The 53683-nt window shown below is 66.0% G+C and carries 43 protein-coding genes and 1 pseudogene (1 of these 44 cut by a window edge); 13 read left to right on the top strand and 31 right to left on the bottom strand.

The window, feature by feature from the left end; all coding sequences use genetic code 11:
- Positions 1 to 94: 94 nt before the first annotated feature.
- From QX073_RS33360 to QX073_RS33335, 6 genes and pseudogenes are all read right to left on the bottom strand, one after another.
- Positions 95 to 933 (bottom strand): annotated as a pseudogene (locus tag QX073_RS33360) (IS3 family transposase); the annotation flags it as partial.
- A 347-nt stretch (positions 934 to 1280) separates the two neighbouring features.
- The gene (locus QX073_RS33355) at positions 1281 to 1766 is read right to left on the bottom strand and encodes a hypothetical protein (RefSeq protein ID WP_316227035.1); all 486 of its coding nucleotides are present in this window, start codon (positions 1764 to 1766) and stop codon (positions 1281 to 1283) included.
- Between the two features lie 555 nt (positions 1767 to 2321).
- Positions 2322 to 3563 (bottom strand): site-specific integrase, encoded by a 1242-nt coding sequence (locus QX073_RS33350; RefSeq protein ID WP_316227034.1) that lies wholly within the window; start codon positions 3561 to 3563, stop codon positions 2322 to 2324.
- A gap of 164 nt (positions 3564 to 3727) precedes the next feature.
- A complete protein-coding gene (locus QX073_RS33345) occupies positions 3728 to 4318 on the bottom strand; it encodes a RadC family protein (RefSeq protein ID WP_316227037.1) in 591 nt (196 codons plus the stop codon).
- 70 nt (positions 4319 to 4388) lie between these two features.
- Positions 4389 to 4556 carry a hypothetical protein gene (locus QX073_RS33340; RefSeq protein WP_316227033.1) on the bottom strand — a complete coding sequence of 56 codons (168 nt, stop codon included), beginning with the start codon at positions 4554 to 4556 and terminating at the stop codon, positions 4389 to 4391.
- Positions 4557 to 4592: 36 nt separating this feature from the next.
- Positions 4593 to 6143: an alpha/beta fold hydrolase gene (locus QX073_RS33335; RefSeq protein WP_316227032.1), complete on the bottom strand. Its 1551-nt coding sequence runs from the start codon at positions 6141 to 6143 to the stop codon at positions 4593 to 4595.
- Between the two features lie 148 nt (positions 6144 to 6291).
- Here QX073_RS33335 and mddA point away from each other — a divergent pair, with 148 nt between their 5' ends.
- Positions 6292 to 7077 carry a methanethiol S-methyltransferase gene (gene mddA / locus QX073_RS33330; RefSeq protein ID WP_315752241.1) on the top strand — a complete coding sequence of 262 codons (786 nt, stop codon included), beginning with the start codon at positions 6292 to 6294 and terminating at the stop codon, positions 7075 to 7077.
- A 209-nt stretch (positions 7078 to 7286) separates the two neighbouring features.
- Positions 7287 to 8477, top strand: coding sequence for an MFS transporter (locus QX073_RS33325; protein ID WP_315752240.1), 1191 nt, complete (start codon positions 7287 to 7289; stop codon positions 8475 to 8477).
- Here the strand turns inward: QX073_RS33325 and QX073_RS33320 are convergent, their stop codons facing one another.
- The 3 genes from QX073_RS33320 to QX073_RS33310 form a co-directional block, all read right to left on the bottom strand.
- Positions 8478 to 9281 (bottom strand): intradiol ring-cleavage dioxygenase, encoded by an 804-nt coding sequence (locus QX073_RS33320; RefSeq protein ID WP_315752320.1) that lies wholly within the window; start codon positions 9279 to 9281, stop codon positions 8478 to 8480.
- 96 nt (positions 9282 to 9377) lie between these two features.
- Positions 9378 to 10202: a type I methionyl aminopeptidase gene (gene map, locus QX073_RS33315; protein WP_315715310.1), complete on the bottom strand. Its 825-nt coding sequence runs from the start codon at positions 10200 to 10202 to the stop codon at positions 9378 to 9380.
- A gap of 97 nt (positions 10203 to 10299) precedes the next feature.
- Positions 10300 to 11619, bottom strand: a complete 1320-nt coding sequence (locus QX073_RS33310; RefSeq protein ID WP_315715311.1) for a mechanosensitive ion channel family protein — start codon at positions 11617 to 11619, stop codon at positions 10300 to 10302.
- A gap of 209 nt (positions 11620 to 11828) precedes the next feature.
- Between QX073_RS33310 and QX073_RS33305 the strand changes: the two genes are divergently transcribed.
- Positions 11829 to 13622: a potassium/proton antiporter gene (locus tag QX073_RS33305; RefSeq protein WP_315715312.1), complete on the top strand. Its 1794-nt coding sequence runs from the start codon at positions 11829 to 11831 to the stop codon at positions 13620 to 13622.
- A 3-nt stretch (positions 13623 to 13625) separates the two neighbouring features.
- On the opposite strand, the gene QX073_RS33300 is transcribed toward QX073_RS33305, so the two are convergent.
- Entirely contained in the window at positions 13626 to 14144 is a 519-nt protein-coding gene (locus QX073_RS33300) for a hypothetical protein (protein WP_315715313.1), read from the bottom strand.
- A gap of 173 nt (positions 14145 to 14317) precedes the next feature.
- Positions 14318 to 15259 carry a penicillin-insensitive murein endopeptidase gene (gene mepA / locus QX073_RS33295; protein ID WP_315715314.1) on the bottom strand — a complete coding sequence of 314 codons (942 nt, stop codon included), beginning with the start codon at positions 15257 to 15259 and terminating at the stop codon, positions 14318 to 14320.
- Positions 15260 to 15653: 394 nt separating this feature from the next.
- Between mepA and QX073_RS33290 the strand changes: the two genes are divergently transcribed.
- Complete coding sequence (locus QX073_RS33290) at positions 15654 to 17873, top strand: putative bifunctional diguanylate cyclase/phosphodiesterase (protein WP_315752237.1); 2220 nt, start codon at positions 15654 to 15656, stop codon at positions 17871 to 17873.
- On the opposite strand, the gene ftrA is transcribed toward QX073_RS33290, so the two are convergent.
- Entirely contained in the window at positions 17847 to 18878 is a 1032-nt protein-coding gene (gene ftrA, locus QX073_RS33285; RefSeq protein WP_316174516.1) for a transcriptional regulator FtrA, read from the bottom strand. The two genes, QX073_RS33290 and ftrA, sit on opposite strands and share 27 nt — an antisense overlap.
- 99 nt (positions 18879 to 18977) lie before the next feature.
- Here ftrA and QX073_RS33280 point away from each other — a divergent pair, with 99 nt between their 5' ends.
- A complete protein-coding gene (locus QX073_RS33280; RefSeq protein ID WP_316174517.1) occupies positions 18978 to 19376 on the top strand; it encodes a rhodanese-like domain-containing protein in 399 nt (132 codons plus the stop codon).
- Positions 19377 to 19501: 125 nt separating this feature from the next.
- Here the strand turns inward: QX073_RS33280 and QX073_RS33275 are convergent, their stop codons facing one another.
- Entirely contained in the window at positions 19502 to 21469 is a 1968-nt protein-coding gene (locus QX073_RS33275) for a methyl-accepting chemotaxis protein (protein WP_315752234.1), read from the bottom strand.
- Positions 21470 to 21620: 151 nt separating this feature from the next.
- On the bottom strand, positions 21621 to 23432 hold the full coding sequence (gene lepA, locus QX073_RS33270) for a translation elongation factor 4 (protein ID WP_315825850.1): 1812 nt from the start codon (positions 23430 to 23432) through the stop codon (positions 21621 to 21623).
- A gap of 116 nt (positions 23433 to 23548) precedes the next feature.
- Here lepA and QX073_RS33265 point away from each other — a divergent pair, with 116 nt between their 5' ends.
- Entirely contained in the window at positions 23549 to 25153 is a 1605-nt protein-coding gene (locus QX073_RS33265) for a glycosyltransferase family 39 protein (RefSeq protein WP_316227031.1), read from the top strand.
- 47 nt (positions 25154 to 25200) lie between these two features.
- Here the strand turns inward: QX073_RS33265 and QX073_RS34510 are convergent, their stop codons facing one another.
- From QX073_RS34510 to QX073_RS33240, 6 genes are all read right to left on the bottom strand, one after another.
- Positions 25201 to 25734 (bottom strand): putative immunity protein, encoded by a 534-nt coding sequence (locus tag QX073_RS34510; RefSeq protein ID WP_409998353.1) that lies wholly within the window; start codon positions 25732 to 25734, stop codon positions 25201 to 25203.
- 89 nt (positions 25735 to 25823) lie between these two features.
- On the bottom strand, positions 25824 to 26153 hold the full coding sequence (locus tag QX073_RS33260) for an HPr family phosphocarrier protein (RefSeq protein ID WP_315715321.1): 330 nt from the start codon (positions 26151 to 26153) through the stop codon (positions 25824 to 25826).
- A complete protein-coding gene (locus QX073_RS33255; RefSeq protein ID WP_006611446.1) occupies positions 26150 to 26551 on the bottom strand; it encodes a PTS sugar transporter subunit IIA in 402 nt (133 codons plus the stop codon). Before QX073_RS33255 ends, QX073_RS33260 begins: the two co-directional genes overlap by 4 nt.
- Positions 26552 to 26746: 195 nt before the next feature.
- The gene (locus QX073_RS33250; protein WP_316169611.1) at positions 26747 to 27208 is read right to left on the bottom strand and encodes an HPr kinase/phosphatase C-terminal domain-containing protein; all 462 of its coding nucleotides are present in this window, start codon (positions 27206 to 27208) and stop codon (positions 26747 to 26749) included.
- Positions 27205 to 29010 (bottom strand): sensor histidine kinase, encoded by a 1806-nt coding sequence (locus QX073_RS33245; protein WP_316174523.1) that lies wholly within the window; start codon positions 29008 to 29010, stop codon positions 27205 to 27207. Before QX073_RS33245 ends, QX073_RS33250 begins: the two co-directional genes overlap by 4 nt.
- A 222-nt stretch (positions 29011 to 29232) precedes the next feature.
- Positions 29233 to 29934 carry a response regulator transcription factor gene (locus QX073_RS33240; RefSeq protein WP_006611449.1) on the bottom strand — a complete coding sequence of 234 codons (702 nt, stop codon included), beginning with the start codon at positions 29932 to 29934 and terminating at the stop codon, positions 29233 to 29235.
- Positions 29935 to 30152: 218 nt separating this feature from the next.
- Between QX073_RS33240 and QX073_RS33235 the strand changes: the two genes are divergently transcribed.
- Both QX073_RS33235 and QX073_RS33230 read left to right on the top strand, forming a co-directional pair.
- Entirely contained in the window at positions 30153 to 30878 is a 726-nt protein-coding gene (locus tag QX073_RS33235; RefSeq protein WP_316227030.1) for a HugZ family protein, read from the top strand.
- Positions 30879 to 31560: 682 nt separating this feature from the next.
- A complete protein-coding gene (locus QX073_RS33230; protein WP_316201560.1) occupies positions 31561 to 33174 on the top strand; it encodes a phosphoenolpyruvate carboxykinase in 1614 nt (537 codons plus the stop codon).
- A gap of 164 nt (positions 33175 to 33338) precedes the next feature.
- On the opposite strand, the gene QX073_RS33225 is transcribed toward QX073_RS33230, so the two are convergent.
- The 4 genes from QX073_RS33225 to QX073_RS33210 form a co-directional block, all read right to left on the bottom strand.
- A complete protein-coding gene (locus QX073_RS33225; RefSeq protein WP_316227029.1) occupies positions 33339 to 34160 on the bottom strand; it encodes a thioesterase family protein in 822 nt (273 codons plus the stop codon).
- Positions 34150 to 34509, bottom strand: coding sequence for a hypothetical protein (locus tag QX073_RS33220; RefSeq protein WP_315752228.1), 360 nt, complete (start codon positions 34507 to 34509; stop codon positions 34150 to 34152). The genes QX073_RS33225 and QX073_RS33220 overlap by 11 nt, the downstream gene beginning before the upstream one ends.
- A 126-nt stretch (positions 34510 to 34635) precedes the next feature.
- Positions 34636 to 37143, bottom strand: a complete 2508-nt coding sequence (locus QX073_RS33215) for a glycogen/starch/alpha-glucan phosphorylase (protein WP_316227028.1) — start codon at positions 37141 to 37143, stop codon at positions 34636 to 34638.
- Positions 37144 to 37361: 218 nt separating this feature from the next.
- Positions 37362 to 37610 carry a hypothetical protein gene (locus tag QX073_RS33210; RefSeq protein ID WP_315752226.1) on the bottom strand — a complete coding sequence of 83 codons (249 nt, stop codon included), beginning with the start codon at positions 37608 to 37610 and terminating at the stop codon, positions 37362 to 37364.
- 138 nt (positions 37611 to 37748) lie between these two features.
- Between QX073_RS33210 and QX073_RS33205 the strand changes: the two genes are divergently transcribed.
- Positions 37749 to 38180 carry a hypothetical protein gene (locus QX073_RS33205; protein WP_316193312.1) on the top strand — a complete coding sequence of 144 codons (432 nt, stop codon included), beginning with the start codon at positions 37749 to 37751 and terminating at the stop codon, positions 38178 to 38180.
- A gap of 95 nt (positions 38181 to 38275) precedes the next feature.
- On the opposite strand, the gene QX073_RS33200 is transcribed toward QX073_RS33205, so the two are convergent.
- Entirely contained in the window at positions 38276 to 39097 is an 822-nt protein-coding gene (locus tag QX073_RS33200; RefSeq protein ID WP_315752225.1) for a DUF2865 domain-containing protein, read from the bottom strand.
- Positions 39098 to 39285: 188 nt separating this feature from the next.
- Positions 39286 to 39843: an orotate phosphoribosyltransferase gene (pyrE, locus tag QX073_RS33195; protein WP_316227027.1), complete on the bottom strand. Its 558-nt coding sequence runs from the start codon at positions 39841 to 39843 to the stop codon at positions 39286 to 39288.
- A 168-nt stretch (positions 39844 to 40011) separates the two neighbouring features.
- On the opposite strand from pyrE, the gene QX073_RS33190 reads away from it, so the two are divergent.
- Positions 40012 to 40638: a glutathione S-transferase family protein gene (locus tag QX073_RS33190; RefSeq protein WP_315715332.1), complete on the top strand. Its 627-nt coding sequence runs from the start codon at positions 40012 to 40014 to the stop codon at positions 40636 to 40638.
- Between the two features lie 129 nt (positions 40639 to 40767).
- On the opposite strand, the gene QX073_RS33185 is transcribed toward QX073_RS33190, so the two are convergent.
- From QX073_RS33185 to QX073_RS33170, 4 genes are all read right to left on the bottom strand, one after another.
- Complete coding sequence (locus tag QX073_RS33185) at positions 40768 to 41403, bottom strand: LysE family translocator (protein ID WP_316193313.1); 636 nt, start codon at positions 41401 to 41403, stop codon at positions 40768 to 40770.
- A gap of 84 nt (positions 41404 to 41487) precedes the next feature.
- The gene (locus QX073_RS33180; RefSeq protein WP_316192243.1) at positions 41488 to 42687 is read right to left on the bottom strand and encodes a glycosyltransferase family 87 protein; all 1200 of its coding nucleotides are present in this window, start codon (positions 42685 to 42687) and stop codon (positions 41488 to 41490) included.
- A gap of 1004 nt (positions 42688 to 43691) precedes the next feature.
- Entirely contained in the window at positions 43692 to 46760 is a 3069-nt protein-coding gene (gene polA, locus QX073_RS33175; protein ID WP_316200363.1) for a DNA polymerase I, read from the bottom strand.
- A gap of 72 nt (positions 46761 to 46832) precedes the next feature.
- A complete protein-coding gene (locus QX073_RS33170) occupies positions 46833 to 47684 on the bottom strand; it encodes a LysR family transcriptional regulator (protein ID WP_316192246.1) in 852 nt (283 codons plus the stop codon).
- Positions 47685 to 47783: 99 nt separating this feature from the next.
- Here QX073_RS33170 and QX073_RS33165 point away from each other — a divergent pair, with 99 nt between their 5' ends.
- Positions 47784 to 48752, top strand: coding sequence for a quinone oxidoreductase (locus tag QX073_RS33165; protein WP_316192248.1), 969 nt, complete (start codon positions 47784 to 47786; stop codon positions 48750 to 48752).
- Positions 48753 to 48760: 8 nt separating this feature from the next.
- On the opposite strand, the gene QX073_RS33160 is transcribed toward QX073_RS33165, so the two are convergent.
- Positions 48761 to 49813, bottom strand: a complete 1053-nt coding sequence (locus tag QX073_RS33160; protein ID WP_316192250.1) for an acyltransferase family protein — start codon at positions 49811 to 49813, stop codon at positions 48761 to 48763.
- Between the two features lie 151 nt (positions 49814 to 49964).
- On the opposite strand from QX073_RS33160, the gene QX073_RS33155 reads away from it, so the two are divergent.
- Together QX073_RS33155 and hrpB are read left to right on the top strand one after the other, a co-directional pair.
- Positions 49965 to 51284, top strand: coding sequence for a UDP-glucose/GDP-mannose dehydrogenase family protein (locus QX073_RS33155; RefSeq protein WP_315715339.1), 1320 nt, complete (start codon positions 49965 to 49967; stop codon positions 51282 to 51284).
- Positions 51285 to 51400: 116 nt separating this feature from the next.
- Positions 51401 to 53683 carry the 5' portion of an ATP-dependent helicase HrpB gene (gene hrpB, locus QX073_RS33150; protein ID WP_316227036.1) on the top strand. It continues 192 nt past the right edge of the window, so only the first 2283 of its 2475 coding nucleotides appear in the window; its start codon is at positions 51401 to 51403; its stop codon lies off the right edge, out of view.

Raw genomic sequence — 53683 nt, 5'->3', positions numbered from 1 at the left:
CCGAGAGCTCCGCGCCAGCTCCCGCCGCTACGACCGCCCAGATGGGCACATCAAACCGCCCGAACGAACTCAGATCTTGATAAAACTTGGGGGCAAGGTCACGCGACACGAACTCGGTGCCCTGATCGACGCGGATCGTCGCCGGGAATCCCACTTCATTGCAGACTCGTTCCAGTATCTCCACGGCATCGGTGCCGCGGAAAGTGAACCGCGGTGTCAGCGCTGGCGAGAATCGGGAGAAGATGTCGACGATCGTGAGCACCCGAAGCTTGCGTCCGGTTGCCAACTGATCGTGGACAAAGTCCATCGCCCAGGTCTCGTTCGATCGCGTCGCCGGCCTGCGATCGTCCCGCAGCTTGGCCTTGACCCGGCGCTTCGGCGTCTTGTTGCGTAATTGCAGGCCCAATTCGCGATAGACCCGCCGCGTCTTGTTCTGCCCGTGGCGCCATCCTTCGCGACGAAGCACGACGTGAATGCGGCGATAACCGTAGCGGACGCGAACCTGACAGATCTCCCTGATCCGTTGTTCGAGGGCGGCCTGGTCGGAGCGACGGGATCTGTAGTGGTAGGTCGACCTGTCGAATTCGAGGGCGTCGCAGGCCCTGCGGATCGATACCTGCCACTCGCCACAGACCTCGTCGACGAGCTTGCGCTTCCGACCAGGCTTCACAGCTTTCGGCGGATCACGTCCTGCAGCATCTCCTTGTCGAGCGACAGATCAGCGACCAGCTTCCTCGGCTTGCCGTTCTCGTCCTCGAGTTGATTCAGCCGCCGCACCTCGGTCGGCAGCAGCCCGTCATACTTCTTCTTCCAATTGAAATAGGTCGCTTGGCTGATCCCGGCCTTGCGGCAGATCTCGGCGACCGGCACGCCGTCATTGCCCTGCTTCAGAATGAACGCCTTCTGGGCGTCCGAAAACTTCGAGGCTTTCATCGTCTTCCGATCCTCCCAGCCGAGGGGATTCGGCAGCGCAAGACTCTAGCCAAAAATGGTCCAGTTTTCCGGCCTCAGATCAGTTTGCTTGCCAAGTCATCACAGTTAAGGTCCCTTGGGTTCTGTCTCGTCAGTCTTGTGACCGCTGCTGGTGTTTGGTATCTCCTCAAGTTCAGCTGTACGTTGAATCATGCTGTGGATCATTAGCTCGCTATCGAGGTGGGTTAGCTTAAGAACGCCGTGTTCTCGCAACTGCTCCTTGAGGATCGCGGCCATGATTGAAACAATGCCCAATTGGCCCTCTTCTGCTGCTGGCGCGTCGCACATGAATCTGACGTAGGGTGCGTTTATTCTTCGTCGCTCGAGGTTCGAAATGGCAGGGCCGTGCGGGCAACGCTGCAGACTGCTTCGATTAGTAGGCGGACCGCCCGTGCATCCCAATCAATTTGTTCAACGGGACCCTCCCAGTACTGGGACGTCGCATAAGCCGCATGCCGCGCCTTCACGCCCAATCCGGCAATGGTGCACGCCGGTGTCTGCATGATCGCCCGTTCGATTGGGTCTAGACGGGTAAGAATCATTTCAATCTGCCTTACCGCAATCTCGTCGCAGGCGGTCTCGCCGTTCAATGTTTGCCCTGAGTGCTGAGCTGCCTCCTGATTGCCGCGCAGCCGCTCAAGCGCCAGCAATTCTGTAGAGATTGCGTTGAATTGTTGCCCAAGGGCAATGAGTGCCGCGTCAGAGTCGTAAGGCGCTGTTGCTCTGAGAGAGTCGGACTTACCATCTTCAGTATTGTGCGTCGGTGGTTCGTCAGCGGCGCGGATTTCAGTCATCTGTTTCTTCCGCATGCTTGCGCGTTGCGCCACCCGTGAAGTATGGCTGCTCAAGCGACATTTGGGGCGACGACGATTCTCGCGGCCGCCCTCGTTTGTTCCGAGGCGGCGGAGCGATTGGTCGTACCCAAGCTATCCGCAGGCCGGTTTTCAACGGCTTGTGGACCTTGGTCCTAAGATGAGCGCTGAGGTACTACGGTCCGGGGGTGATGTCAATACCTGGGGCATCAAATGATGGGAAAGGTATCGAATTGGTCGAGCTGACCAGTGAACTCGTTCGGGCAGCTCGGGCCCTCGTACGATGGGAACAGCGACATCTGGCCGAAGCTTCAGGCGTCTCTCTTCCCACCATCAAACGTTTGGAGAGCCAACGTGGACCTTTACGTGCACATGGAGTGACCGCCACGGCGATCCGGCGTGCTCTGGAAGCCGCCGGGATCGAGTTCATGAACGGCGGTCAGCCCGGCGTTCGCTTGACCTCTACAGCGGCAAAACAAATCAATAGCTCCTAACCTGCCGAGTGACGTCGGAAGGTTAACTGAGCGCCCTGCGTGGTCATGCGGCCGCCTGGAGACGTTTTTTTGCAAGCATTGCACGTACGAACTTGTCCCACTTCGCCATCCCGGCGCGCTTCTCAGGCATGTAGTGCCAGCGGTCGTAGTTCTTGGAGCTGACATCCTGCAGCGCATGATTTTGCAGGCGATCTCTGATCTCTTTGGACACGCCAGCCTTGCCTGCTAGCGTCTTGAAGGTCCGCCGGAGATCCCGGTTCGTCGCATAGGGGATAACGCCGCGGTCCCTTTGGCGCCAAACGAAACTGTAGAGCGTGCCGTGGCTCACGGGCTTTGATGGGTCCTTCGCGGAGGGAAAGAACCAGCCGTAGCTATTCGGCTCAATCGTCTCGATCAGTTGGGCGGCGATCGATGGCACCGGGACGGCATGCGGTTGCAGATTCTTGGTTTTGGACCAATCGATGATTTTTTCAACTGCATCCCACTGATCGACATGCAGTCGGGCAATCTCCTCAACGCGCTGGCCTGTGAGCATTATGAGTTGAACGGCGCGTGGGTAGGAGGGGTGAACCGGCGAATCGGGGCATTCCAGCCAGCGATAGAGTTGCACGAACTCGACTTCATTGAGCCAGCGCGTGCCCTGGACCTTTGGTTCGGTCGGAATGCTCGACGCGGGGTTGTAGGGGATACGAAACCGGCGAGGGGATGTGTTGCGGTAATCGTTGTCGGATTTCATCCCCCAGCTATAGGCTGCATGAATGTAGCAGCGGACGTGATCCGCCATTGAGCGGGCTCCGCGCTCATAGATCGGGCGGATCAATTCGACGAGTTCTTCGGGTTCGATCTCGCGAGCGAGGCGGCCTGGCCCGATCGTATCGGCGAGCTTGTTGAGTCCCTTCTGCGTCTCTTTCCAGGAAGGCTTTCCTGCGGCCTTGAGCGAGGCGACGTAGCCTTCGAATAGGTCGGCCACAGTCCCAGGCCGAGCATCAGTCGCAAGCTTAATGCTCCTGCCCTTCTGGATCACGTCCGCAAAGTCGCGCTTGAAGATTTCCCGTGCCTGCGCAAGCGACATCGAGGGATAGGCGCCGAGTTTTTTCTTGGTTCGCTTCCCGTCGCGCCACTGCTGCGCCATCCAGTCTGCAGTAACCCGCTTTGGCATTGGTTTTAGAACAAGCACCAGCCGTCCGGTGCCCCGCCCTTCACCGTCAGCGAGGTTTTCCTGCTTCCGGCTCAGCTCTACTCGCTTCAGTGCCTGTCGAATCGCGGCGTCGGTAAGGCTCGGCATAGCGACCGCTCATATTCGCAACTGGGATCGGAACAGGAGAAACTGGGATCGGTGCCCGGGAGCTGAAAGCCCTTTGCTAGCACCTCAACCGCCCCCACTTTCCCAGAGCCGCCCCCTGTGCGCAAGCACAAAAACTGCCGTGATTCAATGAGCTTATGTGTGATTCAACGTGATTGAAAGTGAGTAGTGGGGTGGTTGTGCACCAGGATGATCGCAGTGGCCGACAATTCGAGCGCGCGCTTGATCACCTCGCGCGGATAGACCGGCGTGTGATCGACGGTGCCGGTCTGCTGCACCTCGTCGGCGATCAGCTGGTTGCGCTTGTCCAGAAATAACAGCCTGAACTGCTCCTTGTCGGCGAACGCCATGCTGGTGCGGCAATAGGTGATGACGTCCTGCCATGACGCCAGCGCGTGCTTCTGCCGCACCTCGCCCTTGGCGATGCGGTGCGCGGCGGCGGCGATCAGCTTGAGCTGGGTGATCGAGGCGTCGCCGACGCCGTCGATCTCGCGCAGCCGCGGCTCCGGCGCGTGGATCACCTCGGCGAACGATCCGAACGTCTTGAGCAGCGCCTTCGCCAGCGGCTTGACGTCGCGCCGCGGCAGCGCGGCGAACAGCACCATCTCCAGCAGCTCGTAGTCGTTGAGCGCGTCGGGACCGACGCTGTGAAAGCGCTCGCGCAGCCGCTGACGGTGGCCGTGATAGTGCGGCGTGTCCGGCGGCGTATCGTTGGGAGGAGGGGCTTTCTCGGGCATCGGCGTCAGCATGCCGTGACGCCGCATTTTTGCAACCTCGAAGTGCTCGCGCCCCGCAGGGCGCGCCTTGCTAGGCCGCGCGTCCGGTCAGCACGATGGCGAGGCCGACGATGAGAGAAAACGCGGTGGGGTAGAAGGTGAGCGCAAAGCCGAAGGCGCGGCCCGCGCCGCCGCTGGCATAGCCGAGCCAGAACAGCAGCCGCCCGAGACCGAACAGGATCACGAGCGTGAGCAGCACCGGACGACGTCCTTCTCGTCCGTCGGGCGATCCTGCTTATGGCTGCAGACTGCCGATGAAGGCGTCGATGCTGGCGAGGGCCGGCCTCTGGTCGCCGGCGAACATCCAATGGTCGGCGCCGTCGAGCTCGACGAAGCGCGCGTGGCGGATATGGCTGGCGAGATGCCGCCCGGCCCCGACGAGCACGGCGTGATCGCGGCGACGGTGCAGCACCAGGGTCGGTGCAGCGACCCGGGCGAGCAGGTGGCGGACGTCCGTATCCCTGAAGGTTTCGAGCAGGCCCTTGATGGCGCCGGGGCTGGACGCCGCGCGAAGCAGTCCGGCCCACCAGGCGCGCGCCTGGGGATCGCCAGCCAGACTCGGAGCGAATGTCTCGATGCCGGCGGGGCCGCCCCATTCGGCCACCAGCTGCCGCAGCCAGATGCCGTACTGGCTGGCCTGCAGCGCATGCGGATAGCCGGGCGCGGCGCTGCCCTTGGCGAGCGAGGCGAACAGGATCAGCCCGGCGACTCGTTCGGGATGGTCGGCCGCGAAGGTGATGCAGGCCGGTCCGCCCTCGGAGGCGCCGAGCAGCACCGTGCGCCGGCTGCCGGCGGCGTCGAGCACGGTCGCGATGTCGCGCGCCGTCGCCTCCACGCTGGGGCTGAAACCGACCCGGTCGGAGAGCCCGATGCCGCGGCGATCGAACAGGATCAGGCGGCCGATTCTGGCGAGCGCGGACAGCAAGGCCCGGCAGTGCGGCTCCTCCCAGATCCGCTCGACATGCGAGACGAAGCCGGGCAGCAGCAGAATGTCCTGCGGACCTGTGCCGTAGGTCTGATAGGCGAGATGAACGCCGTCGCCCAGGACATAGCGCGTCGGCGGTGCGCTGTCGCCTTGCGCCGCAACGCCCTGCGCCAGCAGCGCCAGCGTGTCGGTTTCGGGGGCGACGCCGAGCTCGTCGCGCAGGCGCTGCGTCAGGGCGTCGAGATGGCGCTGGGCGGCGGCGCGGTCGCCGGCCAGCATCAGGCTGCGGATCAGGGCGCGGCCATAGACCTCGCTGAGCGGGTCGAACGCGACGAGGCGTCCGGCGTGGACCGCCGCCGCGGCATGGTCGCCGGCCGCGCTGCGATCCCGCACCACGCGCTCCAGCGCCTGGACCGCCCGGCCGCGCAAGGCTTCACGCCGGAAGAACGCCCATTCCTCGAACTGCGGACAGTCGCCGGGCGCGAAGCCGTCCAGGAAGTCACTGGAATAGAGGCGGCAGGCCAGCTCGAATTCGCCGCGGTCGCACGCCGCCTCGAACAGCCGGGATTCGACCTCCAGCTCGACCGCTTCCGCCCACCGAATCGTCGCGCGATCGATGGTGAGGCAGCCGTCGCCGAGTGTGAGCTGGAGCCGGTGCAGCAGGCGGCGCAGCCGCGCCCGCGCGACCTCCTCGGAACACTCCGGCCAGAGCATCGTCGCCAGGACGTCCCGCGCGACAGGGCCTTTGGCCTCCGCCAGATAGACCAGCAGAGCGAGGCCCTTGCGCAGCGCCAGCGGGCACGGCTGGCCGTCGCGATGCAGCTCGGGAAAGCCTAATGTCCGGACGCGGAACTGAACCATCGGGGGTGCGACCTGGGTGGCTGCGTTCGGGGGACGCTCGGGGGACGGTCGATTGGTAAGGGCTCAGGCTCGCGCGAGACGCGACCGATCCCAGGATCTGGCGTCTCGATCACGGCCACGCCGTCCTCGCAGCAACAAGGAAACCTTCATGTCCGGGCGTCTCCTCATCATGCTCTACGCCGTCGCGAGCTATGCCGTCTTTCTTGGGTCGTTCGTGTGGGCGGTCGGTTTCGTCGGCAATTACAACTATCTCACGGCCAAGTCGATCGATGTGGGCGTGTCCAGCGCCGTGACCGAGGCCGTCGTCGTCGACGCGCTGCTGCTGGCGCTGTTCGCGATCCAGCACAGCGTGATGGCGCGGCCGGCGTTCAAGCGCGCGTTGACGCGCATCATTCCGGCGGCGGCCGAGCGCAGCACCTATGTGCTGCTGTCCAGCCTGATCCTGCTGCTGCTGTTCTGGCAATGGCGTCCGATCCCGAATCCGGTCTGGCACGTCGAGGGTGTCGCAGCGGGCGTGCTGACCGGCGTGCATTGGCTCGGCTGGCTGATCGCGCTCTCCTCGACCTACATGATCGATCATTTCGATCTGTTCGGCCTCCGCCAGGCCGTGCTCGCCCTCCGCGGCAGCGCCGGGACGGCGCAGCCTTTCAGAACGCCGCTGCTGTATCGGCTGGTGCGCCACCCGCTGATGCTGGGCTTCCTGCTCGCCTTCTGGGCCACGCCGGAGATGTCGGTCGGCCACCTGCTGTTCGCCGCCCTCAGCACGGCCTACATCCTGGTCGGGCTGCAGCTCGAGGAGCGCGATCTGATCGCCCAGTTCGGCGACACCTACCAGCGCTACCGCCGGCGGGTGCCGATGCTGCTGCCGCGACTGATCGGCGGCCGGCGGACCGCCGAGACGGAGACGGAGGCGGAGGCGCGCGGCGCGCAGTAGCCGGCGCCGGCTCGACGTCCGCAGGGCTCGTCGGGCACGCTCGCTTTTGATCACGGCTTGCCCGGTGCCGCGCCCACGCAGACGTGAATTGGTGCGGGGACCTCAGCACCTATGTCGGGCTTGAATGCTGCGATGCAAAATCACAGCTCGACAGCCTCCGTTCTCATAAGGCCCTATGGCCTGCCTGTTCAGTCCGAGAGAGATCCGCGTTGACCACCATCACGTCCGATTCCGGCGACTCGCTGTCGGCCTGGATCACGCTGTTATTGGCCTTTTCCTGCGGGCTGATCGTCGCCAACATCTATTACGCGCAGCCGCTGATTGGGCCGATCAGCGCCGAGCTTGGGCTGCGGCCGCAGCTCGCGGGACTGCTGGTGACGATGAGCCAGATCGGATACGGCGCAGGTCTCTTGTTCGTGGTGCCGCTCGGCGATCTCATCGAGAACCGCAAGCTCGTCATCATGACCATCATCGTCGGCGCGGCCGCGCTCGGTTGTGCGGCCCTGGCGACGAGCCCGTCGACATTCCTGCTCTCGGCGCTGCTGATCGGCTTCGGCTCGGTCGCGGTGCAGATCCTGATCCCCTATGCCGGGCACATGGCGCCGGAGGCGATCCGCGGCCGCGCCGTCGGCAACGTCACCACCGGCCTGATGCTCGGCATCATGCTGGCACGGCCGCTCGCGAGCTTCGTCGCGGCGCATGCCTCCTGGCACGTGATCTATGCGGCCTCGGCGCTCGCCATGGTGATCCTGGCCGGGGTGTTGCGCCTCGCCCTGCCGCCGCGTGAGCCGCAGGCGCGGCTGAGCTACGGCCAGCTGCTCGGCTCGATGGTCGAGCTCTATCGCGACACGCCGGCGCTGCGCCGCCGCGCGCTCTACCAGGCCGCGCTGTTCGGCGGCTTCAGCGTGTTCTGGACCACGTCCCCGCTGCTGCTGGCCGGGTCCGATTTCCGGATGTCGCAGACCGGCATCGCCCTCTTCGCGCTGGCCGGCGTCGCCGGGGCGATCATGGCGCCGGTCGCCGGCCGCATCGCCGATCGCGGCTGGACGCGACCGGCGACGGTCGCATCGATGCTGATGTGCGCGATCGGCTTCGCGTTGACGCTTTCGGTTCCACTCGGAACGAACGGGTCGCTGGCCACGCTGGTGATCGCCGCCATCGCCATCGATTGCGGCGCGCAGCTCAGCCTCATCCTCGGCTATCGCGTGCTGTTCGTGCTCGGCGCCGGCCAGCGCAGCCGGCTGAACGGGCTCTATATGACCACCTTCTTCGTCGCCGGGGCGGCGGGTTCCGGCCTCGGTGCCTGGGCATATGCGCATGGCGGCTGGACGGCCGCCGCCGCGCTCGGCACGGCGCTGCCGCTCGCGGCGCTGGCCTATCAGTTCACCGAGCCGAAATGATCAGAACGGGCTGCGCTTGAGCCCGGGCACCAGCGCCGCCAGCCGGTCCTTGATCCAGGGTGCGGGCGGCAACTTGCCAGTGGGCATCTCGACGGCGGCGGCCGGGTTACGGCTTACGGCCAACGTGAGGGTCGCCAGATAGTGATCGCGCTCCTCCTTCACCGCGCAATGCGCGCGGTGTTCGGGATCGGCCTCGGTCGCGACGCGGTCGTTGGCATTGATGACGAGCCGTTGCTTCGGCCGTCCCGTGTAGTCGGGCACGTTGGTGTAGATGAACTCGTTCAGCGCCTCGGGAAAGAAGGTTTGTCCGGTCAGCACCGTGGCCTCGTCGACAAACACCCTGAAGTGGATGTGGGTGGCGCGGCCGGCATACCAGCCGGGATAGATGGTCCTGAAGCCGGCCCAGCCGGCGGCGTCGGCCATCTGCGTGCCGCGCAGGAACGTCTTTCCGCTCTGGTCGAGCTTGTGAGTGTCGCTCTGGCCGGGATAGCCCGAATAGATGCCGCGGGCATCGCAGTGCCAGATGTCGACGCGCGCGCCGGGGAGTGGCGCGCAGGAGCCGGCCTCGATGACGCGAAGGCGCAGCCTGAGCGGCACGCCCGGCCGGTCCTCGGCGATCTCGGCGCGCACCAGCTTGGGATCGAGATAATAGGGACCGGATTCCGACTGCGGCGTCAGGATGCAGGCGTCGTCGGCATTCGCCGATGCGGGAGCTGTCTCCGACGCTGCGCGCGCCGGCGGCGTCAGCAGCGCTGCGCCCGCCGAGAGCAGGCCGAGAACGCCACGGCGTGTTGCGTTGGTCAGAGCAGCCTCCCGCAGTCGCATGCGACGGAAGCGGCAGTCGATCAGCCGGGCATGGCAACAATCGGACGCCCGGCGGCCATTCGGCCAGGAGCCCGCTCACACCTGCGTCAGCGGCTTCTCGCCATGGCGCTCCGAGAGCGTGAAGATCTCGACGCCGTCGGCGGTGACGCCGACCGAATGCTCGAACTGCGCCGACAGCGAGCGGTCCCGCGTCACCGCAGTCCAGCCGTCGGACAGGATCTTCACATGCGGCTTGCCGAGATTGATCATCGGCTCGATGGTGAAGAACATGCCGGGCTTGAGCAGCACGCCCTCGCCGGGACGGCCGACATGGATGATGTTCGGCTCGTCATGGAACAGCCGGCCGAGACCATGGCCGCAGAAGTCGCGCACCACGCTCATGCCCTGCGGCTCGACGAAGCTCTGGATCGCATGGCCGATGTCGCCGGTGGTGGCGCCGGGCTTCACCGCGGCGATGCCGCGCATCATCGATTCGTAGGTGACCTCGATCAGCCGCTCGGCCTTGCGCGCGATCGGGCCGATCGCATACATGCGGCTGGAATCGCCGTACCAGCCGTCGACGATGAAGGTGACGTCGACATTGATGATGTCGCCTTCCTTCAGCGGCCGGTCGTTCGGCATGCCGTGGCAGACCACGTGGTTGATCGACGTGCAGGTCGAGTAGCGATAGCCGCGATACATCAGCGTCGCCGGATAGGCGCCGTGGCTGAAGGCGAAGTCCCGGACGAAATCGTCGATCCGCGAGGTCGGCACGCCCGGCTTGACGATGTCGGTGAGCGCATCGAGGCACTTCGACACCAGCGCGCCGGCCTTGCGCATGCCGGCAAAGCCGCTCGGGCCGTGCAGCTTGATCTGGCCGTTCTTGCGCGCAGCGGTGTCGGTCGCTTCGATATAGTTCATGGGCCTGTTTCGTTCTCAGGGGTGTCGCGGGGTGATCGCCTAATTTAATGATCGTGCCGGCCGGTGCAAGCCGGGTGTGCACGGCCGGATCTGCCGCCTAGCCGGTCGGCACCTCCAGCGTGGTCTCCACCGGCAGCGCACCTCCGCGAACGCGAAGCTCTCGCACCGGATACGGCACCCTGATGCCCTCGCGCTTGAAGGCCTCCCACAGCGCCAGCATCACCTCGCTCTTGACGCTGTCCATGTAGCTGGGGTCGGCGATCCATGTGGTCAGCGAGAACTTCATGCCGGCCTCGGTGAACTCGGTCAGCAGGCAGTTCGGCGCCTTCGATTTCAAGGTGCGCGGCGTCTCGGCCGCGATCTCGGTGGCGAGCTTGCAGACGACCCGGGGATCGGCGTCGTAGTTGGTGCCGAAATTGACCTTCACCAGCGTGTTCTTGTCGGTGTAGGTCCAGTTGGTCACCTTCTGGGTGACGAGGTCCTCGTTCGGGATCAGGAACTCGCGGCCGTCGCCGGCGGCGACCGAGATATAGCGCGTGTTCATCGCGCTGATGCGTCCCGAGCTGTCGCCGATGGTGACGAGATCGCCCGGCTTCACCGATTTGTCGGCCAGCAGGATGATGCCCGCGACGAAATTGGCGACGATGCGCTGCAGGCCGAGGCCGATACCGACACCGGCGGCGCCGGAGAAGATCGCGAGCGCCGACAGGTTGATGCCGACGGCGCTGATCGCAATCGCGACGCCGAGGATCATCAGGCCCATGCGGACCATCTTGATCAGGAGCACCTGGATCGACGGCGTCAGGTCCGTCGAGCGCGTGATGCGGCTCTCGACGAAATTGCTGGCGATGTTGGTCAGCCACAGCACCGCGAGCAGCAGCACGCCGAGCTTGATCACCAGCAGCGGCGTCAGCCTGAGGCCGCCGAGCACGACAGAGATGGAATCGAGCGCGTCGACGACGTTGTCGAGCTGGCCGATGATGCTGAGCGCGGCCACCAGCCAGGCCGAGATCGACACGATCTGCACGATGAAGGTGCTGCGGATCACCGAGGTGATCAGCCGGATCACGAGCCAGGCGAGCGCCAGCTTGAGCGCGACGGCGAGCAGGTAGCTGCGGCTCGGCCAGGTCCACAGCAACATGCCGGTGCGGGCGATCCGCATCAGGATCACGAACACGACCGTGGTGACGCTCTCCAGCAGCACCCGTAGCAGCTGCCGCAGCGGGCCAGGCCAGCCCATCGCCAGCGAAGTCAGGTCGATGCGCGCACGCACGGCGGCGCTCGCCGCAAAGGCGATGCCGGCGCCGCTCAGCACCAGTCCGAGTTGAAGATAGAACCACGGCGAGGTGACCTCGGCGCCGATCGAGCGGCCAACGGTCTGCAGGAAGTCGAGAACGTCTTTCAGGTCGAGGTCCATCAGCGGGGTCTCGGAGGGGAACAGTGGCGCGGGTTGGCCGGATCAGCGGAATTTAGTTCGTTTTCGTCACAGGCGATTGCCGCGAAATATACCCCGAACGCGGGCAAGGATGGAAAAATGGGCATATCGCCGCGATAAGAGCAAATCCGGTTGGCGTGCAAGTGTGGCGACGATAAGGATGTAAAACTCGGATCCATCAACGTTTTTTCATGTCATCCCTCGACGCCGTCAGCATTGCGATCCTCCTCGGTGCGGTCCTCGTGATGGCCGGCATCCTGTCGAGCCTGCTGGCGTTGCGCTTCGGCGCACCGCTGCTGCTGGTGTTCCTGGTGATCGGCATGCTGGCGGGCGATTCCGGCCCTGGTCATATCGAATTTCAGGACGTCCGTACCACCTATCTGGTGGGCTCCGTCGCGCTGGCGCTGATCCTGTTCGACGGCGGTCTGCGTACGCGCTTCCAGAGCATCCGCACCGTGCTGGCGCCCTCGATGGTGCTTGCGACCGTCGGCGTGCTGATGACCGCCTTCATCACCGCGCCCGTGGCGAAATATGCCCTCGACCTCGGCTGGACCGAGGCGATGCTGGTCGGCGCCGTCATCGCCTCGACGGATGCGGCGGCCGTGTTCCTGCTGGTCCACGCCCAGGGCCTGCGGCTGCGCCCGCGTGTCGGTGCCACGCTGGAGGCGGAGTCCGGCAGCAATGATCCGTTCGCGGTGTTCCTCACCCTGATGCTGGTCGAGCTGATCTCGGTCGGTCACGGGTCGTTCGGACATTTCGTGTTCGAGCTGATCCGCGAGGCGGTGCTCGGCACGCTGTTCGGCATCGTCGGCGGCCGCCTCGTCGTCATCGGCCTCAACAAGGTCGCGCTGCCGCAGGGCCTCCACGCGCCGTTCGTGACCACGGCCGCGCTGGTGATCTTCGGCATGGCGCAGATCGCCCACGGCTCCGGCTTCCTCGCGGTCTATCTCGCCGGCCTCATCGTCGGCAACCGGCCGACCCGCGCGCACAACTCTGTCGTCACCTTCCTCGACGCCGCGACGTGGCTCGCCCAGATCGTGATGTTCGTGCTGCTCGGGCTGCTGGTGTCGCCGCAGCGGCTGCTCGACAGCCTCCTGCCGGCGATTGCTGTTGCGCTGATGCTGATGCTGGTGGCGCGACCCGTTGCGGTGTTTGTCTGCCTCTATCCGTTCCGCTTCAACTGGCGGGAGAAGGCGTTCATCGCCTGGACCGGCCTGCGCGGCGCGGTCGCGATCTTCCTCGCCTCGATCCCGCTGCTGGTCGGCCTGTCCAGCGCCTATCTCTATTTCGACGTCGCGTTCGTGGTCGTGATCATCTCGCTGCTGGCGCAGGGCTGGACGCTCGGCGTGGCCGCGCGCAAGCTGCACGTGGCGCTGCCGCGCACGGATCGGGGCCCGCGCCGCATCGAGCTCGATCTGCCCGGCCAGCTCGAGCAGCAGCTGGTCGGCTATTCGATCCGCTCCAAGAGCCTGTACTTCCGCCGCGGCCTGATCCCGTCCTGGTCGAAGCCGACCCTGGTGATCCGTAACGAGCAGATTCTGTCGCCGCCCGAGGCCGAGCCGATCGCGCCGGGGGACTATCTCTATCTGCTGGCGCCGCCGGAAAAGGCCGAGTCGCTCGACCGCTTCTTCGTCGACATGCCGCCGTCGGCCGCGCCCGACCCGCATCTGCTCGGCGACTTCATGGTCTCGGCCGAGCATACGCTCGACGAGGTCGCCGGCATCTACGGCGTCAAGCTCGGCGAGGGCGAGGACAAGCTGACGCTCGCCGACTATTTCGACATCCATCTCGACAACGCGCCGAAGGAAGGCGCGACCGTGGCGCTCGACACCATCGTGCTGGTCGCCCGCTCGATCTCCGGCGGCCGCGTCAACGTGGTCGGACTGCGTCTGCCGGAGGACGAGGAGGATGTGCCGGTGCTGACGCGCAAGGAGCGGATGAAGCGCAAGCTGGCCAGTGTCTGGTCGTCGGTCGCAGGGGTGTGAGCGTCATTCTGCCGCCGGCAGGACGGCGATCGAGATCGCATTCTCCGGCGCGCCGCTGACCTGCAGCACGAAAGGCTTTGATCCCAGCTCGTACTTCATGGTCTTGCGAATGCCGTCGCAATCGGTGGCGCCGCTGAAGCCGGCCGGCTTGAGGATCTTGCCGTCCTGCACCACGTCGATCCAGGCCGCGGCCGACAGGCTGATGGTGTAGACGCCGGCCTTGGGCGCTCCGGCGATCCGCGTGAGGCCGGCGAAGCTGCCGTCCCTGGGCGCGCGCTCCGGCGGCATCGCCAGCTTGGCGTCAGCCGTCGGACGCAGCTCCAGCACAATCCCGGTCGCGGGAATAACGGCCATCTCGGCGCCAGATACGAGCTTCTCGCGGTCGGCTGCGGTCAGCGCGGCGTGCTCGCGCGCGATGTCCCATTTGAACTTGTCGCAGCCGCTCGGTTCGGCGGCAACCGCAGCCGAGTTCGCGGCCACCGTAACGAGGAAGGCGGTCGTGGCGGGACGGATCAGGATCATGACGGACTCGCGACTGTTACGCCGCGCAGCGGCGCGCGGCATCTTGATACCGCGATAACAGGAGGTGGAGGGACCGTCATCCCCTTCGATCGCCGCGCTGACGGCGCGAGCAATATCATCCTATGGCAATCGTCCCGCCGCTGCGACTCCCAATCACGGCAGCGTCGGCCGAATCAATTCTTGGCGTCCGGCGCATGCAGCACCGCTCGGCAGCCAGGCGGCAGTTGCGCCATCGTCAGCGGTTGCGGCGGCTTAGGGGGCTCTTTCGGCGGCAGCGGATGCAGCACCGCATCCGAGAACCAATAGTCGAGGTCGCCGCAGCCATCGCCGCCCTCCTGGTTGGTCTGGCCGTGGCAGTCCGGATTGCCCGGCGGGCACACCATGCGGATGTGGAAGTGATAGTCGTGGCCCCACCACGGCCGCACCTTGGTGAGCCAGCTACGGTCCCCCCTCGCGTCCCGGCACAGCGCCTTCTTGATCGCGGCGTTGACGAAGATGCGCTGCACCGACGGCTCCTGGGCCGCGGCGCGGATCACGGCGACGTGGCCCTTCGTGAACACCCGCGGATCGACATCGAGGCGATCAGGCCGAACCATCATGACCGCCGACATCTCCTCGCGCTCGTTGCGCGACAGCCTGTGGTCAGGCATCGGCGTCAGCCAGATGTCGGCGTCGAGCCCGATTTGATGGCTGGCATGGCCGGACAGCGCTGGTCCGCCGCGCGGCTGGCCGATGTCGCCGACCAGGATGCCGGGCCAGCCGGCATCCTTGTGCGCGCGGGTCGCCAGCCGCTTCAGCAGCGCGATCAGGTTGGGATGGCCGAAATTGCGGTTGCGCGACAGCCGCATCACCTGCCAGCCCTCGCCGTTGACCGGCATTCGCTCGGCTCCGGCGATGCAGCCGCGATTATAGGTGCCGATCACCCTGGTCGGTTGCGCCGACGGCAGGATCCTCCGGGCGAACAGCTCCTTGGCCGGCGTATTCGGATCGTCCGGATGCGCCAATGGCGGCAGGGCCTTTGGCTCGACGCTGCCCTTGTCCTGGGCATGGGCCGGGGCCGCCACGGCAATGACGGCCGAACTGATGATGGCGACCAGAATCAGGCGGACATGCATGGCGCCAGTGTAGCGTCTGCCGACCGGCCGAGTTGCCCAATTCTACGTCAACAGCGGGTCATTCGGGCCGTTTTAACCTGGCTCTAACCCTGCTGCCGGATTGGCGGAACCGGCTGAACACGGCTCAATTGCGTGAGTTCGTTCGGTAAATGAACAATAAGCGCAGGGCCATTGCACGGTATGCGGGTCTTTTCTGGCCCGTGGCAACCGACGTCACTTATCGCTGGTTGTACAGCAGCCCTTGGTTGATCCTCCGCGCAAGTCTCAACTCTCCAAATGCGCGAGTGCATCCACCTGTTCCCGTAACCAGTGGCTGTCGCGCCCTGCATCAAGATACCATTTTTTCAGAAACGTGGCCGAAAACTGCCGTTCGAGAAGGAGAGTGAGGCACGCGATGCGGCCCGTTCGGCCACCCACGGCAAAAAAGCGCAATCGCGTGCCAAGCGCCCGCGATGCAGTTCACCCGGTCAAGCCAAGCCCGAGATTGCGTTGGCACAATTTGCGCAAGCTCGCCCCCGTCGATGAGATCGGCGGCAAGTGCGCCGAAGTGGCGATGGCTGAGGCGAAGAAGGCGCATGATCGGCTCATCGAAGCGATCGACATTCTTCCCGAGGGGATCGTGTTCCTCGACGCCGACGGCCGCTACATTCTCTGGAACAAGAAATACGCCGAAATCTACAACCGCAGCTCGGACCTGTTCGAATCCGGCGCCCGGCTGCAGGATACGATCCGGATCGGCGTTGCCCGCGGCGACTATCCGGAAGCCGCGGGCCGCGAGGAGGAGTGGATCGCCGAGCGGCTCGAAAAGCTGTTTCATCCGAGCGGTCGCCATGAGCAGAAGCTGTCGGACGGCCGTACCATCCTGATCGAGGAGCGTCTGACCGGCGATGGCGGCATCGTTGGCCTGCGCGTCGACATCACCGAATTGAAGCAGCGCGAGGAGTCGTTCCGCCTGCTGTTCGACGGCAATCCGGTGCCGATGATCGTCTGCGCGACGGATGACGGGCGCGTGCTCGGCGTCAACGAAGCGGCGGCCCAGCATTACGGCTACAGCCGGGACGCCTTCGAGCGGCTCAGCATCCGCAGCCTGCAGGCCTATGATAGCGAGCCGCCCTGGGCAGGCGAGCAGTCCAGCGAGGAGCAGGCGGCGCGCACCTGGAAGCATGTCCGCGCCGATGGCGCCCTGATCGATCTCGCGATCTATTCGCGCCATCTCGTCCACAACGCCCAGCCCGCGGTGCTGCTGGCGCTGATGGACATCACCGAACGCAAGCGCGCCGAGGCGCGGCTCGCCTTCCTGGCCCAGCACGACGCACTGACCGGCCTGCCGAGCCGCAACCTGCTGCGCCAGAAGATCGATGACAAGCTCACCCAGATGCGGCGCGGCTCCGAGAAGATCGCCGTGCTGGTGCTCGGCCTCGATAATTTCAAGTCGATCAACGATACCCTCGGCCACGCGGTCGGCGACCGGCTGTTGCGCGGGGTCGGCAAGCGGCTGCGCTCGGTCCTGCGTCAGGAGGACATCGTCGCGCGACTGAACTCCGACGAGTTCGCGGTGGTGCAGGGCGGGCAGGCGCGGCCGGAGGATGCGGCCCAGCTCTGCCGCCGGCTGCTGGAGGCGATCGCCGATCCCTATCTCATCGACGGCAGTTCGGTGACGATCGGTGCCACGATTGGAATCGCCATGGCGCCGAACGATGGCGACGACGCCGAGAAGCTGCTCAAGAATGCCGACATGGCGCTGTCGCGCGCGAAGAACGAGACGCGCGGCTCCTTCAGCTATTTCGAATCCGGCATGGATGCGCGGGCGCAGAGCCGGCGCAAGATCGAATCCGAGCTGCGCGAGGCCATCCAGCGCGACGTGCTGCAGCCGCATTATCAGCCGCTGATCGACCTCTCGACCGGACGCATCACCGGTTTCGAGGCGCTGGCGCGCTGGCCGCATCCAGAGCGCGGCATGATCCCGCCGTCGGAGTTCATCCCGGTCGCCGAGGAGACCGGCCTGATCTCGGCGCTCGGCCGCGCGATGTTGCGGCACGCCTGCAACGACGCCGCGAAATGGCCGGACGACGTCCGTGTCGCCGTGAACATGTCGCCGCTGCAGTTCCGCGTCGGCAACGTGCTGTCGCTGGTGATGGACGTGCTGAAGCAGTCGGGCCTGCCGCCGAGCCGGCTCGAGCTCGAGATCACCGAGACGCTGGTGCTGGAGAAGAGCGGCCAGGTGCTGGCCACCCTGCATGCGCTGCGCGCGCTGGGCGTGCGCATCTCGATGGACGATTTCGGCACTGGCTATTCCAGCCTGAGCTATCTGCGCAGCTTTCCGTTCGACAAGATCAAGGTCGATCAGTCCTTCATCCGCGGTCTCGCGGCCAATCGCGAGGCGCAGGCGATCGTCCGCTCGATCGTCAGCCTGGGCAAGGGGCTCGGCGTCATCATCACGGCCGAAGGCGTCGAGACGGAGGCGGAGCTGCGCTGTCTGCGCGCCGAGGGCTGCCATGAAGGGCAGGGCTATCTGTTCAGCCGGCCCCGGCCCAATGTCGACATCGTCCGGCTCTTGCAGGCGCAGCGGGATGCCATGGACGGTACCTCACCCGGCAACGCGCTGGTGGCTTGAGCGAGCGACGTTGGCCGATGTTGGACGCGCCTCGAAGCGCCGCCGATAGGCCGCGGGCGACGTTCCGACGATGCGCCGGAAAGCGACGCGAAACGTTTCGAGCGACCGGTAGCCGCACTGCGCCGAGATGTCCGCCAGGGAGAGCGTCGCATTCTCCAGCAGCTCCCGCGCCCGCGTCATGCGCTCCTGCTGCAGCCAGGCCGCAGGGCTCGCGCCCGTGCTGTCCTGGAACGACCGCAGCAAGGTCCGCTCGCTCATCCCGGCGCGTTTTGCCATCGCGCTGACCGCAATCGGCTGCTCCAGTCGCCCCCGTGCCCAATCCATGACGGCGCCGATCGTCCGTCCCGGGCGGGCCTGGACCGGTGCGACGACGTATTGCGCCTGCCCGCCGTCCCGGTGCGGCGGCATCACCAGCCGCCGGGCAACGCTGTTCGCAACCTTGCTGCCGAAATCGCGCCGGACCAGATGCAGGCAGGCGTCGATGCCCGCAGCGCTGCCGGCCGAGGTGATGACATTGCCCTCGTCGACATAGAGCGTGTCCTCTTCGACGCGAATATTCGGATAGAGCCGCTTCAGGTCGGGAATGTGCCGCCAATGCGTGGTGGCGCGCCTGCCGTCGAGCAGGCCAGCGGCGGCCAGAACGAACACGCCGGAGCAGATCGACAAGCACCGCGCGCCGCGCGCGGCCGCCTGCGCGATGGCGCGCAGCAGGCGCTCGGGCGGCCGCTCGGTGCGATCGCGCCATCCTGGAACGATGATCGTGCTGGCTTGCTTCAGGCGTGACAGGGGCGCGCCGGCCTCGACCACGATGCCGCCGGTCGCGCGGGCACGCCGCGCTTCGGCAGAGACCACCGTGAACCGGTACCAAGGGAAGTCGAACTCCGGCCGCGGCAGCCCGAAGACTTCGACCGCGATGCCGAACTCGAACGTGCACAGCCCGTCATAGGTGATGACGGCGACCAATCCCGGATTCGGGTGTGGAGCATGGGTTGCGGCGCGGGGCATTGGCGGAAACTTACCGAACTTTGTCCGATCCGTCACTTGGGTCGCCCCGGGTAGCGCGCGAGATTGGAGGAGCTCACGCAACGTCGCAGGAGAGAGACGATGACGACCCATGTCACCGAGGTGCCCGCAGCCCCGTCAGCCCAGGCGCTCGCCCATTTCGAGGCGATGCTCTCATTCGAGACCGATTGCTGGGACGTGCACGAGAGTCTGCATGCAGCAGCTCCGGACTTCATCCTGGTGGATGTCAGGGGCCCGGCCTCGTTTGCCAAGGGGCACATCACCGGCGCCATCAACATCCCGCACCGGATTATGACCGCGGAGCGGATGGCCGAGTACGCGAAGGACAGGCTGTTCGTGGTCTACTGCGCCGGCCCGCACTGCAACGGCGCTAACCGCGCCGCGATCCGGCTTGCGCGGCTGGGACGGCCCGTGAAGATGATGATCGGCGGCATCACCGGCTGGCTCGACGAGGGCTTTGCACTCGCGACCGGCGATTGAAGCGGAGGCCCGGCTGTTACCTCATCACCAGCGTCGTCCCCGCGAACGCGGGGACGACACCGATTTTGGAGCTCGCCGCCTTGGAAGGCTGCGAGCCAAGAGGGCGGGATGGCGAAAGTCGCTCGCTACGCCGCCTTGCGCAGGCCGGCGAGGAAGGTGTCGACGCTCTTGAACAGGTCGTTCGCACGCTTGCCGAGGTCGCGCGTGGCGACCATGACGTGGTCGGCGAGCTCGCGTGACTGCTCGGCGGCGTCACTGGCGCCGACGACGTTCTGCGATACCTCGTTGGTCCCGGACGCCGCCTGCTGGACGCTGCGCGCGATCTCGCGCGTCGCCGAGTCTTGCTGCTCGACGGCGGCGGCGATGGTCGCGGCAATGCCACTGATCTCCTGGATCGTTGTGCTGATGCCGCCGATGGCGGTCACGCAGTCGGACGTCGCGGCCTGGATCGAGGTGACCTGGCCGGCGATCTCCTCCGTCGCCTTGGCGGTCTGTCCGGCCAGCTCCTTGACCTCGGCTGCCACGACCGCGAAGCCGCGGCCCGCCTCGCCGGCACGCGCCGCCTCGATGGTCGCGTTGAGCGCCAGCAGGTTGGTCTGGCTCGCGATCGCGTCGATCAGGCGCAACACGTCGCCGATCCTCTCGGCGGCTGCGGCGAGGCTGCCGACCATCTCGGTGGTCTGGCGCGCCTTGACGACCGCGGCATCGGCCACCTTGCTGGAATGCGCGACCTGGCGACCGATCTCGGTCACCGAGGAGGCGAGCTCCTCGGAGGCCGCAGCGACGGTCGACACGCCGCTCGAGGCTTCCTCGGACGCGGCAGCGGCGGCCGCTGCGCGCTGCGAGGTGCCGTTGACGCTGACCGTGATCTCGTGGACGACGCGCTCCATGTCCGCCGTGGCCTTGGCAACCGAGGACACCACGCCCTTGACGTCGGCCTCGAACCGGTCGGCCATCTGCCGCTGCAGCGCCTGCTTCTCCTGCTCGGCGCGGTGTTGCGTCGCCTCCTGCGCCTCGCGCAGGCTGGCCGTCTCGATCATGTTGCGGCGGAACACGTCGACCGCCTGCGCCATCGTGCCGAGCTCGTCCTTGCGCTGGCCGCCGGGGATCGCGACCTCGGTGTCGCCGCTCGACAGCCGGTGCATGACGGCGGTGATGGCGACCAGCGGGCGCGAGATGCCGCGAGCGACGAACAGCGCGACGATGACGGCGAGCAGCAGGATTACGACCGTGCCGATGATCAGCTGCTGCTGCGCGCTGGCGGCGGCGGCCTCATAGGCGGTGGTGTCCTTGATCAGCTCCAGCACGGCGATCGGGTCGCCGGCGTAGTTCCTGATCTGGCCAGCATAGACCGCGGCGGGCTTGCCGGCCAGGGTGGCATCGCGCAGCAGCGCCGTGCCCTTGAACACCGCGAGCACCTCGTCCGGGGTGGCGACGGTCTCGTCGCCGAACGTCGAGGACAGCCGCTTCGGCTGGCCGTCGTTGATCCAGTAGACGGCGAGATCGATGCCGAAGCGCTGCTTGGCGCGCTCGACGAATTCCTTGCCGAAGGCGGCGCCGACGTCGACGGTCGCGATCACCTTGCCGTCGCGCACGATCGGGGTCATGCCGAAGATGCCGAGCGACAGCCGGCTCTGCTCGACGCCGGCGATCAGGCGGCCGGTCTGGTTGGCCTGCACCACGGTGATGCGGCGCTTCGAGGTGTCGTCGCCGAACACCTTGGGCTCATGCACGCGATAGAAATTGGTGGCCGGCGGCGCCCATACGTTCACCAGCGGAATGCCCTGCGCCTTCAGCGACGTCATGGCGCCGCCGAGCAGGGCGCCAAGCGCGTCGCGGTCGCCCTTGAGGTAGGCGTCGGCGATCGGGGGCAGCGCCGCCAGGGTGGAGCTGACCGCCAGCGCGGCGCGGCCTTCATAGTCGATGCCGGCCGACACGCTGTCGAACTGCAGCTTGAGTTGCTGCTCCAGCGCCAGTCGGGTCAGAGCGCGCTGCTGGATGACGGAGAAGGTGCCGAGCACGGCACAGGCGATGGCGACGGTCAGCGAGAGCGCGATGATCAGGCGGGCGGAGATCGACCGGAGGCGGGACATTCGGGGCATTCCTTGCTTTGCAGCAAGGGTCTCAGGATACCATTAAGGAACAGATACCGTAGTTGCACGGGAGCGCTGGTTCCGCTTTGGAATCCGGATTTTCTTCAGCCTATCGTGCTGATGAAACCAGAGAGGGGGGCGGGCCCGCGCCTCAGCTATCCACCTTGAGGGCGGCGATGAAGGCTTCCTGCGGGATGTCGACCTTGCCGAACTGCCGCATCTTCTTCTTGCCTTCCTTCTGCTTCTCCAGAAGCTTGCGCTTGCGGGTGATGTCGCCGCCGTAGCACTTCGCGGTGACGTCCTTGCGCAGCGCGCGCACGGTCTCGCGCGCGATCACCTTGCCGCCGATCGCCGCCTGGATCGGGATCTGGAACATGTGCGGCGGAATCAGGTCCTTCATCTTCTCGACCATGGCGCGTCCCCGGCCTTCGGCGCGGGTCCGGTGCACCAGCATCGACAGCGCATCGACCGGCTCGTTGTTGACGAGGATCTGCATCTTGACGAGATCGGCCGGCTTGTAGTCGGTCAAATGATAGTCGAACGAGGCGTAGCCCTTGGAGACCGATTTCAGCCGGTCGTAGAAGTCGAACACCACCTCGTTGAGCGGCAGGTCGTATTTGACCATCGCGCGGCTGCCGACGTAAGTCAGCTCCTTCTGATTGCCGCGGCGGTCCTGGCAGAGCTTGAGCACGCTGCCGAGATATTCGTCCGGCGTCAGGATCGTCGCCTCGATCCAGGGCTCCTGGATCTCGGCGATCTTGACCACGTCGGGCATGTCGACCGGGTTGTGGATCTCGATCTCCTCGCCGTCGGTCAGCTTCATCTTGTAGATGACGCTCGGCGCGGTCGCGATCAGGTTGAGATCGAACTCGCGGGAGAGACGCTCCTGGATGATCTCCAGATGCAAGAGGCCGAGGAAGCCGCAGCGGAAGCCGAAGCCGAGCGCGGCGGACGTCTCCATCTCGAACGAGAAGCTGGCGTCGTTGAGCCGGAGCTTGCCCATTGCGGCGCGCAATGTTTCGAAATCATCGGCATCGACCGGGAACAGGCCGCAGAACACGACCGGGATGGCCGGCTTGAAGCCCGGCAGCATCTCCGAGACGGGCTTGCGGTCGTCGGTGATGGTGTCGCCGACGCGGGTGTCGGCCACCTCCTTGATCGCGGCGGTGATGAAGCCGATCTCGCCGGGCCCGAGCTCGTCGACCTGCGTCATCTTCGGCGTGAAGAAGCCGACGCGCTCGACGTCATAGGCGGCCCCGGTGCCCATCATCCGGACGCGCTGGCCCTTCCTCATCACGCCGTCGACGATGCGCACCAGCACGACGACGCCGAGATAGACGTCGTACCAGCTGTCGACCAGCAGCGCCTTCAGGGTCGCCTCGCGGTCGCCCTTGGGCGGCGGCAGGCGGGTGACGATCGCCTCCAGCACGTCGGGAATGCCAAGGCCGGTCTTGGCGGAGATCATCACCGCGTCGGAGGCGTCGATACCGATCACGTCCTCGATCTGCTGCTTGATCTTCTCGGGCTCGGCCGCCGGCAGGTCGATCTTGTTGAGGACCGGGACGATCTCGTGATTGTTGTCGAGCGCCTGATAGACGTTGGCGAGCGTCTGCGCCTCGACGCCCTGGCTGGCGTCGACCACCAGCAGCGAGCCCTCGCAGGCCGCCAGCGACCGCGAGACTTCGTAGGCGAAGTCGACGTGGCCGGGCGTGTCCATCAGGTTGAAGATGTAATCCTTGCCGTCCTTGGCATGGTAACGCAGGCGCACGGTCTGCGCCTTGATGGTGATGCCGCGCTCGCGCTCGATGTCCATCGAATCGAGCACCTGCTCCTTGCCCGCCATCTCGCGGTCCGACAGCCCGCCCGTCATCTGGATCAGGCGGTCGGCCAAAGTGGACTTTCCATGGTCGATATGGGCGACGATGGAGAAGTTGCGGATGTTGGGAATGGGGGCGGTCGTCATGGGTCGCGCAGATAGCACCCCAAGCCCCTCACCAGCAACCATATTGCTGAATTTCCAGGGGCTTTCTTCACGGCAAGCTGATTCCCCGCGCCGCCAAAACAGGCTACCGAGGGCGGATGTCGAGTACCTCTCTTCCGCCTCTCGCGGCGCGCATGCGCGGCCGTCTCGGACCGCGGCGAATCTCCGCCTGGCTGGTGGCGCGCGCCACGGCGCCGGCAACGTCGATCTGGGTCGTCGTCACCTTCGCGATCGTCCATGCCGTGCTGTGGACGGCGATCCTGACCAATCTGAAGGCGGCGCAGGACGTCCATATGGACGTCGCCGAGGCCTATGCCTGGGGCAGCCGCTTCCTGCTTGGCTACGGCAAGCATCCGCCGCTGTCGGGCTGGATCGCGGGGCTGTGGTTCGCGGTGTTTCCGGTCAAGGACTGGGCGACCTATGCGCTGGCGATGGCCGTGAACGGCAGCGGCCTCGTCATCGTCTGGCTCGCGAGCCTCAAGGTGGTCGACCGCCGCCGCGCCTTCTTCGTCGTGGTGATGGTTGCGCTGTACCCGATCTTCAATTTCAAGGGCTTCAAGTACAACGCCGACCTGGTCCAGCTGCTGACCCTGCCGCTGCTGGTGCTGGCCTATCTCAACGCGTTCGAAAAGCGCAGCGCCGCCTCCGGCCTGTGGCTCGGCCTCGCCGGCGCGGCGGCGCTGATGACCAAATACTGGGTGCTGACCATGATCGGCGCCATCGGCCTTGCGGCGCTGCTGCACCCGGAACGGTTGCGCTTCCTGGCGTCGCCCGCGCCGTGGGTCGCGATCGTCACCATGCTGGTGGCGATGATCCCGCATCTGGTGTGGCTGTGGCGGGTCGATTTCGTCGCCATCACCTATGCCGGGGATGTCTATACGCTGTCGGACCGCGGCCGCGCCGCCGAGCTCGTGCTCGGCTATGTCGGCCACAATCTTGCGCTGCTGGCTTTGCCGGTGGCGCTGGCGGCGCTGGTGATGGCCTGGCCGCCGCGATTCGCCTTCCGCAACTGGCGCGGCGGTCCCAATCCCGGCGTGAATGTAAGCCAGGCGATCAATGTTTGGCTGGTGCAGGCGATCGTTGCCGTCGGGCCGCCGCTCGGCGGCCTCGCCTTCACGATCTACATGAAGACCGATTGGGGCATCTCGCTGTTCTTCCTGGTGCCGCTGGCACTGGTCGCAATTCCCGCGCTGCGGCTGCGATCGGTCATGCTGCCGCGGCTCGCCGCCGTCTGGCTCGTGCTGTCGCTGCTCACGCTGATCGCCTCGCCCTGGATTGCCCGGCGCGAGATGGCCGCCAATCCGAACGGCGCCACCGGCTATGGCGCCCGTTCGGAGCTGGCGCGGGAGCTGACCAAGGCCTGGCATGCCCGATTCGGCTCGCCCTGGCCGCTGGTGGCCGGCTTTGCCGAGATGAACACGCCGATGACCTTCTACAGCCCGGACCACCCAAGGCCGTTCACGGTGCCCACCACGCCCGAGGAGACCTGGAGTTCCGGCCTGAGCGCGCTGGAGGACCTCAAGCGCGAGGGGTTCATCGGCATCTGCGACACCACCGACAACCGGATCGCGGCCTGCGAGGCCTGGATGGCCAAGGAGGCCCCGAAAGCCGAGCCGCTGGTCATGACCACGCAGCGCTTCTTCCACGGCCAGGCGGGCCCTGCAATCGTTTGGAAGGTGTATATTCAGGCATCGGGGGGATAGCTCCGCGGTCGTCCCGGCCAAGCGCTCCTGCGCGCGAGGCCTCCCGATCACCGGAGCAGGGAATCGAGCTGGCGGATCAGCTCTCCGACCCGGCCTCCTCCGGGCGGCGGACCAGGATAACGCCTGAGGACGTCCACGACCTCTCGAGAAGCAAGGAGCCGTGATCGCGCGAGGTAGTCAGCGCCGACGGCGGGAACGTCTCCGGCCGAGATTTCGAAAGCTCGCGCCGCGTGGCCGGCAGCTCCGAGGATGTGCTTGACCTGGGAAGGGTTCGCGAGGGGATGAAGGAAGCCCGCGCCCGCCGCGGCGAGGGCAGCGCGAGCGGCCTCATAGGCCGCGCGCAACCCTTCATCGCGGGCTTCGATTGCCGCCCGCTGCGCCGCCCACGCGCTATCTCGTAGGGATTTGCTCCGACTCCCGCCGCTCGCAAAGCTTCGGGCGGCCTGTATTGCGGCTCGTGCACGAAGATCATCCGGTCGGTCGCGTTCGAAGATCGCCAGCGCCGGATGTGCAGAGAGGGCCGCGTATTCAGCCACGGCTCGCAGGTCTGCCTCGCTCAGCCGAATAGTGCTACTGGACATGCCATCCTTACCGCGTCGCTATGCGAGGATAGGCGCAAATCGGGTAGAATGCCCCATTGCGGCATGGCGAAACGCGTTTCGGGAGGCCCTTACACGCCTTCTTCGTGGAACTTGTCGTTCACCAGGTCGGTGATCGCCTGCAGCGCGGCCTCCGCCTCGGGCCCGGTGGCGGAGACCAGGATCTTGGTTCCCGGCGCCGCCGCCAGCATCATCAGGCCCATGATCGAGCGGCCGCCGACGGTCTCGCCGCCGCGCGTCACCCAGACCTCGGCCTGGAACTTCTCGACCATCTGCACGAATTTCGCCGAGGCCCGCGCATGCAGGCCGCGCTTGTTGGTGATCAGCAGCTCTCGCGAGATGGCTCCGGCAGGGACAGCCGGGCCGGCGACGTTGTCCTGCTGAGCATCCTCGTCGCTCATTTGCCGGCGAGCACCCGGCTGGCGATGGTGACGTATTTGCGTCCCGCCTCCTGCGCCATGGCGATGGCGTCGGGCAGCGAGCGCTCCTCGCGCACCTTGGCGAGCTTCACCAGCATGGGCAGGTTGATGCCCGCGAGCACCTCGACCTTGGGCCGGCTCATGCAGGAGATGGCGAGGTTCGACGGCGTGCCGCCGAACATGTCGGTGAGAATGGCGACACCGTCGCCGGTGTCGACGCGGTTCACGGCTTCGATGATGTCGCTGCGACAGAGATCGGAATCATCGTCGGCGCCAATCGTGACCGCTTCGATTTGTTTTTGAGGACCCATGACGTGTTCCAGCGCCGCCCTGAACTCGTCGGCGAGGCGCCCATGGGTCACCAGTACCAGGCCAATCATCGGATACTCCTCGCGGGCGCCTTGGGTGCACCGCACGAACGCGCCACTTTGACCATCCGGAGCCCTCGCGCAAGAGGGCATATTCGCGAGTCTCCCGGATTCTGGCATACAGAATGGGAGGGGGCGGCGGTCTACTCGGTCGCGATAGTGGGGCTGATATGGTTACCAATTTGCCCCACACAATCGGCCGAAAGATTACCGGAACATGAAAGCTTGAGTGGTAATTAGTTCCGCTACAACCAGCGGGAGGGGTGAGAAACCCGGGCCGACAGGTATCCGTGGCAATTCGATACCGTTGAGATGAATCCGAAGCGATTCGGCGTTCGGCAGGCGGGCAGCGTCCTCGGCCATCAGGTCAACCACAAGCCCAAGTTTCGCCTCCGACACATGGTCGCAGGCGCGGATTCCAAGGCCGCGGATCTCGATCAGCCCGGCCAGAGCGGGCGCGGGGCTCACCCACATTTCCCCGCCGCGTGTGGCGAGATGAACACGGTCGTCGCCCACCAGAACCGTTGGCGGCAGCTGTCCCGCGCGTCCGGCGAGGATCAGATCGAAGGCGAGTCGGGATTTACCGGAACCGGAGGGGCCCCGGATCAGGACGGCCTGCTCCCCAACCTGGACGGCAGACGCATGGATGCTCGCCGTTTCGTTCGTCACGACGCCGGCAGCCGGACGACGAAGCGAGCCCCGGCCGAGGTCGGATGTCCGTCGGCGTCAACAGGGCCGGGCCGGTTCTCGGCCCAGATCCGCCCGCCATGGGCGTCGATGATCTGCTTGGAGATCGACAGGCCCAGCCCGGAATTCTGGCCAAAGCCCTGGTGCGGCCGGTCGGTATAGAACCGCTCAAAGATGCGCTGCAGGGCGTCCTCGCGAATGCCGGGGCCGTCATCATCGACGGTGATCTCGATCTCCGAGCGCACGCGCCGGCAGGTGATGCGGACCTTGCCGCCGGCCGCGGAGAACGATTGCGCGTTCGACAGAAGGTTGGAGATCACCTGGCCGAGCCGCGAATCATGCCCGGGCACCGAGAAGGTGTCGTTGGCGCCGCGGCCCTCGAAGCGGACCTCGACGGTGACGTCGGTGCCGAGCTTGGTCTCGTTGGCGACCGAGGTCAGCGTGTTCAGCAGCCGGCGCAGATCGACCAGGGTCATGTCCTGGCGCTGCAGCTCGGCATCGAGCCGGCTGGCGTCGGAAATGTCGGAGATCAGCCGGTCGAGCCGCTTCACGTCGTGCTCGATCACGGCGAGCAGGCGGGCGCGGCTGTTGTCGTTGCGCGCCAGCGGCAGCGTCTCGACGGCCGAGCGCAGCGAGGTCAGCGGGTTCTTGAGCTCGTGGGCAACGTCGGCGGCGAACATCTCGATCGCCTCGATGCGGTTGTAGAGCGCGTCTGTCATGTCGCGCAGCGCCCCGGAGAGATGGCCGATCTCGTCGCGGCGGCGGGTGAAGTCGGGAATCTCGACGCGGGTCTTGATGCGGCGGCGGACCCGCTCGGCACTGTCGGCGAGCCGGCGCACGGGTCCGGCGATGGTGCTGGCGAGCAGCAGCGACAGCACGATCATGACGGCGGAGGCGACGCCGCCGACCTTCAGAATGGCAAGACGCTCGGCGGTGACCATCTGGTCGATGTCGTCGCCCTGTGTCGACAGCATCAGGGCGCCGTGGATCGTGCGCGAGCGCTGCACCGACACCGCGACCGAAACGATCACTTCGCCGCGCGAATTGACCCTCACCATGCTGCGCTTCTGGCCCTTCAGCGCGTCCGCGACTTCCTCGTAGCCGTTGCCGTTCTCGGGGCCATATTCGCGGTACAGCGGCAGGTCGCCGCGATTGAGCCAGGTGCGGACCGAGATCAGCGCACGCTCGACGAAGCCGGGCTTCTCGCTCGACGGCGGCGGCAGGTCGAAGCGCAGCACGTTCTCCAGGTTGCGGCTGTCGAGCAGGAGCCCGCCATTCGGATCATAGATGCGCGCGCGCGTCTTGGTCGGCGAGATCAGCGTGCGCAGCACCGGCGCGACGCGTTCCGGATTGATCGGGAAGTCGAGCGGCGAATATTCGTCCGGCGCGCCGTAGCTCTCGCCGGGCTTGAGATCGAGCAGGCGCTCGGGATCGATGGTGATCGTGTTGGTCTGTACCGTGGCCGAGGCGGCGATGGCGCCGGCGATGATCTCGGCCTGCACCAGGAGGCTCTGCGCGCGCGCATCGATCAGGCCGGCGCGGAACTGCGACAGGTACAGGATGCTTGCAACCAACGCGAGCAGGCCGGCGATGTTCAGCGAGACGATGCGGCGGGTGAGGCTCGAGAACGACAGCGCGAACAGGAACTGTCCGGCGCGGCGCAGCCAGCTCAGCGGACGCTGCCAGCCGGAGACGTGCGGGGTCTCGTCCGCCGCCTCGGACGCGATCGCGGCGGCGGCGTCGTGGGCATTCACGGCTGGGTCAAGCTGCGTGCGATCGAGCAATGTGAGTGCTCCGATTCCGAATTTCGTAGGGGTTGTGCGGCGAATTCCCGCGAGAACTCGACTTGCCGCACCCGAATTCGCCGCAACAATGGCCCCGTTCCGGCATCTGCGCTCGGACAAACGCGCAGGAGGCGTAGCCTATCCAATCGAGACCGCGACGTCAGCGCGCAATTTCGCATGACGTCGCGCAAGGCAATGCTTCAGGTCCCTTGCTGCAGGGCTTCAGGTTTCCTTGAAGCGATATCCGACGCCGTAGAGGGTCTCGATCATCTCGAACTCCTCGTCGACCATCTTGAACTTCTTGCGCAGCCGCTTGATGTGGCTGTCGATGGTGCGGTCGTCGACATAGACCTGGTCGTCATAGGCCGCGTCCATCAGCGCATTGCGGCTCTTGACCACGCCCGGACGCTGCGCCAGCGCCTGCAGGATCAGGAACTCGGTGACGGTCAGCGTGACCGGCTCGTTCTTCCAGGTGCAGGTGTGACGCTCCGGATCCATGCGCAGCAGGCCGCGATCGAGCGCCTTGGCGTCGTTCTCCTTCGGCAGCGCCGTCGGATCCTTCGGCTGCGAGCGGCGCAGCACGGCCTTGACGCGCTCCACCAGCAGGCGCTGCGAGAACGGTTTGCGGATGAAGTCGTCCGCGCCCATCTTCAGGCCGAACAGCTCGTCGATCTCCTCGTCCTTGGAGGTGAGGAAGATCACCGGCAGGTCGGACTTCTGGCGAAGCCGCCGCAACGTCTCCATGCCGTCCATGCGCGGCATCTTGATGTCGAGGATGGCGAGGTCAGGCTGGCTGGTCCGAAAACCGTCGAGCGCCGACGCACCATCGGTATAGGTCATGATCCGATAACCCTCGGCCTCGAGCGCGATGGAGACGGATGTCAGAATGTTGCGGTCGTCATCGACCAAGGCGATTGTGGGCATGAGCCTGCTTTCAGAGTCTGGTTACGCCGAGACTTCGAGAATCAAGATAAGGGCCGCATATTTGGGCTTCGAACATGGTCAACGAGCAATGCAAGCTGGGCTGAAGTGTGACCGAGTTCCACAAATACCATGGCAAAGTCTTGTGCCGCGCCCAGGTTTGTGGCCCGTTTAGCCGAAAAAAGGCCTTCATTGCAACTGGATGGACGAGGGAAAAGACGATGTCTGCGAGCTTTAACCCTAACCGCGTGACGCAATCCCTGCTGCGCCGAAGCCGGCAGGGCGCACTTGCGACCTTGATGGTTGGGTCGGGCGATCCCTACTGCTCCCTCGTCAACGTCGCCACCGCGTCCGATGGTGCTCCGATCATCCTGATCTCGCGATTAGCTGTACACACCAGGAATGTACTTGCCGATTCGCGCGTATCGCTGATGCTCGATGAACGGGCGCCGGGCGATCCGCTCGAGGGAACTCGCATCATGCTGTCGGGCAAGGCCGAGCAGGCCACCGACGACAATCGCGAGATGCTGCGCCGTCGGTATCTCAATGCGCATCCGTCCGCTGCGGACTATGCGGATTTCGCCGACTTCTCGTTCTTCGTGATTCGTCCGTCAGGCGCGCATCTCGTCGCCGGGTTCGGCCGCATCGTCGATCTCAAGCCCGAGCAGTTTCTCACGGATATCTCCGATGCTGATGAACTGATTCTGGCAGAGCAGGGCGCCGTCGATCACATGAACGAAGATCACCGCGAGGCGCTCGCCCTCTACGCGACGAAGCTGCTCGGCGCCGAAGCCGCGGAGTGGCGGTGTAGCGGCTGTGACCCGGAGGGATTGGATCTGATGGCCGACGGCAAGACGCTACGGCTCGAGTTTCCCGAGCACGTAACCACGCCCGGGGCGTTGCGCAAGATGCTTGTGCGGCTTGCTGACGAGGCACGCGCGAAGTGAGGTGTAGTTCGAGCCCGCTTTGATGGCTGTGCTCATCCTCGCGTGACGAAAGACGACGAAGTTCACGCATGAACGCAGTTGCGGTGAAGCTCGATGTGCACGCTCCCAGTCCAGCAGAAGGTGAGCGCCGCGCAAACCCATGGCGTGGGCGCGAGTGAGCTCGTTGACGTCGCGGCCGGGCGAAGTCGGGATTATGTGATCCCGCAAGCGCGAGGCAATCGTGAATGGAAGCTGGCTGATCGGGTGTGGCGACGACACGGCTGATCACCGACGCATTCCGTCGGCTCGGGCGGCGTCCCTCGATCGGTTGCAGCGAGGCGGTGCGACGGGCGTTGGCCGGATGCTCGGTCTTCGCCTTGGTCTTCGCTTGCCCGCGCGAATTCGTCGATTTGAGCGTCGTTCGTCGTTCTCGTGAAACCCAACCGCGCTGATATATCTGTTGCGTTGCAACAACTCAGCGGGGCGCAGGCGGCTGCTGCTGGAATGTGCATGGCGCGGCAAAACATGAGCTACGTACATCACGGTTTGCCAATAACCAATTGGGCCGGATCGTCTTGGCAAGACCAGCGTTGATCAGTATTAGGTCGGCGACCGCGCTTCGATAAGGCGATGTAACGGCAACGGTCACCGCGCGACGCGCGCGACTGCGCGCAACAGATGCGGGCTCTCAGGAGGGATCTTCGTGCAAGAGACGGGTATTCGCAACGGCGCCTTCGGTGCCGACAAGTTCGGCTTAAAGAACCTCAAGCAGGTGCACTGGAATCTCGGCGCTCCCCAGCTCTATCAGTATTCGCTGGCGGCGGGCGAGGCGGTGCTGTCGGCCGACGGGGCGCTGTGCGCGGATACTGGCGAGTTCACCGGCCGCAGCCCGAAGGACAAGTTCACGGTGCGCGACGCCTCCACCGAAAAGATGTGGTGGGCGGGCAACCAGGCGATCACGCCCGAGCAGTTCGAGGCGCTGCATCAGGACTTCATCAAGCACGCCGAAGGCAAGACCCTGTTCGCGCAGGATCTCTATGGCGGCGCCGATCCGAGCTTCCGCATCAAGACGCGCGTCTTCACCGAACTCGCGTGGCATTCGCTGTTCATCCGCACGCTTCTGATCCGCCCCGAGAAGATCGAGCTCGACACCTTCGTGCCGGAGCTCACGATCATCGACATGCCGAGCTTCCGTGCCGACCCGAAACGCCACGGCGTGCGCTCGCAGAACGTCGTCGCGATCGATTTCGCCCGCAAGATCGTCCTGATCGGCGGGTCCTATTATGCCGGCGAGATGAAGAAGAGCGTGTTCACGACGCTCAACTACTACCTGCCCGAGCGCGGCGTGATGCCGATGCACTGCTCGGCCAATGTCGGGCCGAACGGCGACACCGCTGTCTTCTTCGGCCTGTCCGGCACCGGCAAGACGACGCTGTCGGCCGATCCGAACCGCACCTTGATCGGCGATGACGAGCATGGCTGGGGACCGTCCGGCGTGTTCAACTTCGAGGGCGGCTGCTACGCCAAGTGCATCAAGCTGTCGCAGGAAGCCGAGCCGCAGATCTATGCGGCGTCGACCCGGTTTGGTGCGGTGCTCGAGAACGTCGTGCTCGATGAGGATACGCGCGTTCCCGATTTCGACGACGGCTCCAAGACGGAGAACACCCGCTCGGCCTATCCGCTCGACTACATCCCGAACGCCTCGCGCACCGGCCGCGCGCCGCATCCGAAGAACGTCGTGATGCTCGCCGCCGACGCCTTCGGCGTGCTGCCGCCGATCGCAAAGCTCTCGCCGGCGCAGGCGATGTACCACTTCCTGTCCGGCTACACCGCCAAGGTCGCGGGCACCGAGCGCGGCTTGGGCTCCGAGCCGCAGCCGGAATTCTCGACCTGCTTCGGCTCGCCGTTCCTGCCGCTCGATCCGTCCGTCTACGGCAACATGCTGCGGCAGCTGATCGCCGAGCACAATGTCGACTGCTGGCTGGTCAACACCGGCTGGACCGGCGGCAAGTATGGCACGGGCTCGCGCATGCCGATCAAGGTGACGCGCGCGCTGCTGACGGCTGCGCTCGACGGCAGCTTGCGCAACGTCGAGTTCCGTACCGACAAATATTTCGGCTTCGCGGTGCCGACCGCGCTGCCGGGCGTGCCGAGCGAGATCCTCGATCCGGTCAATACCTGGAAGGACAAGGCCGAGTTCGACAAGACCGCGCGCGCGCTGGTTGGCATGTTCCAGAAGAACTTCGCCAAGTTCGAAGCCCAGGTCGACGCCGAGGTCCGCGCCGCCGCGCCGGATCTGAAGCTGGCGGCGGAGTAGGGCTGCAAACGTCAAGGGGGGGGGCGGTCGCGTTGCGGCTGACCCCACATTTTCCCGCTCCGCCCCGTTCAATGCACGAGAGGCGCGAGCTCAAGCCATACCCACAGCTGTCGTCCCGGCTCAAGGCCGGGACGACGCCGTTTTCTTGGCTTGCGTCCCGGCCCTCACGCCTTGAAATACGCAATCTGCGTCGTCGTCGCGAGCAGCCGGCCGGACGGCGACCACAGCTCGCCATGCTGGTCCTGATAGCTGCGGTTGAAAATCTTGGCGTCGGCGGTCGCGAGCACATGCGTGATGTCCTCGGCCGCGAGCTCGTCCCGGCTGACGTGGAAATAGGTCGTCAGCGACACCGTGCCGAACGGCACCAGCTCGCCGCGGGCGTGGAAGACGCGGCCGAAGAAGGCGTCCGACATCGACAGCACCGACAGGCAGTCGAGCTTGCGCGGCTTGCGGTCGGAGATCCAGAGCCGGGAATAGCTGCTGTGCGGCTCCCCCGACGACGATGCGCCAAACGCTGGACGGCCCTCGATGAAGCGGAAATCGTACTGCTTGGTCCAGGACATGTTCGTGTCGGGATGTCGCTTGACCTGATCGAACGGCGGCGCCTCGGGCTTTGTGGCCGGCTGATGCGACCAGGACAGCCGGCGCTCGGCGAACACGGCGGTGGCGAGCGTCGCCGCGTCAGTGTCGCCCTGGCTCAGCTCGACGCACCAATGCTGCGAGGAGCGGTTGGCCTTCACCAGCCGCACGTCGAGATCGAACGGCCCTTCCGCGATCGGCGCGCAATAGTTCACCGTTATCGCCAGCGGATCGCCCTGAATTTGCGGATGCTGGATCAACGCGCGCAGCACGGTCGCCGCCGTGACGCCGCCAAACGGGCCGACGAACGCCCAGTAGTCCGGGCTGGTCCGTCCCTGCCAGCGGCTGTCGCCGGCGGTGACGCGGGTGGCCTCGTCGAACAGGTGTCTCGTGCTTTCAGGAGGCATGGTTCGTCTGCACCTCGACTGGCGTGCCGTCCCACCGCCGAAATTCAATGGTTTCGGTCGGTTCGCCGTATTGCTGATAGCTTGCAAGATCATCGGATGGATCATCCGAGATCCAGGCGTCTGTGATGTTGCCGCCGATACGCCGGACCGTGATGACGCTGATATTCGTCATGAGGTCAGTCACCAGGCGCTCGGTGGCTTCGGCCTCACTCAATCCGGACAGGTCCGCCAGGATGCTGCCGTGGGTATGCCAGGGGCAGCCATCGAACCCCATGGTCAGATCGCCGTCGGGGCAGATGACCAGAAACTTCAGCTGGCCGTCGGGGCTGACATATTCGCGCTCTTGCATCGACGGTGACTACTCTCGATCTCTGCCGTCATTGCGAGGAGCCCTTGCGACGAAGCAATCCAGTGTTCTTGTTCGGCCCTGGATTGCCTCGCTTCGCTCGCAATGACGACGGGTAGGTCTCACCGCTCACGCCCGCTGCGCTTGCACCGGCGCCATCGCCAGCCCGACCGGCACGTTCCAGATGTCGTCGGCATATTCGCGGATGGTGCGGTCGGAGGAGAACCAGGCCATGCGCGCGACGTTGAGGATCGAGGCGCGGGTCCAGGCCGGCACGGTCTGCCAGCGTGCATCGATGCCGCGCTGGGCCTCGTAGTAGGAATCGAAATCGGCCGAAGCCATGTAGTGGTCGAGATGGCGCAGCGCATGGGCGATCGGCTCGAACCGGCCGGGTTCGTCTGGCGAGAACGCACCGGTCGCGATCGCATCGATCGCGCGCGCCAGCCGCGGTGACCGGTGGATCACGTCGGACGCGTCCAGTCCCTGCTTGCGGCGGAGCATGACTTCGTCGGCCTCCATGCCGAAGATCGCGATGTTGTCGGCGCCGACATTGTCGCGGATCTCGATATTGGCGCCGTCCAGCGTGCCGATGGTAAGGGCGCCGTTCAGCGCCAGCTTCATGTTGCCGGTGCCGGACGCCTCCATGCCGGCGGTCGAGATCTGCTCGGACAGGTCGGCCGCAGGAATGATCGTTTCCGCCAGGCTGACATTGTAGTCGGCCATGAACACGACCTTCAGCTTGCCGCCGATCGCGGGATCGTTATTGACGACCTCCGCGACGTCGTTGATCAGCTTGATGATCAGCTTGGCATAGCGGTAGCTCGCCGCCGCCTTGCCGGCGAAGATTTTCACCCGCGGCACCCAGTTGGCTTGCGGGTCGTCCTTGATGTCCAGATACAGCGCCACCGCTTCGAGGATGTTCAGGAGCTGGCGCTTGTATTCGTGGATGCGCTTGATCTGCACGTCGAACAGCGCGCCCGGATCGAGGCGCACGTTCATGCGCTCGCCGATCAGACGCGCCAGCTGCACCTTGTTGTGGTGCTTCACCGCGCGGAACTTCTGGTGGAAGCCGGCGTCGGCGACGTAGCTCTCGAGGCTCGAGAGCAAGGTCGGATCGTCGACGACGGCGTCGCCGCAGGCCTCGCGCAAGAGGTTCGTCAGCTTGGGATTGGCCAGCATCAGCCAGCGGCGGAAAGTGATGCCGTTGGTCTTGTTGGTGATGCGGCCGGGATAGAGATGATTGAGATCGTGGAACACGGTCTCCTTCATCAGGTCGGAATGCATCGCCGAGACGCCGTTGATGCGGTGCGATCCGACGAAGGCGAGCTGGCCCATGCGCACGCGGCGGCCGCTCTTCTCGTCGATCAGGGACACCGAGGCGCGGTAGTCGATGTCACCCGGTGCGCGCTGCTCGGCGAGCGCGAGATGCTGCGCATTGATGCGATAGATGATCTCGAGATGGCGCGGCAGCAGCCGCTCGAACAGCTCGACCGGCCAGGTCTCGAGCGCTTCGGGCAGCAGCGTGTGGTTGGTATAGGACAAGGTCGCGATGGTGATCTTCCACGCCTCGTCCCAGCGGAAATTGTGCAGGTCGACCAGGATCCGCATCAGCTCGGCCACGGCGAGCGAGGGGTGCGTGTCGTTGAGCTGCACCGCGGCCTTCTGCGCCAGGCTGCGCAACTGGCCGTCGGAGCCGAGATGGCGCTTGACGAGATCTTGCAGCGAAGCCGAGACGAAGAAATATTCCTGGCGCAGCCGCAGCTCGCGTCCCGCCGGGCTCTCGTCGTTCGGATACAGGAACTTGCAGATCGCCTCGGCGCGCGCTTCTTCCGCCGAGGCGCCGAGATAGTCGCCGGAGTTGAACACGTCGAGCTTCAGCGGATCGGGCGAGCGCGCCGACCATAGCCTGAGCGCATTCACGTGCTGGCCGCGCCAGCCGACGATCGGCGTGTCATAGGCCACCGCCTGCACGGTCTCGCCGGGATGCCAGATCGCGCGGGCCCGGCCCTTGTCGTCGATGTGCTCGACGCCGCCGCCGAAATGAACGTGATAGACCACCTCGGGGCGCTGGAACTCCCAGGGATTGCCGAACGACAGCCAGACGTCGGGATATTCGTGCTGCCAGCCGTCGACGATGACCTGGCGGAACAGGCCGAAATCATAGCGGATGCCGTAGCCGATCGCCGGGATCTGCAAGGTCGACATGCTTTCCATGAAGCAGGCCGCAAGCCGGCCGAGGCCGCCATTGCCGAGCGCGGCATCCGGCTCGCATTTGCGCAGGTCCATCAGGCCGACGCCGAGATCGCCGAGCGCGGTCTCGAACACCTTCATCAGGCCCATGTTGTTGAGCGCGTCGGTGAACAGGCGGCCGATCAGGAATTCGAGGCTGAGATAGTAGACCCGCTTGCGCCCGGCGTCGTAGCTCTCCTTGTCCGCGGTCAGCCAGCGATGCACGATGCGGTCGCGCAAGGTCAGCGCCGCGGCGTGGTACCAGTCCTGCGGCGTCGCCTGGCTCGCCTCCTTGCCGATGGCGAGGCGAAGCTTGGCCAGGATGTCGCTCTTGATCTCCGCGACCGCCAATTCGTCGACGGGCTGGCCGGTGCTTACGAAGCTGCGCTGGGACGGCTGATCTGTCACCTTGGAAACCTGTGATGCTACGAGGAACCGGTAAAAGCATACGATGGTTGCGCGCGGTCCGAAACCCGGGGAAAGGCTGGTCCGCACAGCAAGGTGATGGAAAATGATGCAAAAACGGGGCCGGAGTTCCGGGGGCGGAACGCGCCAGGATGGTGCAGGTGCGTCGTGGAGTTGAGGGCTCTCCCCATCGTCATCCCGGCGAAAGCCGGGATCCAGACTCACGTTGTGAGGCGAGCGACGAACATCTGCTCGATCCGACGGCGCCAATCCGGCTCGTATTCCGCGTTCATGCCTTCGGCCCGCAGCACGGCCGCGGCGAACGCCTGCGGAGAGGGCGGTTGGCCGTCCAGCATCAGGTCGTCCGCGGTGAGGCGGCTGCAAAAGCCCCAGTCCACGCATAGGTCGCGCAGCAGCCAGTCGAGACGCTTGCGCAGGGCTGCATCGGTTTCGGTGTTGGAATTCTCCATGAGAGCGGCGCGCCTCCTTTGAGAAGGGATGGACAATCGGCTAGGAACAAATTAAGAACAATTTAGCAAGCGATCGTTTATCCTGACAGCGATTCGATCCGCCAGCCCCCGGCATCAGTGCATCCCGCGAGGACACCCATGTCCAATATCGCCTTCGATCCCCTGGCCCTGACCCGCATTGCCGATTTTGCGCGCAGCCTGACGCGGCTGCACAAGACGGCTCGCCGGCGGGCGGTGGACGACGACCAGATCGACCGCGCCTTCAACGCCGTCTGCATGTCGGTCTGGGGCTACACCACCGACGACATTTCCGACGATCTGTTCTCGGCCACCGACCACACCTTCCTCGATGGCCTCGACGAGGCGCGGGCGCGCATCTTCGCCGCCGAGCAGGGCTACGACCTGGTCGACGACGAGGGCATGCTGACCGATTGGTGGGGCTTCTGCTGGATGATCCTGGCCGAGAAACGCGGCCTGCTGACGCCGGACAACCGCGCCGCCGCGCGGGCGGCGATCGAGGAGAAATATCTGGAAGCGCCGAACGTCATCGGCGTGATCGTCGCGCGCTAGGTCAGCATTCCGTCATTGCGAGCGCTGCGAAGCAATCCAGGGTGGTGTGCGGGACTCTGGATTGCTTCGCTGCGCTCGCAATGACGAGTCCGGGCTCAATCCACATCCGCGCGCTTGGCGCGGCCGGTGGCCGGCTTCGGCGCGATCGTCAGCGGCGGCGCGACGCTGACATTGCTGGCGCTGGCCTCCGGCGGCGGCATCGCGGCGAGCGCATCGGCCGCCAGCATCTCGGCGCGCACCGGTGCGACCTTCATCTCGCTCAGCTTGGCCCGCATGTCCGAGTTCAGCCCGGGATAGGAGGCGACCGGCTTGAAATCGGCCGGCTGGCCGCCGCTGCCGCGCGTGCCCGAATAGGCGACGAGGCCGTCGCTGGTGGCGACGACGTCGCCGGGGCGCAGCGAGGTGTCGAGCGACAGGTCGACCGGCGCCAGCCCGGCCGGATCGCGGCCGTTGCAGGTGCAGTCGGCGCGCAGCGCCTGGCGATAGGCGAACGCGTTCTCGCTGTCGGCATAGCGCTCGCCGTTCGCCGCCGTGGCGTAGTCGATGTTGGAGCCGAAATAGATCCTGGTCGGGCTGGCCGGGCAGAACGCCTGGCACATCTGGGCCGGCGAGGCGAGGCCCCGCGTCAACGGAAAATAGCGGCCGTCGCAGGTGCGCACGCAGAACGCCGCGCCCGATCCGCCGCTCGCGGTGCGCGGCTGGGCGGGGGCCTGCGGGTTGGTGCCGAACGGATCGGCGAAGAAGCCGCCTTGCGCCGGCCGCTGCGATTGCGGCTTGTTGAAGCCGCCGAACAGGAAGTCGAACAGGCCCTGGGCCGACGCCATTCGCGGCGCCAGCGCGCCGGCCGCGACGAGGCCGACCGTCGCCGCGACAGCGACGTGGCGGGACCTCCGCCGAAACGACAACACGCTACGCAACGCCCGCTCCATCGCCAGGATCTTCACCGCAAAGCCACGCCGTGACGCGGCAACCCGCGTCGCTCGATCATGTGCGATCGAACGCGCCTTGCCCAAGGCATGGCGCCATCAGCTTTGCGGTAACCTTAACGGGCGTTGGTAAATGAGCGGTATGCGCGGGTCGCGAATTGCGCCGCGCGCCAGGCGCCTCAGAGGAATTCGTGCGCCTTGTAGAGCGCCCGGAACGGCAGGCCGGCCTGGGCGAAGGTCTCGGCGGCGCCTTCCTCGCGGTCGACCATGGTGAACACCAGCGCCACCTCGGCGCCGGCCTCGCGCAGGGTTTCCACCGCCTTCATCGCCGAGCCGCCGGTGGTGGTGACGTCCTCGACCACGACGATGCGTTTTCCCGCCAGGGTCTCGTCGCGGGTCAGGCCTTCGATCGCGAGCCTGGCGCCGTGCTCCTTCGGCTTCTTGCGGACGAAGAAGGCCGCGATCGGATGGCCCTTGATCCAGGAGATCTGGGCGATCGCGCCGGCGAGCGGCACCGCGCCCATCTCCAGGCCGCCGATATAATCGAAGCCCTCGTCCTTCAGCGCCTCATAGGTGAGCTCGGCGAGCAAGGTGGCGCCCTCCGGGTCCATCATGGTCGGCTTCAGGTTGAAATAGAAACCGCTCTTGCGGCCGGAGGCCAGCGTGACCTCGCCACGGCCGAACGAGCGCCTGCGGATGATCTCGAGGAGGCGGGCGCGGGAGGCGGATTTGGACACGGCGTTTCCCCTGAGGGTGGATTCTTGGGTGGCGCAATCTATCGGGGGCGGGCGGCGGAGACCAGCCGCCACGATGTCCCATCAACAACGGTACGTTTGAAGCCGGATGCAGTTTCGAGCTAATGGGAGCCCGCGACCAAGCAAGGACGGTTGGGAAGGATGCCCCGCATGACGATCGAGCTGTACACCTGGAACACCCCAAACGGGCGCAAAATCTCGGTCGCGCTGGAGGAGATGGGGCTGCCCTACCGCGTCGTTCCGGTCGACATCACCAAGGGCGCCCAGATGGCGCCGGAATTCCTGGCGATCAGCCCCAACAACAAGATCCCGGCGATCGTCGATCCCGACGGCCCCGACGGCAAGCCGGTCAGCGTGTTCGAATCCGGCGCCATCCTGCTCTACCTGGCTGAGAAGACCGGCCAGTTCCTGCCGAAATCCCTCGCCGAGCGGATCCCGGTCTATGAATGGCTGATGTGGCAGATGGGCGGTTTCGGCCCGATGCCCGGCCAGGTGCACCATTTCATCGCGCTGACCAACGAACAGGACCGTGCCTACGGGCTCAAGCGCTACATGGCCGAGACGGTCCGGCTCTATGGCGTGCTCGACCGCCGGCTGGCGCAGCACGAGTTCGTCGCAGGCGCTCTCTCGATCGCCGACTTCGCCATCGTCGGCTGGGCCTGGCGCCACCCGCGCCACAAGGTGGATCTCGCCGACTTTCCGAACGTCAAGCGCTGGTACGATACCCTGATGGCCCGCCCCGCCGTGAAGCGCGGCATGGAAGCGAAGCTGGACTGAGAAGCTCATCGGCCGTTCCTTGCCGACGATGACTTCCGAGATCTTTCCGCACGCGCGGTGCCCCCTTTCCCGCTCTCGTCCGCCTTTGCCGAGAGGCTTCGGCGGACAAGGCGGGGGAGCCGATGGAAATCACCCCCGCCGCGCCTCCAGCGCCATGCGCACCGCAAGTCCCGCGAGCACCGTGCCCATCAGATAGCGCTGCACGAGCGCCCAGCTCGGCCGTGTCGCCAGGAACAGGGCAATCGATCCTGCCGCCATGGCGATCATGGCGTTGACGCTGACGCTGATCACGATCTGGATCGCGCCGAGCACCACCGACTGCGTCAGTACGCTGCCGACAGCGGGATCGATGAACTGCGGCAGCAGCGCCAGATACAGCATCGCGATCTTCGGGTTCAGCAGATTGGTGGCGAGCCCCATCAGGAACAGCCGGCGTGGGCTGTCGATGGCGAGCGTCCTCACCTGGAAGGGCGAGCGTCCACCCGGCTTCACCGCCTGCCACGCCAGATAGAGCAGGTAGGCAGCGCCGGCGAGGCGCAGCGCGTCATAGGCGAACGGCACGGCAAACAGCAGCGCCGTGATGCCGAACGCCGCCGCCAGCATGTAGACCAGAAAGCCGACGGCAACGCCGCCGAGCGAGACCAGGCCCGCGACGTGACCCTGCGTGATCGCGCGCGAGATCAGATAGATCATGTTCGGCCCTGGTGTCAGCACCATGCCGAGCGAGACGAGGGCGAAAGCGAGCAGGGATGATGCGGGGGGCATGACCGGCGTGACGATGGGGATCTCCTCCGCCTGCTTAGCGCAGCCGATCGCCGATCGTCATCCGGTCAATTGCACCGAGAACAATCAACCCGCGGCGGGCGGCGTCATGTTCAATGCAGGCGCGCTCCGGCCGGAGCGGTCGAACACACCGGCGATGCTCAACGCCAGCAGGACCAGCAGAATGGCCGCCGCGAACGGCACGGAGTGCCCGATCATGGCGAGCAGGCAGGCTCCCAGCGCGATCACGAGGCCGATCTCCAGCGGCGCGATCGGCTCGCCGGCGTCGCTCCGCGCCTTCCAGTGGATCGCAATCCCCGCCGCCACCATCGGCATGTCGTAGATCATCGCATAGGGCGTGGCGATGATGCTGCCGACCGCGACCAGCGCGATCGCCTGCTGCGTTGAGCCGCGTCGCCAGGCATCCCAGACCATCACGACGATGGAGCAGGACAACAGGAGCTGAACCAAGTAGCCGATCGGCGGCGGCGCGCCGAGCGCGTGCAAGCCAGCGATGACCGTCGGCATCATGTGATTGAGGCTGACCTGGTTGGCCTGCAATTGCGCCTGATAGCTCGGAAATTTCACGATCCATTCGAGCCAGATCCACGCATCGAGCGCAGCGCTGGTGACGACCGCGACGATCACGGTCGTGGCGATGGCCGAGAGGATGGCGCGCCAGTTGCGTGACGCCAGCAGCACGACCGGCATCAGCAGCACGAATTGTGGCTTGTAGGCGAGCAGGCCGAGCAGCGTGCCGGCAACGATCGGGTGGCGCGCGAGCAGGCGCAATCCGCCGATCAGCAAGGCAGCCGACAGGAAACCGTTCTGGCCGGTGATCGCGTTGATGAGCGTGGTTGGCGCCGCGAGCAGCGCCAGAGAGGTTAACGAGCGCCAATCGCGCTCCAGCGTCGCCAGGCCATAAAGCGCGAAGGTGACCGAGATCCAGCAGACATAGGCAACCGGCAGCGCCAGCATGCCCAGGGGTATCAGCACCAGCAGGAAGGTCGGCGGATAGGGATAGGGAAAGCCGCCGCCGCCCAGCGTCGGATCCAGCGTCTGCTGATAGCGCGCGAGCGCAACCGGATCGTAGATGCCGGCGCCGGACAGCGCGGCAAATCTGCCGAACGACCATAGCCCGAAGAAGTCGCCAAACGCCGGCTGCGGCGACGACAGCGCCCAGCCGACGAGATAGGCGCCGTTGTAGAGCGCCATCGCGACCAGCAGGATCAGCGCGGCGCGCCGGTCGCGCGTCTTGGGGTGAGCTGCGGATGAGGTCGCGGTCATGGAGCTCTTCGTTCGCGCCCTCGGCGCAGTCGTGGCATGGGGATGATCGGAGCTGTCAGCGATCGCTCGCGTGCGGTGCCTCTCCAACCTTGCCAGGGTGCGCTGCACGTCGTGTTACCGTCCGTCCATCCGGCCAGGCGCGATCTCATCGTGCCTAACGAGGGGTAAAATCGCCGCGTTCCGAGTGACCGTGAACAGGGGACGGCGTCATCGCTCGGCATCGGGCAACGCGCTCGTCAAGATTTGTATTGCTATTTTTCCGAAATCGTGCTCTATTCAGCGCATCCCGTCCTCATGCAGAGGGGCGTACGCGTCGTCACGATACGTTGAGGCGGGGAGCGGTGGCCGCGGGCCTGTCAGGTGCTGATGCGCTGGACGATTGGCAGCTCGCGGACGTTCAAGCCGTGTGGTCCTGGCGCCCCGAAGCTGGCGCCAAGCCTGCGTGACATCACGTGTCGCGCTGGTGACGGGGGCAAACAAGCCGGTCCCCGGGGAGAGCTCGGAGCAGACGTTAAGCCCATCGCGCAGGGAGGGCCGGGTCTGTCCGGCTGAACCTGTGGTACCTGCCGCCTGCATTCTTTTGAGCAGGCGGGCCACGGGCCTCAGCCGAGGCCCGGCCTTCCCTGCGCCCTCTGCAAAATTCAGAGGGCGAACGACATGCATCCCTCGAGCAAATCATGCTGCGAGAAGGCTGAGGCATGTCTACGGCTCGCGTTGCAGCCAATGATCATCGTATTGGGGAGCATCAAACGGATGCGTATGAGGGCTGCGTTGCGAGGCACGCTGCCCACCCTCCCCTGGAGGGGGAGGGTCGCCTCTCACGAGCGCAGCGAATGGGAGGCGGGGTGGGGTGATCTCTCCACAGGCGCCAGCGCCCGCGGCTCACCCCACCCCGCTCGCCCGCTTTGCGTGCGATCGACCCTCCCCCTCCAGGGGAGGGTGGCATCTCGCTCGTGACGGATTTCGGCGCTCGCGATGACGAGGCAGAGATCACCGCGATCAGCTCAATGCGCCTCATCCCAGTTATCAGCCGCGCGGGCGTCGACATGTAGCGGCACCGAGAGCAGCACCGCCGGGAAGGGGGCGTCCTGCATGACGTGCTGCACCACCGGCAAGGTCGCGGCGACCTCGTCGTTCGGTACCTCGAAGATCAGTTCGTCATGCACCTGCAGCAGCATCTGAGCCGACAGCTTCTTTTGCGCCAGGGCCTCCTCGACGCGGATCATGGCGCGCCGAATGATGTCGGCCGCGGTGCCCTGCAGCCGCGCATTGATCGCGGCGCGCTCGTTGAAGGCGCGCACCGAGGCGTTGGAGGCCTTGATCTCGGGGTAATGGCACTTGCGGCCGAACAACGTGGTGACATAGCCGTGCTTGCGGCAGAACTCCTTGGTCGCGTCCATGTAGTCGCGAATGCCGGGGAAGCGCTCGAAATAGCGCTTGATGTAGGCCGAGGCCTCCTCGCGGGCGATGCCGAGCTGGTTGGCGAGGCCGAACGCGGAGATGCCGTAGATGATGCCGAAATTGATCGCCTTGGCGCGGCGGCGCACCTCGCTCGGCATGTCCTTGATCGGCACGCCGAACATCTCGGATGCCGTCATCGCGTGGATGTCGAGCCCGTCCTTGAACGCCTGCTTCAGCACGGGGATGTCGGCGATCTCCGCGAGCAGCCGCAACTCGATCTGCGAGTAGTCGGCCGACACCAGCTTATGGCCCGGCGTCGCGATGAAGGCGCGGCGGATCTTGCGGCCATCTTCGGTCCGCACCGGGATGTTCTGCAGATTCGGCTCGTTCGACGACAGCCGGCCGGTGGTGGTCGCCGCCAGCGCGTAAGTGGTGTGCACGCGATGCGTCTGCGGGTTGACATAGGTCGGCAGCGCATCGGTATAGGTCGATTTCAGCTTCGAGACCTGGCGCCATTCCAGGATCTTGCGCGCGAAATCGTTGCCCTGCTCGGCGAGGTCATCGAGGATGGAGGCAGAGGTCGACCAGGCGCCGGTCTTGGTCTTGGTGCCGCCCGACAGGCCCATCTTGCCGAACAGGATGTCGCCGATCTGCTTCGGGCTGCCGACATTGATCGGCTCGCCGGCCAGCTCCTGCAACTCGGCCTCGACGCGCGCCGCGGTCTGGGCGAAGTCGCCGGACAGGCGCGACAGCACCTGGCGGTCGATCGAGATGCCGCGCCGCTCCATGCGCGCCAGCACCGACACCAGCGGCCGCTCCAGGGTCTCGTAGACCGCGGTCATGCGCTCCGCCGTGAGGCGCGGCTTCAGCACGCGCCAGACCCGATGGATGACATCGGCGGCTTCCGCGGAATGCGCGGTCGCGCGATCGATGGCGACCTGCTCGAAGGTCAGCTTGTTCCGGCCGCTCCCGATCAGCTCACCTTCACTGATCATGGCGTGTCCGAGCACGTGCTCGGACAGCGAGTCGAGCTTCTGCGATCCACGTCCGGCGTCCAGCGCGTAGCTCATCAGCTGCACGTCGTCGGTGTTGGTCAGGGTGATGCCGGCCTGCGCCAGCATCACGGCCGTGAACTTGATGTTGAAGCCGATCTTGAGCAGGCCGGCCGATTCCAGGATGGGCGTCAGGGCAGCGAGCGCCTCGCTGTCCCTGATCTGGCCAGGTGCGAGCCCGGCATCGAACAGGCCGCCGCCATCGCCGGCCTGGCGATGCGCCAGCGGGATGTAGCAGGCGTCGTTCGGCGCCAGCGCCAACGCGATGCCGCACAGGCTGGCCTGCATCGGATCGATCGAGCTGGCTTTGACGTCGATGGTGACCCGACCGAAGTCATGGACGCGGGCGAGCCACGCATTCAGCTCCGATACGGTGCGCACGGTCTGATATTTATCGCGATCGATCCGCGCGCTCTTGGCCGCCTCGGCCCTGGACTCGGCGAGGCTGGCGGGTGTGCCTTTGCTCATCGCCGACTTGTCGGTGCGCGGGTCACCGCCTCTAGAGCTCCCTCCCCCCTTGGCTGGGGAAGGGGGGGCTGCGGCGGCACCGTTCGTGGGGCGCCCCCCTCCCTGACCCTCCCCCACAAGGGGGGAGGAAACAGAGGCAGCAGTGCCCGCACCACTCTTCAACTGTTCATCCGCCGACACGTCGGCCGGATCGATGTGCGAATACTCGGCGACGCGGCGCGTCAGCGTGGTGAACTCCATCGCCTTGAGGAAGGCGATCAGCTTGCGCGGATCGGGCTCGTGCACCGCGAGGTCGTCGAGTGGCACATCGAGCACGACCTTGTCGTCGAGCAGCACCAACTGGCGCGAGATCCGCGCCTTCTCGGCGTTCTCGATCAGCGCCTCGCGCCGCTTCGGCTGCTTGATCTCGCTTGCGCGCGTCAGCAGGCCTTCGAGATCGCCATAGTCGGTGATCAACTGCGCGGCGGTCTTGATGCCGATGCCGGGCACGCCCGGCACGTTGTCGGTGGAATCGCCGGCCAGCGCCTGCACCTCGACCACCTTCTCCGGCGGCACGCCGAACTTCTCGATCACCTCGGCGACCCCGATGCGCCGGTCCTTCATCGTGTCGTACATCGTGACGCAGTCGTTGACGAGCTGCATCAAATCCTTGTCCGAGGACACGATGGTGGTGGTGGCGCCGCGCTCGCAGGCAAGCCGCGCATAAGTCGCGATCAGGTCGTCCGCCTCGAAGCCCGATTGCTCCAGGCACGGCAGGTCGAAGGCGCGGACGGCCTCGCGGATCAGCGCGAATTGCGGGATCAGGTCGTCGGGCGCCGGCGGCCGGTGCGCCTTGTAGTCGGCGTAGATCTTGTTGCGGAACGTGACCTCGGACTTGTCGAACACGATGGCCAGATGCGTCGGTCGGTCGGTCTCGGGCATGTCGCGCAGCAGCTTCCACAGCATGTTGCAGAAGCCGAGCACGGCATTGACCTGCAGCCCGTCGGACTTGCGGTTGAGCGGCGGCAGCGCGTGATAGGCGCGGAAGATGTAGGACGAGCCGTCGACCAGGAACACATGGTCGCCGTTGGCCGCGCCCTTCGCCAAATTCTTGGCGGCGGCAGGCACAGGGGCGGCGGGCGTGGCGGCGGCTTTCTGGGGAGCTTTGGGCATGGCCGCAATGTAGGGATTTTCGCTCGCATTGACAGCCGTGACGACGCCATGCGCACCGGATTTTTCCGCCCCTCAGTCCGGTCGGACGCAGCGGGTCAGGAACTCCATGACGGCGCGAATGAGGGGCGTGCGCCTGAGGTCGCGATGAACGATGAGCCAGATGTCCCTGCTGATGGCCGCGCCGGCTTCGAAGCGGGTGAGGTCGGGATCATGATCGCCGACAAAATGCGGCAGGGCGGCGAGCCCCAGCCCTGCGCGCGCCGCTGCGGCCTGGCTCTCGAGATCGCTGCTCCGAAACACGATCGGGCGCTGCCCGGCGACCGCCTTCAGCCATTGCTGCTGGGGTGCCGAGTCCATGCTGGCATCATAGGCGATGAATCCGAGCGCATGCTGCGGCGTCTCCTTGAGATAGTGCGGCGCGCCGTAGAGGTTGAAGCCGAAGCGGCCGATCTTGCGTGCGATCAGGCCGGGCTCGTCGGGACGGGACAGTCGCAGAGCGATGTCGGCTTCCCGTCGGTTGAGCGAGGCGCTGCGCTTCTCGCCGATCAGCTTGATGATGATGGCGGGATGCCGCCGGTGCAGCTCGACCAGCCGTGGCGCGATCAGCCTGTTGGCGAGCGTCGGCGGCGCGCTGACCGAGACCTCACCGGCCAGACCGGGACGCGATGCGACCACGGCGCGCTCGATCGCGAACGCGGCCTGCTCCATCGGGCCGGCGGCCGCGGCGAGGCGGCGGCCGTCCTCGGTCAGCTCATAGGCCCGCGCTCGGCGGTCGACCAGCTTCAGCCCGGTGGCCCGTTCCAGGGCCGCGACCCGGCGGGCCACCGTGACATGATCGACGCCGAGACCACGTGCGGCGGCCGACAGCGTGCCCTCGCGGGCCAGGGTCACGAAGTGGTGAAGGTCGGTCCAGTCGATCCGCATGTTCGAATATTCACAATAGGGGAGCCAAATTGGGCAATTCCGCAGAATGCCAACGCTGACCACACTGTCCGGATCAAGGCAAGATGTGTGGAGACGGGCATGGTTGCTATCGTTCGACTGAAGGCACCGGGTGGCGCGGAGAATCTGGTGCTGGAGAATGTTGAGCTGCCGGCGCCGTGCGCCAACGAGATCCGGCTGCGCCACACCGCGATCGGCGTGAACTTCATCGATATCTATCAGCGCAGCGGCCTCTATCCGCTGCCCGATGGAATTCCTGGGGTCGAAGGGGCGGGGATCGTGACGGCGAAAGGCGCGGACGTGACAGAGTTGTCCGTCGGCGACCGCGTCGCCTATGCCGGCGCCCCGGTCGGCGCCTATGCCTCGGAGCGAAATCTGCCCGCCTGGCGCGCGATGCCGCTGCCCGACGCCGTGTCTGAAGCGAGCGCTGCGTCGACCCTGCTGAAAGGCATCACCGCGGCGATGCTGCTCAATCGTACCTATGCCGTCGGAGCCGGAACGACGCTGTTGGTGCACAGTGCCGCCGGCGGGCTCGGCCAGGTGCTGACGCGAATGGCTCGGCTGCGCGGCGCGACCGTCATCGGCACGGTGAGCTCGGAGGCCAAGGCGGAGCTCGCGCGTGCCGCTGGCGCGCGCCATCTGATCGTCGGCCGGGATGCTGACTTCGTCGATGCCGTGAAGCGATTGACCGACGGGCGCGGCGTCGACGTCGCCTATGATGGCGTCGGCGGCAAGACGCTTGCGCGGACGCTCGCCTGCGTCAGGCCGTTCGGGACGGTCGCCAGCATCGGTCAGTCCGGCGGTCCAATTCCAAGCCTTGCCGTCGAGGAGCTAGGGCCGCGCCGCAGCCTGTCGCTGGCACGCCCGAGCGTGATGGCCCATGTCAACGATGTCGCCGACTATCGCAGGGATGCAGCGACGGTTCTCGCCGCGCTCGCCGATGGCGATCTCGTCGGCCACGGCACCGCGTATCCGCTGGCGCGGGTCGTCGAGGCCCATATCGATCTGGAGAGCGGCCGCAGCCGTGGCGCGCTGCTTCTGGTGCCCTGACGGTGACGCTACTCCGCCGGCTGCAACACGGCTTTCGGCTTCGGCGGCGCGATCCAGAACGCGATCGGGCGCTCGAACAGGAAGCGTGCGCCGAGGCGCAGCGCGAGGCGCCAGATCGCGAGCGCGCCGAGCACGCCGGCGACGGTCACGAGCAGGGAGATCGTGCCGATGTCGGCGATGGCGCCCGTCTTCAGCAACAAGGTGCGCGTCGCCGCCATCGGCAGGAAGAAGGCGAGATAGATCACGATCGAATGCTCGCCGCAGAACCGCAATGCGTTGAGGAGCTGCGCGCGCGCCAGCAGCGTGCCGGCGATGATGATGGCGACGGCGCCGGCATAGCCGAGCATGAGGGAGACAGCCGGCCATTCGCTGACACCGAGGTTCACCAGCGACTGGTTGATCACCGCCCAGGCGAGCAGGCTGACGATGGCGAGCATCGGCTGCGCCCGCGCGCGATCCGACAGCGCGAAGATGGCAGGCGCGAACAGATAGCCCGAATAGATGTAGACGAAGCGGGCGCAGAATTCGTCGATCACGGTCCAGCCGGTGACGATGTGCGCCATTTCGAGGCCGGCCGCGACGCCCCAGATCACCGGCGCCGGCAGCTTTCGTGTCAGTTTGATGACGACGAAGAAGATCGGCAGCAGATAGATGAACCACAGCGTGCCGAACGGCTCGATGAAGGATTCCAGGTACAGGTAGCCGGCGTGCGGCCAGCCGGACGCGGCGGCGAAGCCGGGCGCCTTGAAGCCGAACTGGATGGTCACCCACAGCACGTAGAAGTAGGCGAAATGCACCACCTTGCGGTCGAGATAGGTACGCCAGTCCCGGTCGATCACCAGTGGCAGAAACAGGCCGGAAATCAGGAAGAAGTCGGGCATCCGGAACGGCTTGGCGAAGGCGACGACGGCGTGCATGAAGCCGGTCTCGCCGGCGGCGAGCTCGACGCCGAGCACCGAGTGCATCATCACCACCATGATGATGCAGATACCCTTGGCGTAGTCCACCCAGTCGATGCGCGTCTCGGTTCCGGCCGTTTTCGGCGTACCATTCGCGGTCATGCTGTCCCTCTTTGGCGCGGAGCTGCCGCATTGTCGGGCAGAGCCGTTAATACTCCTCCTTGTCATCCAAACGTCATGCCGTTTTCTAAATTCCCCTTGAACCGCAAATGGTTTAAGACGCGAAAGTATTAACCTTGAAGGATGGGTTTCGATGCGAATTGCGATGATCGGCACGGGCTATGTGGGTCTGGTGTCCGGTGCCTGCTTCGCCGATTTCGGCCACCAGGTGACCTGCGTGGACAAGGATGAGAGCAAGATCGCCGCGCTGCATCGCGGAGAAATCCCGATCTTCGAGCCCGGCCTGGATGCGCTGGTCGCGGCCAACGTCAAGGCCAAGCGGCTCGATTTCACCACGGACCTCAAGCAGCCGGTCGCGGAGGCCGACGCCGTTTTCATCGCGGTTGGTACGCCGTCGCGGCGCGGCGACGGACACGCCGACCTCACCTACGTCTATGCCGCCGCGCGCGAGATCGCGGCCTCGCTCACCGGCTTCACCGTGGTTGTGACGAAGTCGACGGTGCCGGTCGGCACCGGCGACGAGGTCGAGCGCATCATCCGCGAGACCAATCCGACGGCCGATGTCGTCGTCGCCTCCAATCCGGAATTTCTGCGCGAGGGTGCTGCGATCCGCGATTTCAAATGGCCGGATCGCATCGTCGTCGGCACCGCGGACGAGCGCGGCCGCAAGGTGCTCGGCGACATCTATCGCCCGCTGTCGTTGAACCAGGCGCCGATGATGTACACCGAGCGCCGCACCGCCGAGCTGATCAAATACGCCGCCAATGCGTTCCTCGCCACCAAGATCACCTTCATCAACGAGGTCGCCGATCTCGCCGAGAAGGTCGGCGCCGACGTGCAGGAGGTGGCGCGCGGCATCGGTCTCGACAACCGCATCGGCTCCAAGTTCCTGCATGCCGGTCCGGGCTTCGGCGGTTCGTGCTTCCCGAAGGACACGCGTGCGCTGATCAAGATCGCACAGGACTACGACACGCAGCTGCGCATCGTCGAATCGGTGCTGGCGGTGAACGACAACCGCAAGCGCGCGATGGCGCGCAAGGTGGCGCATGCCGTCGGCGGCAATCTGCGCGGCAAGACGGTCGCGGTGCTCGGCCTCACCTTCAAGCCGGAGACCGACGACATGCGCGAGGCACCGTCGATCCCGCTGGTGACCGGTCTGCTCGACATGGGCGCCAAGGTCCGCGCGCATGATCCCGTCGGCATCGAGCAGGCCAAGAAGGAGCTGCCGGAGATCGCCTACTACGACGATCCCTATGAGTGCGCGACCGGCGCCGATGCGATCGTGCTGGTCACCGAATGGGTGCAGTACCGCGCCATGGATCTCGATCGCCTCAAGGAGGTGATGGCGCATCCGGTCGTCGTCGATTTGCGCAATGTCTACCGCCCCGACGAGATGGCCGCCCACGGCTTCGTCTACGAGAGCATCGGCAGGCCATCGGTGAAGGGCGGTTGACATGGCATTGTCATACCCCGCGCAGGCGGGGTATCCAGTACGCCCGATCTTCGTGATCCGCGAGATTTGCGCTTACTGGATCACCCGCCTTCGCGGGTGATGACGGGTTGCTGCTATTGCCCCTCCGCTTCGACACACCGCTGCCCATCGATGCCGTGCTGGACGATCTGTCCGGCACGCTCGAACGCAGCAACACCGCCGTGCTGGTGGCGCCGCCCGGCGCCGGCAAGACCACGCGGGTGCCGCTGGCCTTGCGTGATGCAGTCTGGGTTGGGGACAAGAAGATCATCGTGCTGGAGCCGCGCCGGATCGCGGCCCGCGCCTCGGCCGAGCGAATGGCGAAGTCGCTCGGCGAGCGCGTAGGCGACACCGTCGGCTACCGCGTGCGCTTCGGCTCGAAGATCTCGCGCGCGACCCGCATCGAGGTCGTCACCGAGGGCATCTTCACCCGGCAGATCCTCGATGATCCCGAACTGACCGGCGTCGCTGCCGTGCTGTTCGACGAATTCCACGAGCGCTCGCTCGATGCCGATCTCGGCCTCGCTTTGGCGCGCGATGCGCAGCAGGGGCTGCGCGAGGATCTCCGTATCCTCGTGATGTCGGCGACGCTCGACGGCGCCCGCGTCGCCAGACTGCTCGGCGATGCGCCGGTGGTCGAGAGCGAGGGCCGCGCCTATCCGGTCGAGACCCGCTATGTCGGCCGCAAGCCGGATGCGCCGGTCGAGCGCCAGATGGCCGAGACCATCGCCAGCGCGCTGCGCGCCGATGCCGGCTCCGTGCTGGCGTTCCTGCCGGGCGCGGCCGAGATCCGGCGTACCCAGACCATGCTCGCCGAGCGCGTTCATGATGCCAGCGTTGAGATCGTGCCGCTGTTCGGCGCACTCGATTCCGCCGTCCAGGACCGCGCCATCTCGCCCGCCCCGAAAGGGCAGCGCAAGGTGGTGCTGGCGACCTCGATTGCCGAGACCTCGCTGACCATCGAAGGCGTCCGCATCGTGGTCGATTCCGGTCTCGCCCGGGTGCCGCGCTACGAGCCGGACATCGGCCTCACCAGGCTGGAGACGGTGCGGGCTTCGCGCGCCGCTGTCGATCAGCGCCGCGGCCGCGCCGGCCGCACCGAGCCTGGCGTCTGCTACCGGCTATGGGACGAGCCGCAGACGGCCTCGCTGGCGGCCTATACGCAGCCGGAAATCCTCAGCGCCGACCTGTCCTCGCTGGTGCTCGACCTGGCGCAATGGGGTGTCAATGACCCCTCCGCGCTGAGCTTCCTCGATCCGCCGCCACAACCGGCTTGGAAGGAGGCAAGGGACCTGCTGCGCGAGCTCGATGCGCTCGATGCCGATGGCAGGCTGACCGACGAGGGCCGGCGGCTGCGGGCGCTGGCGCTGCCGCCGCGGCTGGCGCGGATGATCGTCGATGCCGCCGACCACGGCGCGGCGGCGCAGGCCGCCGACATCGCCGCCATCCTGACCGAGCGCGGGCTGGGCGGCGACAGCGTTGATCTCGAGGTGCGGCTCGATCAGTTCCGCCGCGACCGCTCGCCGCGCGCGCAAAGTGCCCGCGACCTTGCGCGGCGGTGGGCGCAGCAGGTGTCGTCCGCGTCCGCCCGCGCCGGAGACGCGGACATCTCCACCGGCCTGATGCTCGCCTTCGCCTTTCCCGACCGGGTCGCGCGCAATCGCGGCAATGGCAGCTTCGTGCTCGCCAATGGCCGCGGCGCCGCCGTCGACCCCGCCTCGTCGCTGGCGCGCGTGCCGTATATCGCGGTCGGTGAGCTGACGGGAACGGCGGCCAGCGGCCGCATCCTGCTGGCGGCGCCGCTGGCGATCGAGGATATAGAGCGGCATTTTGCTGCACATATCGAAGCGAGAGACGAGGTCAGCTTCGATCAAAACGCGATGGCGTTGCGGGCGCGCCGCCGGCGCAAGCTGCATGCGATCACCATGGCGGATGCGCCAGTCGCGCTGACGCCGTCGGAGGAGACCGCGCGCATCTTCGCGGAAGGGATCTGCGCGGCCGGGCTCGACCGGCTGCCCTGGTCGAAGGCCGCCAGGCAGTGGCGTGACCGCGTCACCTTCCTGCGCAAGGCGGAAGGCGACAGTTGGCCGGACCTGTCGGAGGCGGGCCTGGCCGAGCGGCGCGAGGACTGGCTGGTGCCGCTGCTCGCCGACAAGACCTCGCTCAAGGACATATCGCCCGGCGACGTCTCCGACGCCGTGATGGCGCTGCTGCCCTGGGATCTCCGCGCCCGGCTCGACCGGGAGGCGCCGACGCATTTCGAGGCGCCGACCGGCACCATGCTGGCGATCGACTACGAGGCCGAGCAGGGGCCCACCATCGCGGTGCGGCTGCAGGAGCTGTTCGGCCTGAACGTCCATCCCTCGATCGCGCGCGGCGCG

The organism is Bradyrhizobium sp. SZCCHNS3052 (assembly GCF_032484495.1).
In the GTDB taxonomy this organism is placed as follows: Bacteria; Pseudomonadota; Alphaproteobacteria; order Rhizobiales; family Xanthobacteraceae; genus Bradyrhizobium.
This window is presented reverse-complemented; position numbering and strand designations above follow the sequence as displayed.

Excerpts from the sequence above, each read along its gene's own strand:
- QX073_RS33355 (WP_316227035.1), bottom strand. The coding sequence starts at position 1,766 with ATGACTGAAATCCGCGCCGCTGACGAACCACCGACGCACAATACTGAA.
- QX073_RS33350 (WP_316227034.1), bottom strand. The coding sequence starts at position 3,563 with ATGCCGAGCCTTACCGACGCCGCGATTCGACAGGCACTGAAGCGAGTA.
- QX073_RS33345 (WP_316227037.1), bottom strand. The coding sequence starts at position 4,318 with ATGCCCGAGAAAGCCCCTCCTCCCAACGATACGCCGCCGGACACGCCG.
- QX073_RS33335 (WP_316227032.1), bottom strand. The coding sequence starts at position 6,143 with ATGGTTCAGTTCCGCGTCCGGACATTAGGCTTTCCCGAGCTGCATCGC.
- mddA (WP_315752241.1), top strand. The coding sequence starts at position 6,292 with ATGTCCGGGCGTCTCCTCATCATGCTCTACGCCGTCGCGAGCTATGCC.
- map (WP_315715310.1), bottom strand. The coding sequence starts at position 10,202 with ATGAACTATATCGAAGCGACCGACACCGCTGCGCGCAAGAACGGCCAG.
- QX073_RS33310 (WP_315715311.1), bottom strand. The coding sequence starts at position 11,619 with ATGGACCTCGACCTGAAAGACGTTCTCGACTTCCTGCAGACCGTTGGC.
- QX073_RS33305 (WP_315715312.1), top strand. The coding sequence starts at position 11,829 with ATGTCATCCCTCGACGCCGTCAGCATTGCGATCCTCCTCGGTGCGGTC.
- QX073_RS33300 (WP_315715313.1), bottom strand. The coding sequence starts at position 14,144 with ATGATCCTGATCCGTCCCGCCACGACCGCCTTCCTCGTTACGGTGGCC.
- mepA (WP_315715314.1), bottom strand. The coding sequence starts at position 15,259 with ATGCATGTCCGCCTGATTCTGGTCGCCATCATCAGTTCGGCCGTCATT.
- QX073_RS33290 (WP_315752237.1), top strand. The coding sequence starts at position 15,654 with ATGCGGCCCGTTCGGCCACCCACGGCAAAAAAGCGCAATCGCGTGCCA.
- ftrA (WP_316174516.1), bottom strand. The coding sequence starts at position 18,878 with ATGCCCCGCGCCGCAACCCATGCTCCACACCCGAATCCGGGATTGGTC.
- QX073_RS33280 (WP_316174517.1), top strand. The coding sequence starts at position 18,978 with ATGACGACCCATGTCACCGAGGTGCCCGCAGCCCCGTCAGCCCAGGCG.
- QX073_RS33275 (WP_315752234.1), bottom strand. The coding sequence starts at position 21,469 with ATGTCCCGCCTCCGGTCGATCTCCGCCCGCCTGATCATCGCGCTCTCG.
- lepA (WP_315825850.1), bottom strand. The coding sequence starts at position 23,432 with ATGACGACCGCCCCCATTCCCAACATCCGCAACTTCTCCATCGTCGCC.
- QX073_RS33265 (WP_316227031.1), top strand. The coding sequence starts at position 23,549 with ATGTCGAGTACCTCTCTTCCGCCTCTCGCGGCGCGCATGCGCGGCCGT.
- QX073_RS34510 (WP_409998353.1), bottom strand. The coding sequence starts at position 25,734 with ATGTCCAGTAGCACTATTCGGCTGAGCGAGGCAGACCTGCGAGCCGTG.
- QX073_RS33260 (WP_315715321.1), bottom strand. The coding sequence starts at position 26,153 with ATGAGCGACGAGGATGCTCAGCAGGACAACGTCGCCGGCCCGGCTGTC.
- QX073_RS33255 (WP_006611446.1), bottom strand. The coding sequence starts at position 26,551 with ATGATTGGCCTGGTACTGGTGACCCATGGGCGCCTCGCCGACGAGTTC.
- QX073_RS33240 (WP_006611449.1), bottom strand. The coding sequence starts at position 29,934 with ATGCCCACAATCGCCTTGGTCGATGACGACCGCAACATTCTGACATCC.
- QX073_RS33235 (WP_316227030.1), top strand. The coding sequence starts at position 30,153 with ATGTCTGCGAGCTTTAACCCTAACCGCGTGACGCAATCCCTGCTGCGC.
- QX073_RS33225 (WP_316227029.1), bottom strand. The coding sequence starts at position 34,160 with ATGCCTCCTGAAAGCACGAGACACCTGTTCGACGAGGCCACCCGCGTC.
- QX073_RS33220 (WP_315752228.1), bottom strand. The coding sequence starts at position 34,509 with ATGCAAGAGCGCGAATATGTCAGCCCCGACGGCCAGCTGAAGTTTCTG.
- QX073_RS33210 (WP_315752226.1), bottom strand. The coding sequence starts at position 37,610 with ATGGAGAATTCCAACACCGAAACCGATGCAGCCCTGCGCAAGCGTCTC.
- QX073_RS33205 (WP_316193312.1), top strand. The coding sequence starts at position 37,749 with ATGTCCAATATCGCCTTCGATCCCCTGGCCCTGACCCGCATTGCCGAT.
- QX073_RS33190 (WP_315715332.1), top strand. The coding sequence starts at position 40,012 with ATGACGATCGAGCTGTACACCTGGAACACCCCAAACGGGCGCAAAATC.
- QX073_RS33185 (WP_316193313.1), bottom strand. The coding sequence starts at position 41,403 with ATGCCCCCCGCATCATCCCTGCTCGCTTTCGCCCTCGTCTCGCTCGGC.
- QX073_RS33180 (WP_316192243.1), bottom strand. The coding sequence starts at position 42,687 with ATGACCGCGACCTCATCCGCAGCTCACCCCAAGACGCGCGACCGGCGC.
- polA (WP_316200363.1), bottom strand. The coding sequence starts at position 46,760 with ATGCCCAAAGCTCCCCAGAAAGCCGCCGCCACGCCCGCCGCCCCTGTG.
- QX073_RS33170 (WP_316192246.1), bottom strand. The coding sequence starts at position 47,684 with ATGCGGATCGACTGGACCGACCTTCACCACTTCGTGACCCTGGCCCGC.
- QX073_RS33165 (WP_316192248.1), top strand. The coding sequence starts at position 47,784 with ATGGTTGCTATCGTTCGACTGAAGGCACCGGGTGGCGCGGAGAATCTG.
- QX073_RS33160 (WP_316192250.1), bottom strand. The coding sequence starts at position 49,813 with ATGACCGCGAATGGTACGCCGAAAACGGCCGGAACCGAGACGCGCATC.
- QX073_RS33155 (WP_315715339.1), top strand. The coding sequence starts at position 49,965 with ATGCGAATTGCGATGATCGGCACGGGCTATGTGGGTCTGGTGTCCGGT.